General features: G+C 29.6%; 64 protein-coding genes (2 of these 64 running past the window's edge). 32 read left to right on the top strand and 32 right to left on the bottom strand.

Annotated elements, in window-relative coordinates:
- The 8 genes from H0I28_RS06240 to H0I28_RS06275 all read right to left on the bottom strand — a co-directional run.
- Positions 1–653 carry the 5' portion of a YHYH protein gene (locus H0I28_RS06240; RefSeq protein WP_218730697.1) on the bottom strand. It extends 112 nt beyond the left edge of the window, so only the first 653 of its 765 coding nucleotides appear in the window; it begins with the start codon at positions 651–653; its stop codon lies off the left edge, out of view.
- 67 nt (positions 654–720) lie between these two features.
- A complete protein-coding gene (locus tag H0I28_RS06245; protein WP_218761020.1) occupies positions 721–1,800 on the bottom strand; it encodes a YHYH protein in 1,080 nt (359 codons plus the stop codon).
- A 136-nt stretch (positions 1,801–1,936) separates the two neighbouring features.
- Positions 1,937–3,349: a CotH kinase family protein gene (locus H0I28_RS06250; RefSeq protein WP_218761022.1), complete on the bottom strand. Its 1,413-nt coding sequence runs from the start codon at positions 3,347–3,349 to the stop codon at positions 1,937–1,939.
- A 43-nt stretch (positions 3,350–3,392) separates the two neighbouring features.
- Entirely contained in the window at positions 3,393–3,686 is a 294-nt protein-coding gene (locus H0I28_RS06255) for an EF-hand domain-containing protein (RefSeq protein ID WP_218761024.1), read from the bottom strand.
- Positions 3,687–3,914: 228 nt separating this feature from the next.
- Positions 3,915–4,403, bottom strand: a complete 489-nt coding sequence (locus tag H0I28_RS06260; RefSeq protein ID WP_218761026.1) for a Spy/CpxP family protein refolding chaperone — start codon at positions 4,401–4,403, stop codon at positions 3,915–3,917.
- 5 nt (positions 4,404–4,408) lie between these two features.
- On the bottom strand, positions 4,409–4,729 hold the full coding sequence (locus H0I28_RS06265) for a hypothetical protein (protein ID WP_218730702.1): 321 nt from the start codon (positions 4,727–4,729) through the stop codon (positions 4,409–4,411).
- A 63-nt stretch (positions 4,730–4,792) separates the two neighbouring features.
- The gene (locus H0I28_RS06270; protein WP_254712847.1) at positions 4,793–5,386 is read right to left on the bottom strand and encodes an RNA polymerase sigma factor; all 594 of its coding nucleotides are present in this window, start codon (positions 5,384–5,386) and stop codon (positions 4,793–4,795) included.
- A gap of 69 nt (positions 5,387–5,455) precedes the next feature.
- Positions 5,456–6,286, bottom strand: a complete 831-nt coding sequence (locus H0I28_RS06275; RefSeq protein ID WP_218753572.1) for a mechanosensitive ion channel family protein — start codon at positions 6,284–6,286, stop codon at positions 5,456–5,458.
- A 133-nt stretch (positions 6,287–6,419) separates the two neighbouring features.
- On the opposite strand from H0I28_RS06275, the gene H0I28_RS06280 reads away from it, so the two are divergent.
- The 5 genes from H0I28_RS06280 to lipA all read left to right on the top strand — a co-directional run bounded on the left by H0I28_RS06280 (position 6,420) and on the right by lipA (position 9,481).
- Positions 6,420–6,623: a membrane or secreted protein gene (locus tag H0I28_RS06280; protein WP_165733369.1), complete on the top strand. Its 204-nt coding sequence runs from the start codon at positions 6,420–6,422 to the stop codon at positions 6,621–6,623.
- Positions 6,624–6,636: 13 nt separating this feature from the next.
- Positions 6,637–7,740 carry a glycosyltransferase gene (locus tag H0I28_RS06285; protein WP_218761027.1) on the top strand — a complete coding sequence of 368 codons (1,104 nt, stop codon included), beginning with the start codon at positions 6,637–6,639 and terminating at the stop codon, positions 7,738–7,740.
- Positions 7,731–8,294, top strand: a complete 564-nt coding sequence (locus H0I28_RS06290) for an RNA polymerase sigma factor (protein WP_218730705.1) — start codon at positions 7,731–7,733, stop codon at positions 8,292–8,294. Before H0I28_RS06285 ends, H0I28_RS06290 begins: the two co-directional genes overlap by 10 nt.
- Before the next feature lie 53 nt (positions 8,295–8,347).
- Entirely contained in the window at positions 8,348–8,500 is a 153-nt protein-coding gene (locus H0I28_RS06295) for a hypothetical protein (protein WP_218730706.1), read from the top strand.
- A gap of 111 nt (positions 8,501–8,611) precedes the next feature.
- Positions 8,612–9,481 carry a lipoyl synthase gene (gene lipA / locus H0I28_RS06300; RefSeq protein WP_218730707.1) on the top strand — a complete coding sequence of 290 codons (870 nt, stop codon included), beginning with the start codon at positions 8,612–8,614 and terminating at the stop codon, positions 9,479–9,481.
- Positions 9,482–9,772: 291 nt separating this feature from the next.
- On the opposite strand, the gene pheT is transcribed toward lipA, so the two are convergent.
- The 6 genes from pheT to H0I28_RS06330 all read right to left on the bottom strand — a co-directional run bounded on the left by pheT (position 9,773) and on the right by H0I28_RS06330 (position 16,661).
- Complete coding sequence (gene pheT / locus H0I28_RS06305; RefSeq protein WP_218761028.1) at positions 9,773–12,199, bottom strand: phenylalanine--tRNA ligase subunit beta; 2,427 nt, start codon at positions 12,197–12,199, stop codon at positions 9,773–9,775.
- 445 nt (positions 12,200–12,644) lie between these two features.
- A complete protein-coding gene (locus H0I28_RS06310) occupies positions 12,645–13,217 on the bottom strand; it encodes a phosphatase PAP2 family protein (RefSeq protein WP_218730709.1) in 573 nt (190 codons plus the stop codon).
- The gene (locus H0I28_RS06315) at positions 13,207–14,370 is read right to left on the bottom strand and encodes a peptidylprolyl isomerase (protein WP_218761029.1); all 1,164 of its coding nucleotides are present in this window, start codon (positions 14,368–14,370) and stop codon (positions 13,207–13,209) included. The genes H0I28_RS06310 and H0I28_RS06315 overlap by 11 nt, the downstream gene beginning before the upstream one ends.
- 8 nt (positions 14,371–14,378) lie before the next feature.
- Positions 14,379–15,107, bottom strand: a complete 729-nt coding sequence (locus H0I28_RS06320; RefSeq protein ID WP_218730711.1) for an FKBP-type peptidyl-prolyl cis-trans isomerase — start codon at positions 15,105–15,107, stop codon at positions 14,379–14,381.
- A 2-nt stretch (positions 15,108–15,109) separates the two neighbouring features.
- On the bottom strand, positions 15,110–15,643 hold the full coding sequence (gldI, locus tag H0I28_RS06325) for a gliding motility-associated peptidyl-prolyl isomerase GldI (RefSeq protein WP_218761030.1): 534 nt from the start codon (positions 15,641–15,643) through the stop codon (positions 15,110–15,112).
- Entirely contained in the window at positions 15,633–16,661 is a 1,029-nt protein-coding gene (locus tag H0I28_RS06330; protein WP_218730713.1) for a bifunctional oligoribonuclease/PAP phosphatase NrnA, read from the bottom strand. The genes gldI and H0I28_RS06330 overlap by 11 nt, the downstream gene beginning before the upstream one ends.
- Before the next feature lie 415 nt (positions 16,662–17,076).
- Between H0I28_RS06330 and H0I28_RS06335 the strand changes: the two genes are divergently transcribed.
- Positions 17,077–17,496 carry a nucleoside-diphosphate kinase gene (locus H0I28_RS06335; RefSeq protein WP_218730714.1) on the top strand — a complete coding sequence of 140 codons (420 nt, stop codon included), beginning with the start codon at positions 17,077–17,079 and terminating at the stop codon, positions 17,494–17,496.
- Positions 17,497–17,580: 84 nt separating this feature from the next.
- Here H0I28_RS06335 and H0I28_RS06340 read toward each other — a convergent pair whose 3' ends face one another.
- The 4 genes from H0I28_RS06340 to H0I28_RS06355 form a co-directional block, all read right to left on the bottom strand.
- On the bottom strand, positions 17,581–18,153 hold the full coding sequence (locus tag H0I28_RS06340) for a tetratricopeptide repeat protein (protein ID WP_218761031.1): 573 nt from the start codon (positions 18,151–18,153) through the stop codon (positions 17,581–17,583).
- Positions 18,154–18,230: 77 nt separating this feature from the next.
- Positions 18,231–18,692 (bottom strand): hypothetical protein, encoded by a 462-nt coding sequence (locus tag H0I28_RS06345; RefSeq protein WP_218761032.1) that lies wholly within the window; start codon positions 18,690–18,692, stop codon positions 18,231–18,233.
- A gap of 15 nt (positions 18,693–18,707) precedes the next feature.
- The gene (locus H0I28_RS06350; protein ID WP_165733384.1) at positions 18,708–19,004 is read right to left on the bottom strand and encodes a DUF721 domain-containing protein; all 297 of its coding nucleotides are present in this window, start codon (positions 19,002–19,004) and stop codon (positions 18,708–18,710) included.
- A gap of 43 nt (positions 19,005–19,047) precedes the next feature.
- Positions 19,048–20,127 carry a DNA replication/repair protein RecF gene (locus H0I28_RS06355; RefSeq protein WP_218761033.1) on the bottom strand — a complete coding sequence of 360 codons (1,080 nt, stop codon included), beginning with the start codon at positions 20,125–20,127 and terminating at the stop codon, positions 19,048–19,050.
- Positions 20,128–20,215: 88 nt separating this feature from the next.
- Here H0I28_RS06355 and H0I28_RS06360 point away from each other — a divergent pair, with 88 nt between their 5' ends.
- The 7 genes from H0I28_RS06360 to H0I28_RS06390 all read left to right on the top strand — a co-directional run bounded on the left by H0I28_RS06360 (position 20,216) and on the right by H0I28_RS06390 (position 26,511).
- Entirely contained in the window at positions 20,216–21,007 is a 792-nt protein-coding gene (locus tag H0I28_RS06360) for a tol-pal system YbgF family protein (protein WP_254712656.1), read from the top strand.
- A gap of 79 nt (positions 21,008–21,086) precedes the next feature.
- Complete coding sequence (gene ribH / locus H0I28_RS06365; RefSeq protein WP_218730717.1) at positions 21,087–21,593, top strand: 6,7-dimethyl-8-ribityllumazine synthase; 507 nt, start codon at positions 21,087–21,089, stop codon at positions 21,591–21,593.
- Positions 21,594–21,817: 224 nt separating this feature from the next.
- Positions 21,818–22,087 carry a riboflavin synthase subunit beta gene (locus tag H0I28_RS06370; protein ID WP_165733387.1) on the top strand — a complete coding sequence of 90 codons (270 nt, stop codon included), beginning with the start codon at positions 21,818–21,820 and terminating at the stop codon, positions 22,085–22,087.
- 6 nt (positions 22,088–22,093) lie between these two features.
- Complete coding sequence (gene mutL / locus H0I28_RS06375) at positions 22,094–23,911, top strand: DNA mismatch repair endonuclease MutL (protein ID WP_218730718.1); 1,818 nt, start codon at positions 22,094–22,096, stop codon at positions 23,909–23,911.
- A gap of 2 nt (positions 23,912–23,913) precedes the next feature.
- A complete protein-coding gene (locus H0I28_RS06380) occupies positions 23,914–24,648 on the top strand; it encodes a rhomboid family intramembrane serine protease (RefSeq protein WP_165733389.1) in 735 nt (244 codons plus the stop codon).
- Positions 24,648–25,499: a rhomboid family intramembrane serine protease gene (locus H0I28_RS06385; protein ID WP_218761034.1), complete on the top strand. Its 852-nt coding sequence runs from the start codon at positions 24,648–24,650 to the stop codon at positions 25,497–25,499. The genes H0I28_RS06380 and H0I28_RS06385 overlap by 1 nt, the downstream gene beginning before the upstream one ends.
- 4 nt (positions 25,500–25,503) lie before the next feature.
- Complete coding sequence (locus H0I28_RS06390) at positions 25,504–26,511, top strand: endonuclease/exonuclease/phosphatase family protein (protein WP_218730720.1); 1,008 nt, start codon at positions 25,504–25,506, stop codon at positions 26,509–26,511.
- A 5-nt stretch (positions 26,512–26,516) separates the two neighbouring features.
- Here the strand turns inward: H0I28_RS06390 and H0I28_RS06395 are convergent, their stop codons facing one another.
- On the bottom strand, positions 26,517–27,686 hold the full coding sequence (locus H0I28_RS06395) for an NAD(P)/FAD-dependent oxidoreductase (RefSeq protein ID WP_218761035.1): 1,170 nt from the start codon (positions 27,684–27,686) through the stop codon (positions 26,517–26,519).
- A 38-nt stretch (positions 27,687–27,724) separates the two neighbouring features.
- Positions 27,725–28,219, bottom strand: a complete 495-nt coding sequence (locus H0I28_RS06400; RefSeq protein WP_218761037.1) for a GNAT family N-acetyltransferase — start codon at positions 28,217–28,219, stop codon at positions 27,725–27,727.
- Between the two features lie 123 nt (positions 28,220–28,342).
- Here H0I28_RS06400 and mtaB point away from each other — a divergent pair, with 123 nt between their 5' ends.
- The 3 genes from mtaB to H0I28_RS06415 are packed head-to-tail and all read left to right on the top strand — an operon-like array spanning position 28,343 to position 31,315.
- Positions 28,343–29,677, top strand: coding sequence for a tRNA (N(6)-L-threonylcarbamoyladenosine(37)-C(2))-methylthiotransferase MtaB (mtaB, locus tag H0I28_RS06405; RefSeq protein ID WP_218730723.1), 1,335 nt, complete (start codon positions 28,343–28,345; stop codon positions 29,675–29,677).
- A 30-nt stretch (positions 29,678–29,707) separates the two neighbouring features.
- Positions 29,708–30,367: an alpha/beta hydrolase gene (locus H0I28_RS06410; protein ID WP_218730724.1), complete on the top strand. Its 660-nt coding sequence runs from the start codon at positions 29,708–29,710 to the stop codon at positions 30,365–30,367.
- A gap of 45 nt (positions 30,368–30,412) precedes the next feature.
- On the top strand, positions 30,413–31,315 hold the full coding sequence (locus H0I28_RS06415) for a lytic transglycosylase domain-containing protein (RefSeq protein WP_218753598.1): 903 nt from the start codon (positions 30,413–30,415) through the stop codon (positions 31,313–31,315).
- 8 nt (positions 31,316–31,323) lie between these two features.
- Here the strand turns inward: H0I28_RS06415 and H0I28_RS06420 are convergent, their stop codons facing one another.
- The 8 genes from H0I28_RS06420 to H0I28_RS06455 all read right to left on the bottom strand — a co-directional run bounded on the left by H0I28_RS06420 (position 31,324) and on the right by H0I28_RS06455 (position 37,761).
- Positions 31,324–31,521 (bottom strand): YwbE family protein, encoded by a 198-nt coding sequence (locus tag H0I28_RS06420; RefSeq protein ID WP_284041439.1) that lies wholly within the window; start codon positions 31,519–31,521, stop codon positions 31,324–31,326.
- Positions 31,522–31,608: 87 nt separating this feature from the next.
- Positions 31,609–31,800, bottom strand: coding sequence for a cold-shock protein (locus H0I28_RS06425; RefSeq protein ID WP_218730726.1), 192 nt, complete (start codon positions 31,798–31,800; stop codon positions 31,609–31,611).
- A gap of 189 nt (positions 31,801–31,989) precedes the next feature.
- Entirely contained in the window at positions 31,990–32,181 is a 192-nt protein-coding gene (locus H0I28_RS06430; protein ID WP_018943662.1) for a cold-shock protein, read from the bottom strand.
- A gap of 117 nt (positions 32,182–32,298) precedes the next feature.
- Positions 32,299–33,240 (bottom strand): nitronate monooxygenase family protein, encoded by a 942-nt coding sequence (locus H0I28_RS06435; RefSeq protein ID WP_218761039.1) that lies wholly within the window; start codon positions 33,238–33,240, stop codon positions 32,299–32,301.
- Entirely contained in the window at positions 33,237–33,758 is a 522-nt protein-coding gene (locus H0I28_RS06440; protein ID WP_218761041.1) for an energy transducer TonB, read from the bottom strand. The genes H0I28_RS06435 and H0I28_RS06440 overlap by 4 nt, the downstream gene beginning before the upstream one ends.
- A gap of 273 nt (positions 33,759–34,031) precedes the next feature.
- Entirely contained in the window at positions 34,032–35,693 is a 1,662-nt protein-coding gene (locus H0I28_RS06445; RefSeq protein ID WP_218761042.1) for a S8 family serine peptidase, read from the bottom strand.
- 40 nt (positions 35,694–35,733) lie between these two features.
- The gene (gene mnmA, locus H0I28_RS06450) at positions 35,734–36,921 is read right to left on the bottom strand and encodes a tRNA 2-thiouridine(34) synthase MnmA (RefSeq protein WP_218761044.1); all 1,188 of its coding nucleotides are present in this window, start codon (positions 36,919–36,921) and stop codon (positions 35,734–35,736) included.
- A gap of 126 nt (positions 36,922–37,047) precedes the next feature.
- Complete coding sequence (locus tag H0I28_RS06455) at positions 37,048–37,761, bottom strand: toxin-antitoxin system YwqK family antitoxin (RefSeq protein WP_218761045.1); 714 nt, start codon at positions 37,759–37,761, stop codon at positions 37,048–37,050.
- 78 nt (positions 37,762–37,839) lie between these two features.
- Here H0I28_RS06455 and H0I28_RS06460 point away from each other — a divergent pair, with 78 nt between their 5' ends.
- The 5 genes from H0I28_RS06460 (at position 37,840) to H0I28_RS06480 (ending at position 43,801) form a co-directional block, all read left to right on the top strand.
- Positions 37,840–38,391, top strand: a complete 552-nt coding sequence (locus H0I28_RS06460; protein WP_218761047.1) for an adenylosuccinate lyase — start codon at positions 37,840–37,842, stop codon at positions 38,389–38,391.
- Positions 38,392–38,436: 45 nt separating this feature from the next.
- Positions 38,437–39,780 (top strand): adenylosuccinate lyase, encoded by a 1,344-nt coding sequence (gene purB, locus H0I28_RS06465; protein ID WP_218730732.1) that lies wholly within the window; start codon positions 38,437–38,439, stop codon positions 39,778–39,780.
- Positions 39,781–39,783: 3 nt separating this feature from the next.
- The gene (locus tag H0I28_RS06470; RefSeq protein ID WP_254712848.1) at positions 39,784–40,269 is read left to right on the top strand and encodes a hypothetical protein; all 486 of its coding nucleotides are present in this window, start codon (positions 39,784–39,786) and stop codon (positions 40,267–40,269) included.
- Positions 40,270–40,813: 544 nt separating this feature from the next.
- A complete protein-coding gene (locus H0I28_RS06475) occupies positions 40,814–43,216 on the top strand; it encodes a TonB-dependent receptor (RefSeq protein ID WP_218761049.1) in 2,403 nt (800 codons plus the stop codon).
- Between the two features lie 24 nt (positions 43,217–43,240).
- Positions 43,241–43,801 (top strand): type 1 periplasmic binding fold superfamily protein, encoded by a 561-nt coding sequence (locus tag H0I28_RS06480; protein WP_218761051.1) that lies wholly within the window; start codon positions 43,241–43,243, stop codon positions 43,799–43,801.
- 54 nt (positions 43,802–43,855) lie between these two features.
- Here H0I28_RS06480 and H0I28_RS06485 read toward each other — a convergent pair whose 3' ends face one another.
- Positions 43,856–45,163: an MFS transporter gene (locus H0I28_RS06485; RefSeq protein ID WP_218761052.1), complete on the bottom strand. Its 1,308-nt coding sequence runs from the start codon at positions 45,161–45,163 to the stop codon at positions 43,856–43,858.
- Positions 45,164–45,262: 99 nt separating this feature from the next.
- Positions 45,263–46,066: a M48 family metallopeptidase gene (locus H0I28_RS06490; RefSeq protein WP_218761054.1), complete on the bottom strand. Its 804-nt coding sequence runs from the start codon at positions 46,064–46,066 to the stop codon at positions 45,263–45,265.
- A 186-nt stretch (positions 46,067–46,252) separates the two neighbouring features.
- Here H0I28_RS06490 and msrB point away from each other — a divergent pair, with 186 nt between their 5' ends.
- The 9 genes from msrB to folD all read left to right on the top strand — a co-directional run bounded on the left by msrB (position 46,253) and on the right by folD (position 54,793).
- Positions 46,253–46,729 carry a peptide-methionine (R)-S-oxide reductase MsrB gene (msrB, locus tag H0I28_RS06495; protein ID WP_218761056.1) on the top strand — a complete coding sequence of 159 codons (477 nt, stop codon included), beginning with the start codon at positions 46,253–46,255 and terminating at the stop codon, positions 46,727–46,729.
- Positions 46,730–46,827: 98 nt separating this feature from the next.
- Complete coding sequence (locus H0I28_RS06500; protein WP_218761058.1) at positions 46,828–47,355, top strand: T9SS type A sorting domain-containing protein; 528 nt, start codon at positions 46,828–46,830, stop codon at positions 47,353–47,355.
- 3 nt (positions 47,356–47,358) lie between these two features.
- Positions 47,359–48,039 carry a hypothetical protein gene (locus tag H0I28_RS06505; protein WP_218761060.1) on the top strand — a complete coding sequence of 227 codons (681 nt, stop codon included), beginning with the start codon at positions 47,359–47,361 and terminating at the stop codon, positions 48,037–48,039.
- A 9-nt stretch (positions 48,040–48,048) separates the two neighbouring features.
- Entirely contained in the window at positions 48,049–49,197 is a 1,149-nt protein-coding gene (locus H0I28_RS06510; protein WP_218761062.1) for a hypothetical protein, read from the top strand.
- Positions 49,198–49,293: 96 nt separating this feature from the next.
- Complete coding sequence (locus H0I28_RS06515) at positions 49,294–49,992, top strand: hypothetical protein (RefSeq protein WP_218761064.1); 699 nt, start codon at positions 49,294–49,296, stop codon at positions 49,990–49,992.
- 134 nt (positions 49,993–50,126) lie between these two features.
- Positions 50,127–51,512, top strand: coding sequence for a hypothetical protein (locus H0I28_RS06520; RefSeq protein WP_218761066.1), 1,386 nt, complete (start codon positions 50,127–50,129; stop codon positions 51,510–51,512).
- Positions 51,513–51,729: 217 nt separating this feature from the next.
- Positions 51,730–52,272 (top strand): DinB family protein, encoded by a 543-nt coding sequence (locus H0I28_RS06525; protein WP_218761067.1) that lies wholly within the window; start codon positions 51,730–51,732, stop codon positions 52,270–52,272.
- Positions 52,273–52,503: 231 nt separating this feature from the next.
- Entirely contained in the window at positions 52,504–53,832 is a 1,329-nt protein-coding gene (gene ffh, locus H0I28_RS06530) for a signal recognition particle protein (RefSeq protein ID WP_165733415.1), read from the top strand.
- 85 nt (positions 53,833–53,917) lie between these two features.
- Positions 53,918–54,793, top strand: a complete 876-nt coding sequence (gene folD, locus H0I28_RS06535; protein WP_218761068.1) for a bifunctional methylenetetrahydrofolate dehydrogenase/methenyltetrahydrofolate cyclohydrolase FolD — start codon at positions 53,918–53,920, stop codon at positions 54,791–54,793.
- A gap of 69 nt (positions 54,794–54,862) precedes the next feature.
- On the opposite strand, the gene H0I28_RS06540 is transcribed toward folD, so the two are convergent.
- Positions 54,863–55,879 carry an AI-2E family transporter gene (locus H0I28_RS06540; protein ID WP_218761069.1) on the bottom strand — a complete coding sequence of 339 codons (1,017 nt, stop codon included), beginning with the start codon at positions 55,877–55,879 and terminating at the stop codon, positions 54,863–54,865.
- Positions 55,880–55,959: 80 nt separating this feature from the next.
- Positions 55,960–56,253: a cupin domain-containing protein gene (locus H0I28_RS06545; protein ID WP_218761070.1), complete on the bottom strand. Its 294-nt coding sequence runs from the start codon at positions 56,251–56,253 to the stop codon at positions 55,960–55,962.
- Positions 56,254–56,264: 11 nt separating this feature from the next.
- Here H0I28_RS06545 and H0I28_RS06550 point away from each other — a divergent pair, with 11 nt between their 5' ends.
- Both H0I28_RS06550 and H0I28_RS06555 read left to right on the top strand, forming a co-directional pair.
- Complete coding sequence (locus tag H0I28_RS06550; protein WP_218730753.1) at positions 56,265–56,480, top strand: DUF2007 domain-containing protein; 216 nt, start codon at positions 56,265–56,267, stop codon at positions 56,478–56,480.
- Between the two features lie 350 nt (positions 56,481–56,830).
- Positions 56,831–57,671, top strand: partial view of a bifunctional oligoribonuclease/PAP phosphatase NrnA gene (locus H0I28_RS06555; protein WP_218761072.1) — the 5' portion only. It continues 161 nt past the right edge of the window; 841 of the gene's 1,002 nt are visible here — the first part of the coding sequence; it begins with the start codon at positions 56,831–56,833; the stop codon falls past the right edge of the window.

The following is a 57,671-nucleotide window of genomic DNA, read 5'->3' on the forward strand; positions in this document are numbered from 1 at the left end:
GAAGTATGTCCGCCAGAAGTATCTAAATCCGTTGGGTAAGTATCTGTTGAATTACATTTTCTACCATATAAGAATACACCATCTAATAAAATACCTACTAGATTTTTATCATCGTTTGTAAATGCTTTTGGTTCTAAATGATAATGATATACTCCAGGTCCAATATGTGCTCCGGTCCAATCTAAACTTGCTGCTGCTTGATCTAAAGCTCCGTTTCCTTCTTGGTCATTAAATATAGAAGCACCACTTATAGCAACACCAATCGTATTTAATTGTGTACTGACCGTACTACCCGTTAAATTTGGAGTAGCATCTACCGTAATGGTAACTGCGTTATTATTACTAGACATTATAGATGGAGTTGTAGCTACATCAGATTCTTCCAAGTATAAATCGCTATCTTCTCCCCAATATACACTTTCGTGATTTGGTAAACCTGTTGTTTCTATAGTTACCGTTGTACCTCCATTAGATAAATAAATATCGGTTGCATCTGTATTAAACTCTGCATACGCTGCATGCAATTCTGTTATAACAACATCATCTATTTCAGTGTCTGTACTTAAATCCGATTCACTATCAGACGTACAAGAAACAAATGCAGAAAAAAGTAAAACAATAAGTGATGTGGTCTTAATAAATTGGTTTTTCATTTTTTTAATTATTGGTTTATATAATCTTTAGATGTGGTTTCTAAAAAAAACTTGCGGTTTTTATTTTTTATTTCTTTTTGGGTTCTTTTCCCAATTCATCTTTGGTTATAAAACCATCATTATTTTTATCAACTTTAGAAAAATCTTCCTTTAAAGGTCCTTTGGTTTCTGTTTTAGATAATTTTCCATCCTTATCTGTATCCATCATTTCTAATAGTTCTTCAAAGTTTTTACGTTCTCCTCCTTTTCTTTCTTCATTCCCATCTCTAGGCGGTCCTCTACGCTCATCTTCTTTTACCTCTCCCATTAAACATCTGCTTACATACGGAAATTCATTTGTAACTAAGTACATATATTTTCCATCAATTGTAATTCCGTTACATTCATCTAAATCTCCTGAATTTGCTACATATTCAAAATCGGAACCATAGGTTCCATCATGATTATCATTTACAGTAATTTTTATAGTTTCTTTCGGGTTTTCATAAACACAATCTTCTCCCTCACGCGTTCCGTCTAATAATTTGTAACTCGGTTTGTAAGCATTACTTTTAGAGTAATAAATAGGAAAACCATCGTGCGCAAAACCAACGTGTACTAAATCTTTTCCGGTATCAAATTCTTCAATTACAGACGTTGGCGTTCCATGATAATGATACTCGCCGGTAGGTTGCACATGTGCATGATTAAAATCGAGTCCTAAATCTATAACATCTTGAAAAGCTTCTACCCTATAATTTTCTCCCGTTTCACAAACAACAACTTCTGCTGTTCCGGGTTCAAACTTTACACCATTTAAAGCAACTCCTGGTTCTCTAACCCAAGTTGCCTTCCCTGTATACTTTGGATTTACAGGAAACGTGTAATTTTTATTTTGTTCAGAAATTGTATTCGGATTTCCTTTTCTTGGAAAAGCACCGGTTTTATGGTCTGGCAATGCATTTGTAACCATTTTTCGTTCATTACCTGTTACAGTAACAATTGTTTTTGTTCCAAAGATTTTACTTATTAAACTATAGGAATCAAAATAATTTACAGCAGAATGTGTATGGCTTTCTGTTTCTCCATGATGTGTATGCTTTGTTGCCTGACTTTTACAACCTATTAATAAAATACTTGCTAATATTGGTATGAAATACTTTTTCATTTTTTTAAATTGTTTTATAAAAGTTTAGATGTCTTTTTATAGATAAACTTGTGTTCTTTAACTTATTTTAACAAAAAAAGCCTCATAATTTCTTATGAAGCTTTTAACAATTAACCAAACTCAAATACTATTTTCTTTAATCTAAATAAGCTGCTACCGCTGTTTTTCTAGAGGTCGCATGTGATTTTAATTGACTAACTGCCGATTGAAAATCTGAACTATTATTTAAAAATGAATATCCTGCAACTTCTGATGTTGCATATTCTTCTACCAAAGCAGCATAACTTGTATATAAAGCCTGAATTGTAGTTTCATTAAATGCACCATTTATAACTTCTTCTACATACGCATCATACTTTTCTTTATAAACTTCATCTTGATACATATACCCAATTAAAGGCCATTGAGATGAACTTAAGCCAGCGAAATTTAAAGGTAAAGAACCTCCCATTTTACCAGTTTGTAAAGCTTCATTATTATCCCAAGGAATCCATGTTAATTTACTCGTAGCCGGATCATTGTATAGGAAATAGTTATGTGTCATTCTACCATAAGTATCCCAATTTTGAACCACCGTATTTACTGCTAAATATTTTAAAAAGATCTCAGTATCAAAAACAGCATCTAAAGTGGTTCTCCAAGCTTCAGGATCTGAAGTTCTTGTACCATCGTTTATAATTGTTAAAAGGTTTTGTACATCAGAAAAATCTGCCTCATCTTCATTATTCTTTTTCACATATTCATCTTCATCAAAAGTTCCGCTTGCAAAACTTGCTGCATCTCCATCTGGTTTGTATAAATTTCCGTCATCATCAGAAAATTGTGTATCTAAAACACTTCCATCTACTTCTTCAACTAAAGTATACAACCCAAAATACTGTGGTCCATCTCCATGATCTACATATAAGGTGTAAAATGCGGTATGAGAAGCTACTAAACCAGCATTTCTAAACACATCTGTGGCTACCTTTTCTCTTAACATAGAGCTATCATCATAATTATTTTTAAGACTCAATTTTTTAATTCCATAAAAACGTTGATTCTTTATTTGAGGATAATCATCTTCAAACTCATCAAAATCTAATTTAAACGATAACTTTAAAATACCTACTTGCCAACTAGACTGCAAACTAGAATTTCCTTTAAAACGCAAACCAACTCTGTACCATTCATTACCTTCATAAAAAACTTCTCCAGGAACAAAAATAGGATCTTCGTCTGAAAAACCACTTGCACCACTTTGCCCAAATGTGCCGTAAAGGTTTTCCATATCATCTAACATGGTTTGCCAACGCTCTTCTGTAATTACAAAGTCTAACCTTTTTACTGTGTTATCTTCAAAAACTTCGCTAATATTTGGATCTACATCTTTACTATGTGTAGCTTCGGTCCAATCTATTGCTTCAAAATCTGTATCATCTATTACCACAGCAACTTCTTCGTTATCATCTATGTCATCTACTACAACATCAGAAACATCATCACTTGTACACGAAAAAATAAAAAGTGTAATCACTAATGAGAATAAATGAATTTTATAATTTTTCATAATTAATTGTTTGATTGATTTTTTTGATTCTATTTTGTTACCCTTAATTTCTTGGTCTTTCTCTTCTTTCTGGTTTTGGGGCATCTTTCAGTTCTTTTTCTGAAATGAAACCATCTTCATCTGTATCAATTTTTTTAAAATCTTTAGCCAAAGGCCCTTTTACTTCTTTTTGAGAAATTTTACCATCTTCATTAGCATCAAATTCTTTTAAAAGTTGTTTAAATGTTGGAGGCCCTTTTGGTTTTTCATCAGAATTACCTTGTTGTGCAAAAGTTGATACTGATACTCCTAAAGAAACTATTATTACTGCTAAAAATTTATTTGTTGATTTTTTCATTTTTAATCTATTTATTAAGTTTATATACCTTTAGATGCGAGTGCTTTTAAAAACTTGTGCACGTTAACTTTACTTTAACATATCTAATTAAAAAATAGTAACACCTAAAAATTAAAGCATTAATTTTATTATAAAAACACTTTAAAAATTAACTTCATCATTCTCAAAAAAAAATCCAAAGCAGTTAAGCTTTGGACCTTTTTTATAACTAAATTATTTATAAATATATTATCTTGGTGGCGGTGGCATTCTTTCATTTCCCGGAGGAGGCATGTTACCATCATTTGGAGGCATTCTATCTCCACCTCTTATGGCTTCTTTAATTATTTTATCAAACTTTTGCACTTGATCTGCTGTACAAATTTCTCTTACCTGTTTAAAAAAAGAAAAAACCTCTGCATCCTTTTTTGCTTGTAAAAGTCCAATTTTTGTAGTTAAAGAATCAATCTTAAAATCTTTTTTATTAAAGCTATCAAATAAAATATCTTTTTGATCTTTAAGCTGATCTTCTAGACCTCTCATTACCTGTCTATGCGCTACATCTAATGTTTTAAATGATGCTTTTTGAGTTTCTGTAAAACTTAATTGTTCGGTTAAAAAATTTCTTGTCGGATTAATTCTTTGATTTTCATGTGGCTTTTTTACCATCATAAAAATTAATACTCCATTTAATAGTAGTAACAAGATTAGAAGAATAGGAAGTAATTTTGATTTCATAACTTTTAATTTAAAATAGAACTGCTATCTGATTGTAAAGAGTATTCTTGTGCAAACGTTTTAATATCTGAAGCTGAACTTGTACTTTGAGATGAACTGTTAAAAGCATAAAAAATAGTTCCTATATTTAATAACAAAACAATACCTAAGGTTGCCAATTGTAACTGCGGTGTAAACCAAGAAAAAACAGGTTTCTTTTCTACCTTTTCAGCTTGTATTTTTTGTAAAACTTTATGCTTAAAAAAGTGATTTACTTCTACTTTATCAATAGTATCTAATACCTTAAAGGTCTCTTCTACTTTTTTATGTATATCTTTTTTATTCATTTTATTTCAATTATAAAATAACATTATACTTTTTTAGATGCAAATTATTTTAAAAACTTGCGCTTAATTATTGTTTTTATAAAAATTTATTAATTTTTCTTGCAAACTCTTCTTAGCTCTAAACATTAAAGACTCTACCGAGGATAAACTTTTACCCGTAATTTCTACTATTTCTTGATAACTTTTATCATCAATCTTTGCCAAGGTAAATACAATTCTCTGTGCTTCTGGCAAAGTATTTATAGCCTTAAAAATAGTTGCAGATTTTTCTTTATTCTCTAATAAAATACCTGGGTGATTTACTTCTGTAAAATAACTTGTTTTATCTAACGGAATTTCATTTCCTAAAATAGTTTGCATAAACGCAAATCTCTTTTTAGTATTCTTTTTTCTGATAAATTCTAGACACTTATTGGTCGCTATTTTATAAATCCAAGTAGAAAGTTTAGAATCTCCTTTAAATTTAGAAATAGATCTAAAAATTTCTAAAAAAACTTCTTGTGCAATATCTTCTGCATCTTCTTTATTAGGCACAAAAGAAATGCAGGTACCAAAAACTTTCTGTTGATAGTCATCTAAAAGTTGACTAAAAGCAGTCTGTTTTCCTGATTTTAATTGTGCTATTAAGTTCTCTTCGGTCAAGATTATTGTTTTCAAAAAAGTAAACATACAAAAAAAGACTGTCTAGATAAACAGTCTTTTCTTTATTATTAAATATAAAATATATTATTTAGTCATTGTAACAACTCTCTGTGGTAAAGGAGCTTCATAACCGGCATTTCCTAAAGCTTCTACAATTCTCTGTCTAGTATCCCAAAAAACCTCCCAATAATTCTCGCAATTAGCATAAGGTAAAGCTAATAACTCAACACTATTTTGTCCTAAATTATTTACGGCAACTCTTGGAGCACTTGCGCCTTCTTGTAAAACATGATTATCTTTTAAAAGAACATCCAATACAATTTGTTTTGCCTTCTCAATATCCGATCCATATCTAATTGCAAAAGGCATGTCGATACGTAGATTTCCTATTTTAGTTAAATTGGTAATCTTATTAGAAGTAATGGTAGAATTTGGTATAATTTCAGTTTCATTCTGAAACGTTTCTATAACGGTAACAAACACAGAAATTTCTTTTACAAAACCAAAAGCTCCGTTTGTTTTAATTAAATCTCCTACTTTAAAAGGCTTAAAAACAAGTAACATAATACCTGAAGCTATATGCCCTAAAGAACCATTAAAAGCAGCACCAATTGCCAAACCTACACCTGCCATTAATGCTGCAAAAGAGGCCATTGGCAAACCAACAATACCTGCAATAGAAATAATTAATAGTAATTTTAAAATAAAACCAATACTGGTTAATAGAAAAGGTTGTAAAGTTTCATCTAATTTTGTTTTTTCAAACCCTTTAGAAACTCCTTTCATAATCATCCTAATAATCCAAAGACCAATTATTAATGCTGCAAAAGCACCAATTAATTGAAGTCCCCAGTTTCCTAAACCAGCAGAAATTGTGTTGTAAAAGTTTTGTAAAGATTGTGTAATTGTATCCATAATTTTATGTTAAAGTTGTTAATTATATTCAAAGTTTTGACACCTAATTTCTTAAAAAGTCACTATATAAATATTCTATATTGTTTTTTAAGACAGCTTAAGAATTCGTATCTTTGTATCTCAAATTTTTATTATGAAATTATTATTTCTTACTTTAGGTTTATTAGCACTTGCAGTGGCAGGAATCGCTATAAAAATATGGGCAAAAAAAGATGGTAAATTTGCAGGTACTTGTGCAAGCCAAAACCCAATGTTAAACAAATCAGGAGAGTCTTGTGGTTTTTGTGGAAAAACTCCAGACCAATTTGATACTTGCGAAGACACCGAACATAACTAACTCTCTTTTTTAAATGATATTATCTGTACTCTTCTACTCTTTTGTAGTATTTACAGCAATACAAATTATTTATTATCTCATTTTTTCTTCTTTTTTATTCAAAAAAAAAACAGATAGAAAAAATGCCTTAGATATTCCTATAACTGTAATTGTATGTGCCAAAAATGAAGCTAAAAACTTACAAGATTTTTTACCATCTATATTAAATCAAGATTATTCAAATTTTGATATTGTTTTAATAAACGACGCTTCTTCAGACGAAACATTAGAGGTAATGGAGTCTTTTGAAAAAGAACATTCTAATATTAAGTTAATTAATGTTGAGAATATAGAGGCTTTTTGGGGAAATAAAAAATACGCGTTAACACTAGGAATAAAAGGTGCAAAAAATGATCATCTCTTGTTTACAGATGCAGATTGTAAACCTGTATCTAAACATTGGATTTCTGAAATGGTTCAAAATTTCCAAGAAGAAAAAACCATTGTTTTAGGATACGGTAAGTATAAAAAAGAAAAATCATTAGTAAATTTATTTGTTCGTTTCGAAACCTTGTTAACTGCAATACAATATTTTAGTTATGCTAAATTAGGATCTCCGTATATGGGAGTTGGTCGTAATTTAGCATATCATAGATCTGAGTTTTTTAATGTGAAAGGTTTTATAAATCATATCCATATAAAATCTGGTGATGATGATTTGTTTATTCAAGATGCAGCTAACAAAGAAAATACGACCTTTACCATCTCTAAAAAAAGTTTTACAGAATCTATTGCTCCCAAAAGCTTTAAAGAATGGTTTCAACAAAAAAGGAGACATATATCTACAGCAAAATACTATAAACCAAAACATAAATTCTTTTTAGGCTTGTTCTTTGTTTCTAAAGTATTGTTTTATCTTTTGGCTATTCTTTTATTTTTCCTTTATCCTTGGGAACCTGTTTTAGCAATATTTTTAACGTATTATTTAGTACAATTCATTGTTATCGGTTTTTCTGCTAAAAAATTAAAAGAACCAACTATCACTTATGTATTGCCTTTTTTAGAAATAGGACTACTAATATTTCACTTTTCAATATTTATCACTAATTTGTCGTCAAAACCAAATCATTGGAAATAGACAATACTAAACTTACAATCAATATTACAAAGGCTAAAAGTGGAAATCAATCTGCATTTAGATTCTTATTGGATACCTATTGGTCTGCCGTTTATAATTATCAATTAAAGAGAACACAAAGCGAAAACGAAGCAGAAGATATTACTATACAAACGTTTTCTAAAGCTTTTGATAAAATTAATACTTTTGATGAACAGTATGTTTTTAAGACTTGGCTAATCACCATTTCTAAGAATGTTCATATCGATTTACTACGGAAGAAAAATATTTCTATCGCTACTAATACTTCTAAAGAACAAGAAGAAAAAGCGTATTTAGTAGTCGATGAAAACCCTACTCCTGAAGATAAAATTATTACAGAACAAAACTTAGCGAAGTTGTTAAGGGACATAAAAAAATTAAAACCGAAATACCAAGAAGTGATTCAATTACGTTATTTTCAGGAATTATCATATAAAGAAATTTCCGAGCAAATTAACGAACCTATGAATAACGTAAAGGTAAAGTTGTTGAGAGCTAAAAAATTGTTAGCAGAGATTATTAAGAAATCTTAAACTATATACCAATGTTTTTGTAATTAATTCTTTATTTTCTAAAAAACCTTGTAATGACAACAAAACAGAAAAAGAACTCCATCTCTAAAAAAGACAAGAATAACATAAGAATAAGTACTTTAATTGCTGTAGTTTCTTTTATTATTTTTAAAGCTATAATTTCTGATTGGGAACATTTTAAGGCGGGTTTAACCGGACACTTTTAGAAGAAAATTCAACATCTCATTATTTCTTATAAAACAAGTTTAATACTTAAAATGATAACTCTACTTTTTTATTTTTTCCTTTGTATCTTTGTTTTTCAAATTCAATAAAAAATGGCAATAGAATCTGTAATACTTCCAGAAAAAGCTAAAAAACCAAAATGGTTACGTGTAAAATTACCTGTTGGTAAAAAATACACGGAACTAAGAACTTTGGTAGATAAATATAAACTGAATACCATTTGTACTAGTGGAAGCTGCCCGAACATGGGAGAATGTTGGGGAGAAGGAACTGCTACATTTATGATTTTAGGAAACACATGTACACGTTCTTGTGGTTTTTGTGGTGTAAAAACCGGAAGACCAGATACTGTAGAATGGGATGAACCAGAAAAAGTGGCACGTTCTATAAAATTAATGAGCATAAAACACGCTGTAATTACTTCTGTAGATAGAGACGATTTAAAAGATGGTGGTTCTATTATTTGGGCAGAAACTGTGGATGCAATCCGTAGAGCAAACCCAAAAACAACTTTAGAAACTTTAATTCCAGATTTTCAAGGAAATACAAAGCAGCTAGATAGAGTTATAGAAGTACATCCAGAAGTAGTTTCTCATAATATGGAAACCGTTAGAAGGTTGACTCGTGAAGTTAGAATACAAGCAAAATACGATAGAAGTTTAGGTGTTTTAAAATACTTAAAAGAAAACGGAATGCGAACTAAAACTGGTTTAATGCTAGGTTTAGGAGAAATGGAAGAAGAAGTTATACAAACCATGAAAGATTTACGTGCAGTAAATTGTGATATTATTACGATTGGTCAGTATTTACAACCTACCAAAAAGCATTTACCGGTTAAAGAATTTATCACTCCAGATCAGTTTAAAAAATACGAAACATTAGGTTTAGAAATGGGCTTTATGTATGTAGAAAGTGGTGCTTTAGTACGTTCTTCTTACAAGGCACATAAACACGCTGTATAAATATTTTTAAGTTTATAATGTATTAGCATAAACTCTTATATTTTTACATCAAAAATGAATAAAATTTAACGATTCTCAATTGAGAGTCGTTTTTTTATTAAATTAATATAAAAATTAAATTTAATTAACATATTCTCAAATAATATACTATTTTTGCACCGTGTTTGAAAAAGCACTATTGAAAGCAACTTTGTAAACTGTTTTTGAGATAAATATTTGAATTAGTAAGTAAAAAAAACCATCTCAAATGAGATGGTTTTTTTATGAAAATTAATAAAAGTAATTTTTAAATTACCTTAATACAGCTTCTAAATTCTTTTCGAATGATTGCTGTAATTTTTGCATTATTTTATCTATTTGTTTATCCGCTAAAGTTTTTGTTTCATCTTGTAACAAGAAACTAACTGCATACGATTTTTTTCCTTCTGGTAATTTATCTCCTTCGTAAACATCAAATAAATCAACCTCTTTTAATAGCTTTTTTTCAGCTTGAAAAGCTAAATTGTATACTTCGTTAAAAGAAACTTTAGAATCTAATAATAAGGCTAAATCACGTTTTACAATTGGAAATTTAGATAACTCACTTACTTTAATATTCTTATTTCCTACTAATTTTAAAATAGTATCCCAGTTAAAATCAGCAAATAAAACCTCTTGCTTAATTCCGAATTCTTTTAATAAAGAAGCTTTCACAACTCCAAATTCTACTAATTTTATTTTTCCTAAACCAAAAGAAATTCCTTCAGAAAAAATATCTTGTTTAGATGGTGACGATTTTACTTTATCTATTCCTAATCTACTTAATAAAGAAGTAATAACACCTTTTAAGTAAAAGAAGTCAGTTGATTTATTAGCAACACTCCAGCTTTCTTTTGTTCTGTTACCGGTAACAAAAAGCGTTAAATGTTTGTTTTCTTCGTATTTCTCGTTGTATTTATGATATGTTTTACCAAATTCATAAAATTGTAGTGAGTTATTTTTTCTATTGATATTATAACTAACAGATTCTAAACCACTAAACAATAAAGATTGACGTAATACTTTTAAATCGTTACTTAACGGATTTAACATTTCTACATTTGCCTCTTCATTAATATTCTCAGACAATGCCGTGTATTCTGGCTTTGTTAAAGAATTTGCCATTGTTTCGTTAAAACCTAAAGCACTTAATTGGTTTGCAATAACGTTCTCTATCTTAGTTTCTTTATTAGAGTCAAAAGAAATTGAAGTATTTAGTTTGTGAGAAAATTCAATATTATTATAACCGTATACTCTTAAAATTTCTTCAATAATATCTGCTTCACGCTGTACATCTGTTCTGTAAGAAGGTATTGTTAAGCCAAGACCTCCGTTAGTTACACTGTTAATTTTAATTTCTAAAGAAGCTAAAATATTTTTAATGGTTTCTTTAGGAATCTCTTGTCCTATTAATCTATACACATGCTCAAAAGACAAAAATACTTGAAAATCTTCTATCTTAACAGGATAAAAATCAGAAACATCTGATGCTAATTTACCACCTGCATATTCTTCTATTAACAATGCTGCTCTTTTTAAAGCATATTCTGTTGTATTTATATCTATACCACGCTCAAAACGGAAAGATGCATCTGTATTTAATGCATGTCTTTTGGCTGTTTTACGAACACTAACCGGATTAAAATAAGCACTTTCTAAAAATATAGATTTTGTATATTTTGTAACTCCAGAATGTAAACCTCCAAAAACACCTGCGATACAAAGCGGATTAGAATCTCCATCACAAATCATAATATCTTCTGATGATAATTCTCTTTCAACTTCATCTAAAGTGGTAAACTTAGTACCTTCTTCTAATGTTTTTACAAGTATTTTATTTCCTTTTATTTTCTGAGCATCAAAGGCATGTAAAGGCTGTCCTAATTCATGTAAAACATAATTTGTAATATCTACAATATTGTTTTTAGGTGTTAAGCCAATAGCCTTTAACCTATTTTGAATCCATTCTGGCGAATCTTTAACTTCTATATCTGTAATCGTAATACCACAATAACGAGGAGTAGCTTCTTTACTTTCTACTTCTACATCTACGCGTAACGTTCTTTCATCTACATGAAAATTACTTACAGAAGGAGATATCAATTCTAACTTAATGTCTTGCTGAATTAAACCTGCACGTAAATCTCTTGCAACACCAAAATGGCTCATTGCATCAGATCTATTAGGCGTTAACCCTATTTCGAAAACATAATCTGTTTCTATTTTAAAAACTTCTGCAACTGGTGTACCCGTTTTTAGTTTTTTATCTAAGACTAAAATTCCGTCATGCCCTTTACCTAAACCTAATTCGTCTTCGGCACAAATCATTCCATGACTCTCCTCTCCTCTTATCTTACCTTTTTTTATTTTAAAGCCGTCACCCTTCTCGTCATATAAAGTAGTTCCAATAGTTGCAACTGGCACTTTTTGTCCTGCAGCAACATTAGGTGCACCACACACAATTTGTACGGGATTCTCTAGGCCTAAATCTACTGTAGTTACTTTTAAACGATCTGCGTTAGGATGCTGTATACAAGTTAAAACCTTACCAACAACAATTCCTTTTAAACTTCCTTTTATAGATTCTTTGGTTTCAATTCCTTCCACCTCTAAACCTAAATCAGTTAACAATTCTCCTGTTTTAACAGGCTCCCAATCTATCTGCAAAAATTGTTGTAACCAATTGTATGATATTTTCATATTATTTTTTTCCGGGTTTGTTAACTGCAAATTTACTTAAAATCTACTTTTTATCATCCATTTTAATTCTAAAAAGTAAGTTTATTTTTAATATTTCTAAAATAAATTATAACGTGTCTTTAAATCTGAATAATGTTGTAGAAAACACAGAATTATCAACTACTTTCTAGCAAATGTTTTATTTCTGAAGAGCACCAATTACAGCCTCTTTTTTTAGTTTCGGACCTGTACTATAAAAAAGTTGCTACTTCTAAAGTTTAAATGTATTTTGATTACATTTTTTTTATTAAAATGAAAAATTAGTTCGTAAAAAAAGTTAGAACAACCTAATTATGCATTTATAAAACTGGTTTTAATATTTTAAATTGAAGAATTTATTGCATGTATTTTACTTCGATAATTATCGAAAAAAAAACACAAAAGAAAGTAAGGATGTTGTCTAATTTTATTGAAATATTTTTTGATTGACCTTCTTAAAAAAGTAGTAATAAATATTAGCAAAAGTGACACCTACTAAAGCGCCTACAATAATATCTAGAGGAAAGTGTACTCCTAAATACAACCTACTATAAGCGAAAATTAATGGCCAAAATAAAACAAAGTAGATATACTTATATTTATCTTTTAAAAGTAATACTACAAAAACAGAGAAAAATGTTGATGTAGAAGCATGCCCAGAGGTAAAACTAAAACTCTGAGGAGTAATTAGCGTTCTTAATAAGTGCTTTATTTCTGGATCGTTATTAGGACGTAAACGTTGAACAGAATTTTTTATAAGGTTCGTAAATTGGTCTGAAAAGGCGACCAATAAAATCATGGTAAGAATCATAAATCCACCTTGTTTCCAACCATAAGCCTTAATGGTTAAATAAAAAATAAGAATAAACAATGGGCTCCAATAAAGCTGATTGGTAATTACCAACCAAAACGGATCCCATTGCTCACTCCCTAAACTGTTTAGAAAAATTAATAACTCTTTATCTAAATGTATAATATTTTCTAACAAATTATTTTCCAATTTTTAATACTTCAACTTCAAAAACTAAATCAGATTTTGCAGGAAAAGGACCATATTTTTCTTCACCATACCCTAAATAGTAAGGGATAAATAAACGTACTTTTTCTCCTTCGTTCATCGTTAAGACACCTTCTTTAAAACCTGCAATCATAGGTCTTTGAGTATCATTTAACTGACAAACAAAAGGTGTTCCACTAGTTTCTGCTGTAGACTGAATTTTTTTACCATCTGCAGTATACAAGGTATAATTAATAGTTAAAGGTTTGTTGTCAACTATTTTTTTTCCAGAAGTTTCTTTTAATTTTAAAATGCGAAGTCCAGAAGATGTTTTTTCTGCTTTAGCTTCATCCATTTCATCTAAAAAAGCCGCCTTTTCTACTAAATAATTAGCATATCTTGCTTTTTCAACTTCATCTTCAGCTTTCTTTTTATCTTTTTCTAAATTTGCGAAATCTCCTAATTGAGTATCAAAAACTTCTGCGGCATTAAAGCTATTTGCTTCAGCCCCAAGTTTAAGAATCTTTACAGATAAAATAGTATCTTTTTGTACAATACTATTTACAACAGACATTCTTGTAGAATCTATTGCTTTGTTTAACTGTAAAGAATCTTTAATTTTACTTTTTAATTCTTTTAATTGAAGTGCGTTTATTATTGTTTTACCAAACACAGCATGTTTACCATCTAAATGTGGAATTGGTTTATGAGTAATAAAAAACTGAGTATTGTTGGTTGTTGGTCCTGCATTTGCCATAGAAAGAATCCCTTTATCATTATGTCTGTACATTAAATCTCCATCTTCACTCTTTGGAAATTCGTCACCAAAAACATAACCTGCATCTTTTCTTCCACTAGCAGTAAAACCACCACCCTGAATTACAAAGTTATCTACAACTCTATGAAAAATAACACCTTCATAAAAGTCTTTACCTTTTAAAGAATCTACTAACTTGCTATTTGTTCCTTCTACAAGAGAAACAAAGTTTGCAACTGTCATTGGTACATCTTCTGCATATAATTCTACTAAAATCTCCCCTTTATTGGTTAAAATTTCAGCATAAACTCCATCATTAAGTCCTTTGTACTTTTCTGGTGTAGTGCTGCATGCAGTTAATAAAACAACAAATGCAATTAAGTATTTTAAATTCTTCATCAAGTATATTATTTTGTAATTTCTAATAATTCTACTTCAAAAATTAATGTAGAAAATGGCTTAATATCTGCACCTTTTTGTTGTGCTCCGTAAGCTAATTCTTGAGGTATAAAAAATTTGTATTTAGAACCAACATTCATTAACTGCACACCTTCTGTCCATCCTTTAATTACTTGGTTTAATCCAAATTCTGCTGGAGTACCTCTATCTACAGAGCTATCAAAAACCTTTCCTTCTATGTTAGTTCCATGATAATGAACTTTTACTTTAGTTGTTGGTCCTTCTGGCTTGTCTCCGTTACCTTCTTTTAAAACAATGTACTGTAAACCACTATCTGTAGTAATTACACCTTCTTTTGTTTTATTTTCTGCTAAAAAGTCAATTCCTGCTTTTTTATTTTCTCCAAACTTAGCTTCTGCTTCACTAGCTGCTTTTTCTTGCTGCTCTTTCATTTGCTCTGCTTGTTTCTTTTGAAAATAAGGGCTAATTACACTCTGAATATCTTTAACATCTATTAATAAATTAGTAGAATCTAAACCATTTCTAATTGCCTGTGTAAGAATATCTTTATTTACTTCTTCGAAACCAGATCTTAATTGACCAGACATACTTAAACCAATTGCATAACTAACAGAGTCTATTTCTGTTTCTAAAGATTTAACTTCTTTTACTTGGTTACCACAAGAAACCATAGATGCAACAACAGCTACTGCTAAAATACTTTTTACTACTTTCATTTTTAATTATTTATATTGATTAATGTTACTGTACTCTTAATTGATTGATTAATTCCTATTTTATTTCCATCTCCAGAAACGCCATAAGCACTATAAGACGGAATCACAAATGTAATGGTTTCTCCAACTTTCATCAACTTTATTCCTACTTGAAGTGCAGAAATAAAATCTTCTTTATCTACTCTGTAATTTTTCACCCCTAATTCGTCCTTACTATAAATTATATCTCCCTGTAAATCAGCAACATTATACGATATCACAGTAACATCTCCTTCTTTTGGAGTTAGAGCGTTTTCTTCTATTTTGTTGATGTAGGCATACCAAAATCCATTAGGAGAAACTTGATATGTATTTACTGAATCTTTTTTAATTACGTCTAAAATCTTAGCTTCTTCTATAGCATTTAACTTTATAGACTCCATAATAGTTTCCTTTAACACCGTTGTAGAGGCCTTAGGATTAATCGGTTTTCTAGGCTCTACTTTAAAGCAGCCTATACATAAGATTGATGTTAGAACTAAAATTTTAATTTTCATAAGAAGCTTTTAATTCATTTTGATATTGTGGTAATAAACTAACAAATTTGGTCACTGTCTCTGCCATGGAAATGTCAGACCTTCCTCCTGCTGCATTGTCATGTCCGCCTCCAGAAAAATGATTCCTTGAGAATTGATTTACAGAAAAAGTTCCTTTAGAACGGAAAGATATTTTTACCATGCCTTGCTCACTATCTTCTATAAAAATTGCAGCAAAAATAATTCCTTTCAAAGAAAGTGCATAATTTACAACACCTTCTGTATCTCCTTTTTGAAAATCGAATCTCTTTTTTTCTTCCGAAGACAACGTAATATAAGCGGTATTGTACGTTGGTAAAATTTGTAAATTACTTAATGCTTGTCCTAATAACAACAATCTATTATAAGAATTGGCATCATATACATTATTATGTATTTTATCATTTTTTGCACCTTTATCTATTAAAGCGGCAATAATTCTGTGCGTAGTACTTGTGGTAGATCTAAAACGAAAAGATCCAGTATCTGTCATAATACCTGTATATAAACAAGTAGCAATATCTGCATCAATTAAATCTAAATCGGCATTCATTTCTATAAATTGATATACCATTTGACTTGTAGAGCAAATAGTAACATCAGAATACATATATTTTACATCATCTGGTTGTTGATGATGGTCTATCATCGCAAAATCGTTGGGATATTTTTCTAACGTTTTTTGCATATCAGTACCTACTCTGTGCAACGTATTAAAATCTAAAAGAAAAATAAGATCTGAAGCTTTTATGGCTTTTTGAGATTGATTATTTTGCCAATCGAAACGATAGGTAGTTTCTGAACCTGGTAACCAATGTAAAAATTCTGGATATTCATTAGGCACAACAACAGTTGCATTGTGTCCTTTTTTATCTAAATAATGTTTTAAAGCTAATGTAGACCCCATAGCATCTCCATCTGGATTTCTATGCCCTACAATTACAATATTTCTCGATGTATCAAGAAAGCTTTTTAACTCTTCCAATCCTTTTAAAATCATAAGATGCGAAGATACAATTTAATAACATTGTTCAAAACATATTTTCTTTTACATTTCTGTTAAAATAAACCCATTTAGTCTTAAAATTTAACAATTAGAATCTACCTTTTAGTTGTTTTTATTTAGAATATTAGTCATTCACTAAAGGAACTTACTACAAGAACACCAATGATTTTTACTTCTAGCAGACTTATAAATCTCTACAATTATTTCACTGAAAAAACTGACAAACATAGCTTACAAAATGCAGCTTCAGAACTTAGTTTTAGACTTTTAAAATTCAATTTTTAGAAAAAAGAAATCGCTATGGAAATGCGGGGTAAAACAATAAGTTACAACAAGAATTCACACAAGTTGACCCTTAACTTGCAGTTAACATTAAATAATGTACTTTTGCAAAAATATAAAAAATAGAATGGCAACAAATAGAACATTTACAATGCTTAAACCAGATGCTGTAGAAAACGGACATACTGGAGCAATTTTAGACAAAATTAACGCTGCTGGATTTAGAATTGTAGCTTTAAAGAAAACTCAAATGACACAAGCAGATGCTGAAACTTTTTATGCTGTGCATAATGAGCGTCCGTTTTTTGGTGAATTAGTAGAGTTCATGACACGTGGACCAATTGTAGCTGCAATCTTAGAAAAAGATAATGCTGTAGAAGATTTTAGAACCTTAATTGGTGCTACAAATCCTGCTGATGCTGCAGAAGGTACAATCAGAAAATTATACGCAACTTCTATGGGAGAAAATGCTGTACATGGTTCTGATTCTGATGAAAATGCAGAAATTGAAGGAAACTTTCACTTTTCTGGAAGAGACCAATTTTAAGAATTTATAAAATTCTTGAAAACTATATTTCATAAAAAAACTCACAACGAAAGTTGTGAGTTTTTTTATGTTTTAACATTATTCTTATAAACAGTACTTGTTTTGCAACTCTTCTACCTCATTGGTATTGTAAGTTTTATCATACTTGTATTCTTTTGCTTTAGCTAAAGCATTACAAGCTTTATCTAATTGATTATTTTCTATATAAATTAAAGCTAAACATTTATAAGCATAAGAATTAACCGTGTTTTCTTCTAGGGATTTTTGTAAATCTTTAATAGCCTCTTCAAACCTACCTAATTTATAATATATCTCTCCTCTTGTTGCCCAAATAGTTTTTTCTACTGAAATATCTTTTTCTGATAACTTATGACTTCTTTTATCCGCTATCGTTTTTTCTATAAAACCTACAGCTTTTGTATAATCTCCAGTTTCCAAATAAAGTTTCGCTTTATTAAAAAAAGCATAATAATTATTCGGATTAATATCGTGGCATTTATTTAAATACTCTAATGCCAAGTCATAATCTTTAGCTTTTAACAGCAACCAACCTAAATTATTTAAAACAGCTTGATTGTCACCTTCAATAGCTAAAGCTTTAAAATTATACATCAATGCTTTTTCATAATCTTCAATAGCGCTATAAACAATAGCCAAACTATGATATATACTTCTTTGAGAAGATAATCTTATTTCATTTGGACTTAGTTTAGAAAGAATAAAGTTAAAATCTTCTAAAGCTTCATCGTAAAAACCAAGTCCGAATTTAATTTAGATCTTCTAAAAGCCCACATTAAATTATCTTTACCATAAGGTAAAAAACCATTACATATTCTTATTTTTTTATAACTTTTCTTCCCTTTAACAACCGCTCCTTCCAAAGTATAATCAACACGACTTTTCACTTTATCCTTTTTATACTTCCAAACTGTTTTAACATTACCATTTGGATAGTAAAAGTTAGCAATACTATCATGATAACCTTTAGAGTTAAATACGTAGTTAGACCTTAAATCACCGCTTTTATAAAAAGTTTTATAACCTAAAAGTTTTCCAGACTTAAAATTCCTTGCAACTCTTAAATTTCCATTCTCATAATAAGATTTAGCGGGTAAATCTTTATAAAGTTTAGCTCTTTGAGAAAACCCCAACAGTGGGCATAATAATATAAAAAGACAAATTATAAATTTATTCATACTCTCTTTTTTTTATCATACCAACAATAATTTAGAAATTACATCATCGCCAATTTCTTCATTCATCATTTTTACAATCTTATCTTTACCATAACTTAATTCTTCACGCAAAACAGAAGACGTTAACTGAATAACCAATGTTTTATTTTGCAGCTTAACAGAAGTGGTATGATTGGCAACACCAGGTCCCATCATTTTATTCCAAGTTTCTTCTATTTTAATTTTTTGCATTCCTTTACTCAAGTTGTTTTCCTTGATAAAACTTTTCATTAAATCTTCAATAGAAAAGGAATCATTTTCTCTTTTTGCCATTATATAATAGATTATTGGATTTTTTGAAACTTTAAAACTAATATTACAATTTAAAAATCTGATATTCTTTACTCCCTTGCTTTAATATATTCTCTGTTCTTTCAAAATGCGTATCTGTAATAAATATCTGTCCGAATTCATCGTTATTTACCAAGTCTATAATTTGAGACACTCTATTTTCATCTAATTTATCAAAAATATCATCTAACAATAAAATAGGAGTTACTTTAGACTGTTGCTTAATAAACTCAAACTGAGCCAATTTTAAAGCGATTAAATATGATTTTTGCTGTCCTTGAGAACCAAATTTTTTAATAGGATAATCGCCAATATCAAAACTTAAATCATCTTTATGTATGCCTGAAGTTGTATACTGTATAATTTTATCTTTTGTTAAGGACTTTTCTAATAAATGCTCCATAGAAAAGTCATGCAACTGACTTTTATACAACAAATTAACACGTTCTTTATCACCAGAAATTATTTGATATTTCTCATTAAAAATCGGAATAAAACCTTCTAAAAAACTTTTTCTAACTTCGTAAATACGCGCTCCAAACTCAGAAAGTTGGTCGTCATAGACACTTAAATTTAAAGCATCAAAAGTTCTATTTGCTGCAAAATATTTTAACAATGCGTTTCTTTGACTCAGCACCTTATTATAAGACAATAAATCTTTTAAGTAAGTTTTGTTTTGTTGAGAAATTACGCCATCTATAAACTTTCTTCTTGTATCACTCCCTTCGGTAACCAAATCTCTATCTGCAGGAGAAATAATAACCAATGGTAACTGCCCAATGTGCTCAGAAAACTTCTCGTAACTTTTACCATTTCGTTTTAAAACCTTTTTTTGACCTTTTTTTAAGCTACAAACAATTTTCTCATTTCTATCGTTTAAAAGATAGTCTCCTTCTATCATAAAAAAACCTTCTCCATGTCTAATATTCTGCAAAGCGACAGAATTAAAGTAACTTTTTGTAAAAGACAGGTAATAAATAGCATCTAGAACATTCGTTTTTCCAATACCATTATTACCCACAAAACAATTTATTTTCTTCTGAAAATCAAAAGTTTGCGACTCAATATTTTTAAAATTAAGTAAAGAAATTTTCTGTAAATACATGGATAAATTTTGATAATGAAAACGTTTTGCAAATTATTGAAAATTTAGCGAATTATCCGCTTTTAAAATCCAATTAAAAAAACTATTTTTGTCGCCACTAATTTTTAAGGAAACAATGGCTACATACAAGAAAAAATACAAGGCAGAAAGTAAACAAGTAGAAAATCAAATTGATGAATCTGAATTTGAAACAGCTGGAGTATTAAATACTTTAGACGAAACAGCGTCTAAATCTGAGCAATGGATTGAGAAAAACAACAAACCATTATTTTTATCTTTAATAGCAGTAGTAGTATTGTTTTTAGCTTACATGGGTTACACTAAATATGTAGTGGAGCCAAACGAAACAAAAGCTTCTAACGAGTTAGCTTTTCCTAGAAAATATTTTAACGAAGCGTCAATTGCAGGTTCTGGAGTAGATTCTTTATTAACTTTAGGATTAGAAGGTGCAGATGGTAATTATGGTTTCTTAGACATTGCAGATTCTTTTAGCGGAACAGATGCAGGAAACTTAGCAAACTATTATGCAGGTGTTTCTTATTTACAAATGAAGAAATACGACAAAGCAATTGAGCACTTAAGTAAATTTGATTCTGATGATGAGTTATTAGGTCCAGTTTCTATTGGTGCTATTGGTGATGCTTTTGCAGACATTAACCAATCTGAAGATGCTTTAAGCTACTATGAAAAAGCTGCAAACAAAAAAAGTAATGATTTTACAACTCCATTATACTTATTTAAAGCAGGTCAAATTGCTATGGAATTAAAAGATTTTGGTAAAGCAGAAACATTATTTACAAAAATTAAAGAAAACTATTCTAAATCTGACCAAGGTAGAGATATAGAAAAATATATAGCAGCAGCTAAATACGCTAACTAAAATAGTTCGCAGTAAAACAGTACAGTTGGCAGTAAATAACTAACTAAAAACTGATAACTGCAGACTGAACACTAAAAATATGGCTACAACCAATTTATCAGTTTACGATAAAACAACAATCCCAAATGCGAAATCTTTTCGATTTGGGATTGTTGTTTCAGAATGGAATCCTGAAATTACAGGGAATTTACAAAAAGGTGCAATTGAAACTTTATTAGATTGCGGTGCAACTAAAGAAAACATTATTTCTTGGGATGTTCCTGGAAGTTTTGAATTAGTTTATGGTTGCAAGAAAATGATTGCAACGCAACAACTTGATGCAATTATTGCCATTGGAAACGTAATACAAGGAGAAACTAAACATTTCGATTTTGTTTGTGAAGGCGTTACCCAAGGTATTGTAGATTTAAATGTAAAATACGATGTTCCTGTTATATTTTGTGTTTTAACAGATAACACAAAACAGCAATCTTTAGACAGATCTGGAGGTAAATTAGGTAACAAAGGAACAGAATGTGCTGTTGCAGCAATTAAAATGGCTGCACTTAAAAATATTGATGCCACTTCAGAAAGTATTGGTTATTAATAATAACCATTTCCCTACAAGGTTTCTCTAACCTTGTAGGTATTCTTTTATTTTCCCTAAAGTTCTCTCTACACAGTTTTTAAAAAAGTTTGCAAGAAAAATTAAGAACTCTTTTAACATCTTTGTTTGAAGAATTCCTTTTAATTCTGTAAATTTGAAACACTTATAAAGTTGGTATAATCCTTGATTTATTCTAGAATTTATAAACCAATAATACTAAAACTATGGGATTTTTAAAACGTACTAATAAAAAATTTGATTACCAACCTCGTTTTTACAAAGGAGAAGGTAGCCCTTTTAAAATAGAACACAAATTAGATCAGTTTAGAACAACCACTGGTAAAAATAAAGGAATTAAAGGTAAATTTAGTGATGCTTTTGATGATTTAAAAAATTCAGACAGAAGCGTAAACAAAACACTTTTTTATATTATCGCAATTTTAGTACTTATCTTTTTGTACATCATAGATTTCGATTTATCCATTTTTCAATAAAAATTAATGTCGGATATTATTCAATTATTACCAGATCATGTTGCTAACCAAATTGCTGCAGGAGAAGTCGTTCAACGCCCTGCTTCTGTTGTAAAAGAGTTGCTAGAAAACGCCATTGATGCTGGTTCAAACAATATAAAACTTTTATTAAAAGACGCTGGAAAAACGTTAATTCAAGTAATTGATAACGGAAAAGGAATGAGTACCACAGACGCTAGAATGAGTTTTGAGCGTCATGCAACTTCTAAAATCCAAAAGGCAGAAGATTTATTTAACCTGAACACCAAAGGTTTTAGAGGAGAAGCTTTAGCATCTATTGCCGCCATTGCGCATGTAGAATTAAAAACAAAACAAGACGACGAAGAGCTAGGTACTTGCATAAAAATTGAAGGAAGTAAAATTGTATCACAAGATTTTATTTCTACTAGTAAAGGAACCAGTATTGCTGTAAAAAACTTGTTTTACAATATTCCGGCAAGAAGAAATTTTTTAAAATCGGATACTGTAGAAACGCGTCATATTATAGATGAATTTCAAAGAGTAGCTTTAGCGCATCCAAATATTGCTTTTTTAATGCATCATAATGATAATGAAGTTTATCATTTAAAAAGCAGTAATTTAAGAAAACGAATTGTGAGTGTTTTTGGTACTAAAATGAATGAAAAGTTAGTTCCTATAAACGAATATACTGATATAGTAGGTATAGAAGGTTTTGTTGCGAAACCAGAATTTTCTAAAAGAAAAAGAGGAGAACAATTCTTTTTTGTAAACGATCGTTTTATAAAAAGTTCATACTTAAATCATGCAGTGGTAAATGCTTTTGATGGTTTGTTGGAACAGGGATCACATCCCTCCTATTTTTTATACCTAACAGTACCTGCAAATACTATTGACATTAACATTCATCCAACTAAAACAGAGATAAAGTTTGATAATGAAAAAGCATTGTATGCCATGTTAAGAGCTACTGTAAAACACAGTTTGGGCCAATACAATGTAGCACCTGTTTTAGATTTTAATAGAGATGCTAATTTAGATACACCGTATCATTTTAATTCAAAACCAAAATCTACATCTACACCAAAAATATCCGTAGATCCAGATTTTAATCCATTTAAGGAAGAAGCAAATAAAGAAATTCATACGCCGTTTAAAAGCGAACCAAAAACAGAAAGTTGGGAATCTCTATATACTCCTACTATTGCAGATACAGAAGAAGAGATACAATCGGAATTATTTGACAATCAACAAGAAATAAAAACACAAAAAACATTTCAAATTCAACGAAAATATTTACTGAGTTCTATAAAATCTGGTGTAGTTTTAATCAATCAATCTTTAGCGCATCAACGTATTTTATATGAAGACTTCTTAGAAAGTATTACTGTAAAAGAAGCTAACAGTCAGCAATTATTGTTTCCCGTTAAAATTTCTTACACATCGGCAGAAATAGAAATGATTTATACTATAAAAACTGAATTAGAAAATGCTGGTTTTTCTTTTGATGAATTTACAAAAGACAGTGTTACTATAAAAGGAATACCTGTTTCGGTTACAGAGAGTAAAATAACAATTATCTTAGAAGAGTTATTAAGTGATATCGATTTAGAAGTACCAGATGCTAGTTTTAGTCATTTTGATGTAATGGCAAAATCATTTTCAAAAACATTGTCTATTAAAACAGGTACACAACTTTCTGAACGAGAACAAGAAGGATTGGTAAATGATTTATTTTCTTGTAAGGAACCGACCATTTCTCCTTTTGGAAAACCAATTTTTAAAACATTAACATTAAACGAAATAGACAATCTATTTAACAGTTAAAAATGAACACGAAACTTACAGATGCCATAAAACATATAATTATTATAAATGTAATTTTATTTGTTGCACCACAACTTTTAAAATTAGATTTTACAAATATCTTGGCTTTACATTTTCCTGAAAATGAACATTTCGGAATTTGGCAGTACGTAACACACATGTTTATGCATGGTGGTTTTAGTCATATATTGTTTAATATGTACGGTTTATGGGCTTTTGGTACTCCCTTGGAACAAATATGGGGAAAAAAGAAATTTATCTTTTTCTATTTTTCCGCAGGAATTGGAGCCGGAGTAATTTACACATTAGTCAATTATTATCAATTTAACGGCATCTATGAACTTTTTATAAATGCAGGTTTAAATAATTCTGAAGTTTTATCTATATTAAAATCTGGTAGCACCAATGATGCTCGCATTATAGGCGCCATTACGCAAGATCAATTTAATCAAATAACCTCTTTATACAATACTCCTGCAGTTGGAGCCTCTGGAGCTGTATATGGTGTTTTAGTAGCTTTTGGTCTTTATTTTAAAGATGCAAAATTAGCATTGATATTTTTCCCTGTTCCTATTGCTGCAAAGTACTTTATACCGGTAATGATTTTGGGAGATTTATTCTTTGGAATGACTAAATACTCTATTGGAAACATAGCTCATTTTGCACACGTTGGAGGGGCTTTAATAGGTTTTATAATTGCTTGGTATTGGAAAAAGAATGAATTTAAAACATATTAATGAGTTTTATAGACGACATAAAAAACCGTTATAAAAGCGGAAATATTGTAGAAAAATTAATCTACATAAACCTTGCTATCTTTGTATTCACCTTGTTAACATCTGTTTTTCAAGATTTATATAAAGGTGAAATTAATTGGGTAGTTTCATGGTTTTCTTTGGATGATAATTTTACATCATTACTAACCAAACCTTGGACTATTATTACTTATGGTTTTTTACATGCCGACTTTCTACACATTCTTTTAAATCTAATAACTTTATACTTTGTAGGAAACTTATTCATCGAGTATTTTACACAAAAACAACTATTAACCTTCTACCTATTAGGTACTTTTTTTGGTGGTGCATTGTTTATTTTAAGCCATAACTACTTTCCTTTATTTCAAGATCAATCTTCTATATTAGTAGGAGCTTCTGCAGGAATTTCAGCCATATTTATAGGGATTACCACATATATACCCAACTATCAATTAAAAATACGTTTTATTGGTTTTGTTAAACTATGGTACTTGGGCGCTATTTGGGTAGGTTTAGATATACTAGCACTCTCTGGAGGAAATGCCGGTGGACATTTTGCCCATTTAGGAGGCGCTTTATTTGGTTTTTTATATGTACAAAGAGCTGCCAATAAAGAAATACTTATTTTCGATAAAATAGCAGCCCTATTTTCAACAAAAAAGAAACCTTTAAAAACTGTTTATAAATCTCCAAAAAAAACAGTAAAAACAAATAAAGGCACTTCCATAAACCAACAACAAATAGATGCTATTTTAGATAAAATTAGCAAGTCTGGTTATGATACTTTAACAAAAGAAGAAAAAGAATTCTTATTTAAACAAGGAAGGTAATAGTATGAAAAATTTGTCCCCCATAGATAAGGTTTTATATTTTGTAAACTCAATATTAGCAACCCTTCTATTGTTATCATATGTACTACATTTTATATCTCCCGTTACCATACCATTTGTTGCAATTATAAGCCTTTTTGTACCTTTCTTAATGATAATTAACCTGCTTTTTGCTATTTACTGGTTAATTAAGTTAAAAAAACAATTTTTATTATCTGTTTCTGTTTTTATTATTGGTGTCTTTTTCTCATCTCCTTTTTTTAAAATTTCAGGGAACAACTCTTCTTTAAACAGCGATTTAAAAGTAATGAGTTATAATGTAAAAAGCTTCGATCTTTTTCATAAAAAAAAGGACTCAATAGTACAAGATGGCTACGAATTTATCACTGAAAAAGACCCAGACATTATTAGCATACAAGAGTACTATAAGTCAAATAAAAATAACTTCTCTTTTCCATACAAATACGTAAAACTTCGTCCGAATAGTAAAAAATACGGAATGGCGATATACTCTAAACATAAGATTATTAATGCTGGATCTTTAGATTTAAATAGTGCTGGCAATAATATTATTTTTGCTGATATATTAAAGAAAAAGGATACCATCAGAATTTATAATATCCATTTAGAATCTTTAAGAATAAAGCCAAATGAAGAAAATTTTGGAGAAGAAAATTCAGAAAAATTAATAGAGAGGGTTTCTAATTCTTTTAAAGAACAAGCAGAACAAACTATTCAATTTTTAGCGCATGAGAAACAGTGGAAAGGGAAAAAAATTGTTTGTGGAGACTTTAACAATACAAGTTACTCATGGGTATATAACCAAATAGCAAAAGATAAAAAGGATACTTATATAGAATCTGGTAAAGGTTTTGGTAAAACCTATGATTACTGGTTTCCTATGAGAATAGATTTCATTTTAACCGACCAAGAGGCAATTAGCAACAAGTTTACAACCTATTCAGAAAAATACTCAGACCATTTTCCTGTTATGGCAAAAATTAATTGGTAAAATTATTAATAGCTTCTTTTCTCTATAATCTTATGCGCTTTACTTTCAATCTTTTTATGCAACAAACCAGTCATTGCTAAAAAGAAGTACTTAAATCGTGCAACTTTCAAAGCAAAATAGCTAAATTTCAAAAGTTTCCCGAATTCTTTTTTTAAATCCTCATCATATTTTTTTAATGAAGATTCAGAAAAATCATCATTTTTTAAACATCTGTCAATATTTTTTGCAGCAATAATGCCAGACATCATTCCTGTACCGATTCCTTCTTTGTAAAAAGCATTTGCTAAACCAGCGGCATCTCCCACTAATAAAAATCGATCACCAGAAGTTTTATGATTACCAAAATGAAATGGAATTGACCAACCTCTCCAATTATTAACTTTAGTAGCATTCTTAAATTTATTTTTAACTTTTTTATGGTTTTTAATAATATTCTGAATTTCATCAACTAAATTAACACCATACTTTTTTATATGATCTGAACGTCCCCCCAAACTAATATTTACTTGTCCATCAGATAAAGGAAAAACATAAAAAAATAAGAGCATTTTTTTATAAACCATTCTTACTTCTGCTGCGTTTCCTGTTGGCAAATCTTTTACTCCTTTATAATATGCACTTACAAAAGTTGATGCTAATTTTTTATCAACTTTTGTCTTCGCTAATTTACTAGCAACAATAGATTTAGCTCCATCTGCCCCCACTACAAATTGTGATACTATTTCTTTACCATTTTTTAATTTAATAAAAACACCTTCTGGTACTTCTCTAATTTCTTTAACCCCACTTCCAAATTGTTGATTGGCATAAACATCTGATAAATAACTTACCAAAAATTGATCAAAATCGATACGTTTAGCATACGAAATAATCATACTTCTATCATCACTTTCTTTAAATACAATCTTTGAGGTATTATTTAAATGCAAACTAATTTTTTTACTATGTATAAACTTTGGGTGTTTTAAAAAACTAGCAAATAAATCATCTCCCAAAAACTTCATAGCTTTAAAAGCATATAGAATTAAACCGTCCCCACAAGTTTTATCCCTAGGAAAAGTAGATTTATCAATAATATAATGTGGTATTTTTAACTTTGATAACTGTATAGAAGTGGCAGCTCCAGAAGGTCCTGCACCAATAATACAAACAGTTGTTTTTTCAATTTTATTCATAACTAAAAGGAAGCCGTATTAAAAACTACTTATAACCCCTATAATTTTAATACGTATTTTGTTTCTGGTTGATTTTCATCATTTATAAATTCATCAACAATCATAAAATTGTTTTTTTCTAAAATGATTGCAGATGCTTTATTTTCATCTACCACATAAGCAATAATGTATTTAATTTTAATTTGCTTACAATAAGAAACTAATCCGAAGCAAACCTCAGAACCAAAACCTAAATTCCAAAATTCTTCTAAAAAGCGATATCCAATTTCATCGTCTAGATTGTCTTTAACCAAGGCCACTGTTCCTATAAATTGATTGTCCGTTTTCCTGATAATAGCGTAAACCCAAAAGTCATTTTTAGGGATATTATATTTTAAAATTAAAGCTTTTAACTCAATTTCATTTTCAATATAGCTCTTTGGGTTTCCTATAGCATATTTTAAAACATTTGCATTACTTTCTAGTTTATGAAATGCATCTAAATCTTCTACATTTAGTCTCCTAATAATTAACCTTTCCGTTTCAAAAATCATCAATAATATCGTACTTTTGCGCTTCTAAACTGTTTTATACAGTATTTGTAAATATACAATTTTGAACTTTAAGAAATAAATCCTTTTTTAAAGTTTTGTTTTTTGTTAAACAACCTTATTAGAATGAATGCAGATAAAAAAGTTGCCTTTTACACTTTAGGATGCAAATTAAATTTTTCAGAAACGTCTACTATTGCTCGTAATTTTGTGAGTGAAGGTTTTAATCGTGTCGATTTTGAAGAAAAAGCAGACGTGTATGTTATAAATACCTGTTCTGTTACAGATAATGCTGATAAACGCTTTAAAACCATTGTAAAAAATGCTTTAAAGAAAAATGATGACGCTTTTTTAATAGCAGTTGGTTGCTATGCGCAATTAAAACCAGAAGAATTAGCTGCTGTAGATGGTGTAGACTTAGTTTTAGGAGCTACAGAAAAGTTTAATGTTACCAGTTATATAAACGATTTAACTAAAAATAATGTTGGTGAAGTTCACTCTTGTGAAATTTCTGATGCAGATTTTTACGTAGGTTCTTATTCTATTGGAGATAGAACACGTGCGTTTTTAAAAGTACAAGATGGTTGCGATTATAAATGTACCTATTGTACAATACCACTAGCACGTGGAATTTCTAGAAGCGATACTTTAGAAAATGTAATAGAAAACGCCAAAGAAATATCATCAAAAGGAATTAAAGAAATTGTTTTAACAGGTGTTAATATTGGTGATTACGGTAAAGGTGAATTTGGTAACAAAAAGCACGAACATACGTTCTTAGAACTTGTAAAAGAATTAGATAAAGTAGAGGGAATACACCGTTTAAGAATTTCGTCTATAGAGCCTAATTTACTAAGAGATGAAACGATTGAGTTTGTATCTAAATCGGACTCTTTTGTACCTCATTTTCATATTCCTTTGCAATCTGGTAGCGATGCGCTACTTAAGAAAATGAAGCGTAGGTATTTAACCAATACATATACAAACAGAGTAACAAGAATTAAAGAAGTAATGCCTAACGCTTGTATTGGTGTAGACGTTATAGTTGGTTTTCCTGGTGAAACAGATGAACTGTTTTTAGAAACGTACAACTATTTAAACGAGATGGATATTTCTTACTTACATGTTTTTACCTACTCTGAAAGACCTAATACAGAAGCAGTACATCTAGAAGGTGTCGTTCCTAAAAAAGTACGTGCAAAACGCAGTAAAATGTTACGTGGTTTATCCGCTAAAAAAAGACGTGCTTTTTATGAAAGTCAGTTAGGAAATACGCTAACCGTTTTATTTGAAAATGAAAATAAAGAGGGGTATATAAACGGTTTTACAGAAAATTATGTTAAAGTTAAAACACCTTGGAACCCAGAATTAGTAAATACGTTACATACTATTACACTTACTGAAATTGATGAAGATGGTCTGGTTAGGTTTAATTTTGAAAACAATAGCGTTACAATTTAAAATGTAATTGCTACATTAAAATAAATAGATATGAAAAAGATTCCAATATACTTGGTACCTGGTTTAGCAGCTGGACCAGAAATTTTTGAAAACTTAGAATTATCAAAAGATAAATATGACGTTCATTATTTAGAGTGGATAACACCCATAGCACAAGAAGAGTCTATTGCTAATTATGCAATGAGAATGAGCGAAGAAGTAAAAGAAGAAAACCCTGTTTTAGTAGGTGTTTCTTTTGGCGGAATTATGGTACAAGAAATGAGTAAATATCTAGATGTTAAAAAAGTTATTATTATATCTAGCGTAAAACACCATAAAGAATTGCCAAAGAGATTTGAATTTGTGAAATTTACAAAAGCTTACAAATTCTTTCCTACAAAAGTTGTTTCAAATTTTGAAGATTATGCGCAATATTTTTTAGGAAAATCGTTAAAGAAGAGAGCAGATATATATAAAAAGTATCTTTCTGTTAGAAGCGAATTGTATTTAAACTGGTCTATTGGCACCATTATTAGATGGGTACAAACAGAAAAAGACCAAAACATTACTCATATTCACGGCACAAGTGATCATGTATTTCCTATAAAAAACATAAAAAATTGTATACAAATAGAAGGTGGTAGCCATATTATGATTATCACTAAAGCCAAAAAATTAACTAAAATTATTAACGATACTTTAACTAGTTAAAATACAGGTCATCCTTATTTTTAAATCACAAAAAATTGCAATCTCATGAATAAATCACTCCGTTTTCTTTCACTACTTAGCATTTTAATAATTGCTTTTTTATTTTATAATGGCATAAATAAAAATGAAACAGACCCGCAAACAAGTACGCATGCAACATATAAAATAAAAGCGTTAAAACTACCTAATAATTTAAATCTTGCAGGTGAAAGGGTTCCTTTAGAAATTCCTGATGTTAAAGAAAGAATGGAGAGAGAACTGTTAGTTAATACCTATTGGCAATCTAATGGATTATTATTGATAAAGAGAGCTAATAAGTACTTTCCTATTTTAGAACCATTGCTTAAAAAATATGGTTTACCAGACGATTTTAAATTTTTAGCCTTGGCAGAAAGTGCTTTTATAGACGAAACGTCTAACGTAGGTGCAGCAGGTATGTGGCATTTTATGAAGGCAACAGGTAAAGAATACGGATTAGAGATTAATAGCAATGTAGACGAGCGTTACGATATTGAAAAATCGACAAAAGTAGCTGCTGAGTATTTAAAAAAATCTCAAAAACGTTTTAATTCTTGGACTTTAGCTGCCGCTGCATATAATGCAGGAAACTATGGCGTTAGCAAAAGGTTAGATGAGCAAGAAGTAACTAATTATTACGATGCTAAATTGCCAGATGAAACCGAAAGATATGTATTAAGAATTATTGCTTTAAAAGAAGTAATAAGCAATCCCAAAAAATATGGTTTTGTCTTTGAAAATGAAGACTTATATACCTTAGCAAAAACAAGAACTATAAAAGTTGATACAGCAATATCTAACATTACGCATTTTGCCAAAAAATTCGGAATGAATTATAAAGAGTTTAAAATTCATAACCCTTGGTTAAGAGAAAATAAACTAAACAATAAAAGTAGAAAGGTATACGAAATTAAAATACCTATTAACTAAAATAGTTATTATTCAATAATATTTTTAATTCTACCTACCAACCCAGATTCTAACTGAACTTTAATACCATATGGATGGTTTTGAGATTTAGTTAGAATTTTTGCTATAACACCTTCTGTTAATTCTCCACTTCGTTGATGTGGTTTCTGTACAATTTCTACAAATAAGCCAATCTTAACATTTTTTCTTTGTCTTCCATCTATCATAAATACAGTTTTAAAATACTAAAATAAAAAAAGCCTATCAATATTGATAGGCTTTTAGATAAAAAATTAACTAGTAATAAATATATATTATAATACTCTTACGTTTACTGCGTTTAATCCTTTTTTTCCATCTTGTAAGTCGAATTCAACTTCATCGTTTTCACGAATTTCATCGATTAATCCTGATACATGTACAAAATGTTCTTTGTTTGATCCTTCTTCAGTGATAAATCCAAATCCTTTAGATTCATTGAAAAATTTTACGATTCCTTTATTCATAATAAAAATTATTTGTTGTCAATTTAATTACTAACAACATTTATATAATAACAAATGTAATGCCAAAATTTGAATAACAGAGTAATTTTTTATGATAGTTTATTTATTCTGAATTATTACAGCATAAAAAAAGCCTATCAATAAATTGATAGGCTTTTAGTTAAAAAATTAACTAGTAATAAATATATATTATAATACTCTTACGTTTACTGCGTTTAATCCTTTTTTTCCATCTTGTAAGTCGAATTCAACCTCATCGTTTTCACGAATTTCATCGATTAATCCTGAAACATGTACAAAATGTTCTTTGTTTGATCCTTCTTCAGTGATAAATCCAAATCCTTTAGATTCATTGAAAAATTTTACGGTACCTTTATTCATAATAAAAAAATATTGTGTTGTTAAATTAATTCCTAACAACGTTTATTGAATTGCAAATGTAATGCCAAAAATTAACAATCCTATCAAAATAATTAAGTTTTTTTTAAAACGGCAACACTAAACACTAATTACCAGAGATTTAACCACATTAAATTCATCAATAATCTCTCTTAAAACGTCTTTTACTGGTTTTATTTCATGAATTAAACCAGCAATTTGACCAATTTCTAACTCACCTTCATCTAAATCTCCCTCAAACATTCCTTTTTTAGATCTTGCTCTACCTAATAATTCTATTAAATTTTCTTTAGTTGGGTTCTGTTTATATAATTCTTGTACATCATTATAAAATTTGTTTTTCACCAAACGAACTGGTGCTAATTCTTTTAACGTTAACTGTGTGTCTCCGTCTTTAACGGTAACAATGGTATTTTTAAAATTAATATGAGCAGAAGACTCTAACGTTGCAGCAAACCTACTTCCTATCTGTACACCATCTGCACCTAAAACCATAGCCGCCAACATCCCTCTTCCGGTTCCTATTCCACCAGCCGCAATTACAGGTATTTTAACTTGCTCTTTTACCATAGGTATTAAAGTAAAAGTAGTTGTTTCTTCCCTCCCATTGTGTCCGCCTGCCTCAAAACCTTCACAAACAACAGCATCTACACCTGCCGCTTCTGCTTTTAAAGCAAACTTAACAGAACTTACAACATGTACAACCGTAATTCCTTTCTCCTTTAAAAAGGACGTCCAAGTTTTGGGATTTCCTGCAGAAGTAAAAACAACTTTTACACCTTCTTCTACAATTATATCCATTATTTTTTCGATATCTGGGTACAGCATTGGTACATTTACACCAAAAGGTTTAGAAGTTGCTTTTTTACATTTTATAATGTGTTCTCTTAAAACATCTGGATACATAGAACCTGCACCAATTAAACCTAAACCACCTGCATTAGAAACTGCTGAAGCTAATTTCCATCCAGAAACCCAAATCATGCCTCCTTGTACAATCGGGTGTTTTATATTGAAAAGAGTTGTTATTTTATTTGTCATAATTTAAAGTTTATTTTTTGAGTATAATTAAAAGGCACTTTTCTATTACCATCAATTGCAACAGACCAACCTTTGAGAGATTCAAAAAAATGAACTAATTCATCATAAAGTTTTTCAGGAATATCTTCATCTATAGTTACATCGGTGACCTCTCCATGAATATCAATCACAAAATGAATATAAATATTTCCATTAATCTTATAATTAATAGCCTTTTTCAACTTAGCCAACTCCTTTCTATATTCAGAAATTCCTCCTTTAAAAGTGGGATTCTTTTTACATATTACACAGTCTTTATTAATAATATCTCCATTAATATCATAATATAGGTCTTGCGTTATGGTATCTTTTTTAAAAATAGCTTTACCTGCTAAAACACCATTATAATGGTATATTTTAAAAAGACCTTCTTTTTTACCTTTGTAAAATCTCCCTTCAGTATTTAAGTTTCCATTATCAAACCAAGATTTATATCTACCATGTTTTAATCCCTCATTATAAAAACATAGTTCAATCATTTTACCATGTTTATTATAAACAATCCCCTCTCCAATTTTTATTTTTTTATCAATTGTTCTATAATGTTGGTAATAATAGAGTTTACCGTTTCTTTTGTATTTTCGACTTAACCAAAGAGAATCGTTTTGTTTTGTTAAAATTTCAAAAGTTGTAGCTTTGGTTTTATCAGTAATAACTTTTTGTTGGAATCAAAAAAATTGACAATAGAATCTTTTTGAGAAAACACTTGAAAACAGGTTAAAAATAAAATAAATGATATTTTAGATTTCATCTTATTCTTTAATTAATTTTATTGTTTTATATTGATTATTAGAAAAAACCTTCAACAAATAAATACCTGTATTCAAAAACGAAATATCAATATTTTTGGAAGTTACTGCTGCTTTTTCAAATACTTTTTCACCTAAAATGGTATAAATTTGAATTGACAGATCCTCAAAATTATCAGTAGAAATAGTAAAACGATCTTGAACAGGGTTTGGAGAAATCTTTAAATTAATAACTTCATCTTTTAATAAAGATAAACTAGCAATATAACTATTCAGTGCTGTTTCAAAATTAGGAATTCCATAACCATGCTGGTCCGTAGGGTTATTAAATTTATCCGCAGATTCGTAAATAGCAGTTTTTAAATAATTATTATAATTTTCACCAGATTTTTTTAAGGATGATTTTAAAAGAAATCCTTCATTCTGATTTAAACAAGCAATTAGACCTGCCATTATGGGTGATGAAAAAGACGTTCCGCTAGATAAAGTTGTGATTTCTCCAGAATTATAATCTATCAACGCTGGGTTTTGACCTTTACCTAGTATTTCTGGTTTTATTCTTCCGTCGGATGTTGGTCCGAAAGAACTAAAACTTGCAATATTTCCTGAAGAATTTACCGCTCCAACCGAAATCACAGAAGGGGCGTCTGCCGGTGCTCCCATATATTTCCAAGAATTAGTTCCGTCATTACCAACCGCATTTACCAAAAGCAAACCACGTGAAGCACCAATTTCTGCTCCTCTAGAAATAAAAGTGGTTTTACCATCCATATCTGCGTAGGTGTGGTTGTGATTAGGATTGTCATACGTAGTATAGCCTAAAGAGGTGTTAATTACGTCTACACCTAAACTATCTGCTCGTTCTGCTGCTTCTACCCATAAAGTCTCTTCTAAAACAGTTTCTGTTTCTGAAATTTCTGATATAAATAAATAAAATTTTGCATCTGGAGCCGTACCAACATATTCATCTTTAATATACGCAGCAATTGAAGACAGAACATGCGTTCCATGGCTACTTCTTGTATAATAGTTATCATTTCTATCAGCAAAATTATAGCCTCCTAAAATTTGATTGTTATCTCTTATCCTACTAAAAGCATCTAAGCTATTTACATTAGGAAACCCTGCATCTATAATTGCTATTATTTGTCCTTCGCCAGTTAATTCTTGTTGATGCAAATAATCTCCCTTTAACATTTTAATTTGATTATCTGCATCACCATAATTAAAATCAGTAAGCGTTTCATTCAACTTATTATAATGATTTGGAGTTATTGTTTTTCCTTCTGATTTACCATTTAGATTCAAAGATTTATTAGCAAATTCTACAGATGCTATAAAACTATATTTAGAAATTAAAGTATTAATATCTGTAACCTCTCCTTGAACATGAATAGCGTTTAACCATTTAGATTTACCTAAAACAGTAACTGTTTCATCATTATTAAGTTGATTATAATACGCTTCATCAACAGGAACATCTTTAGAATCTAAAGGAATATTGAGTCTAGACCTTCTATCTAATGCTCTTTGAGTAAGCATCGAAATAGGGTTTTCTAAAAAACTAGTTTCTTGAGGTTTATCTTTAATAAAAAGCCAAGCATCTTCTTGTGCATCAACTTTTAAAAAAATCATTAGACATAAAAAAAGTAGTAATTTCTTCATATTCCGAAATTACTACTTTTTTATGATTTTTATAAATATTTTAAGAGATAACTCCAGAGCCTAATAACTCTTCCTCTTTATACCAAGCTACAAATTGACCTTCTTGTATGGCAGATTGTTTGTTCTCGAATGCTACGTACAAGCCAGATTCTACTTTGTGTAAAATAGCATTTTCTAAAGGTTGTCTGTATCTAATTCTTGCATCTACCTGCATAGTTTCTCCAACTTTTAAAGTTAAATCTTCACGAATCCAATGCATTTCTTCATTAGAAACAAACAATACGTTTCTGTACAATCCTGGGTGATTTTTACCTTCTCCTGTGTAAATTACATTTTCTACAACATCGGTTTCTATCACATACAAACCTTCTTTTGTACCACCAACATTTAAACCTTTACGTTGTCCTTTTGTAAAATAATGTGCTCCTTGATGCTTACCAACCACTTTACCATCTTCTTTTTTGTATGTAAATTTGGTAGCGTAATATTTTAATTCTTCCTCTTTATTTTCAAAAGTAGGGGCCTGTTTTATGTATTGCTCAAAATCGGTTGGAATCGTTACAATTACCCCTTCTTTAGGTTGTAATTTTTGTTGTAAAAACTCAGGTAAACGTACCTTACCAATAAAACATAAACCTTGAGAATCTTTCTTTTCTGCCGTAATTAAATCTGCTTCTTTAGCTATTTCCCTAACTTCTGGCTTTGTTAATTCGCCTATTGGAAATAATGCTTTTGCCAATTGTTGTTGAGATAATTGACATAAAAAATAAGATTGATCTTTATTATTATCCTTACCAGCCAATAATTTATAAACTGGTTTTCCGTCTATAATTTCTTCACCTTTTCTACAATAATGACCTGTAGCAACATAATCTGCACCCAATTTTAAAGCGATGTCCATAAAAACATCAAACTTAATTTCTCGGTTACAAAGTACATCTGGGTTTGGTGTTCTACCCTTAGAATATTCATCGAACATATAATCTACAATACGTTCTTTATATTGCGCACTTAAATCTACTACCTGAAAAGGAATCCCTAATTTTTCTGCAACAATCATTGCATCATTAGAATCTTCTAACCAAGGACATTCATTAGAAATAGTGACAGAATCATCGTGCCAATTTTTCATAAATAGCCCAATTACATCATACCCTTGTTCCTTTAATAAATGTGCAGTAACACTACTATCTACACCACCAGAAAGACCAACAACTACTCGTTTCATTTTTAATTTTTGAGGATGCAAAGGTACACATTAGAAATGGTTTTAACAGATTGAAAGAATTGATAAAGCCATTGTTTTGTTTTATATAACAAGTTCTTTTTAACAATACACGGAACAAACCGAGAATTAATCTTCTTTTTTACGAGAAAACGTGTTTTTCTTTCTAATTTCTTTTCCTGAAGCCACTTCTCCATCCATATAATACTCCCAATTACCTACTCTTAATCCGTTTTTATAATTTCCAGTTTCTTTTAAAACACCGTCTAATTCAAAATATTTTGCTAAGCCATTTAAAGCACCGTTTTCATACGTAACCTCTTCAATTAAAACTCCTTTATTAGAGTATTTACTAACAATACCGTTTAACAATCCGTTTTTGTAAGTAGCAAATTCTGTAACTTGACCATCTTGATAATAAATTATTTGTGATCCATGTAATTTTCCATTTTTATAATTTTCTTCCGACATAATTATACCATCAGGATAAAAATATTTCCAATTACCTACTCGTTTTCTGCCTTTTAGAACACCTTCTGTTTCTATTTTTCCTTTTAGAGTAAAAAATTGAACATATAGAGAATCTGAGTTTTCGTAGAATTTTTTAATAATCACAGGATGTCTCGAACTTGTAATGTCGTAGAACTTAAAAACACCTATCTCTTTTCCGTTTCTAAATTGACCAACATAGCGTATTCGTTTATTAGAATAATACTTTTTCCAAACACCGACCCTTTGGTTATTAGCATTTACTTGATTAATTTTTTGTCCATTAAAATCTTCACTTGTAAAAAAACAAGCGAAAAACAGTAAAATAAAAAACAGTCTTTTTATCTTTATCATTAAATATAATTTTAAAACAAAGATACATTAATCGTGTCAAAATCAAATTTACTTTTCGTAACCGAACAACTCCACAACATGGAAAACCCTAAAAGGGAAAACAGACAAAGAGTTGCCAATATTATTATAGAAACCCCACAACTATTTAAAGAACTGGTTACTATTACTTTTGATACCGAAAATAAAGTATCTATAAAGGCTGCTTGGATTTTAGAATGGATTTGTACACATCATCATTTAGAGTGGATTTTACCTCATTTAGATGAATTCACTCTAAAAATTAAAACCTTAAAATTTGATAGTGCCATTAGACCATGTGCTAAAATTTGTGAACATTTAGCGACTGCTTATTACTCTAAAACAGAAAACATTGTACAAAAAAAACTGACAAAAAACCATATAAAAAGTATTGTCGAAACAGGTTTCGATTGGTTAATTACACCACAAAAAATTGCAGTAAGAGCTTATACAATGACTACTTTGTACTATTTCGGATTAGAAAAAGAGTGGATTCATCCTGAATTAAAACACTTAATTCAAACTAAAATTATACATGAAAGTAAGGGGTGTAAAGCTCGTGGAAGATTCATTTTAGAATTGATAGAAAAACATAGAAAATCTACTTTATAAATCTGCTAAATTCACTATTTTTGCAGTTAACAACATAACTAAAAAATGGAATTAACACAATTAAATGCCATCTCTCCTATTGATGGTCGCTATAGAGGTAAAATATCAAAATTATCAGATTATTTTTCGGAAGAAGCCTTAATAAAATACAGAGTTCGTGTAGAAATTGAATATTTTATTGCTTTGTGCGAAATTCCTTTACCTCAATTATCAGATTTTAACAACGATTTATTTGATGATTTACGTAAAATTTATATTGATTTTACTGCTGAAGATGCTCAGAAAATAAAAGATATTGAAAGCATTACAAACCATGATGTAAAAGCTGTTGAATATTTTATCAAAGAAAAGTTTGATGCCTTAGGTTTACAAGCACATAAAGAGTTTATCCATTTTGGGTTAACTTCTCAAGATATCAACAACACCGCTGTTCCGCTTTCTATTAAAGAAGCAATGAACGATGTTTATGTACCTCATTATACTGGGCTTTTAGAAAAGTTACAAGAATTAGTTATTGAGTGGAAAGACATTTCTATGTTGGCAAGAACACATGGTCAGCCAGCATCTCCAACAAGATTAGGAAAAGAAATAGAAGTTTTTGTGGTACGTTTAAAAGCACAATTCAACTTATTAAATGACATACCAAGTGCTGCAAAATTTGGTGGAGCAACAGGTAATTATAATGCACATAAAGTTGCATACCCAAGTATAGATTGGAAAGAATTTGGAAGTACTTTTGTACAAGGAAAATTAGGTTTACACCACTCTTTTCCTACAACTCAAATAGAACATTACGATCATTTAGCTGCTTTATTTGATAATTTAAAACGTATAAACACTATTATCTTAGATTTAGATAGAGATTTCTGGACCTATGTTTCTACAGATTATTTTAAACAAAAAATTAAAGCAGGTGAAGTTGGTTCTTCTGCAATGCCACATAAAGTAAATCCTATCGATTTTGAAAATTCTGAAGGAAACTTAGGTTTGGCAAATGCAATTTTCGAACATCTTTCTGCTAAATTACCAGTATCTCGTTTACAACGTGATTTAACTGATAGTACTGTTTTACGTAATGTTGGTGTACCATTTGGTCATACAATTATTGCATTTACATCTACCTTAAAAGGATTGAATAAATTATTGTTAAACAAAGAAAAGTTTGCACAAGATTTAGAAAACAATTGGGCAGTTGTTGCAGAAGCAATTCAGACTATTTTAAGACGTGAAGCATATCCTAATCCTTATGAAGCATTAAAAGGATTGACGAGAACGAATGCTAAAATCAACCAAAAATCTATTGCAGATTTTATTGATACTTTAGAAGTTTCTCTAGAAATTAAAGAAGAATTAAAAGCAATTACACCAAGTAATTATACAGGTATATAAGCTATGTTAAAAATAGAACCAAGAAACAAGAATCAAGAATCAAGACAAAAGGATGCTAAAAAACAGTATCCTTTTGTATCTTGTTTCTTGGTTTTATTCAGTATTATATTTTTCTCTTGTCAGTCAGATTTAAAAGATAACTCAGATCGCTTTAAAAAAGGTGTTTTTGAGATTCCTGCAGGAGATGGATATAGTAAAACAACGATCACTAGAAAAGATAGTCTTCAAATTGAAGAGTATGATAAAATTATAAGCATCTCTAATGATAGTACTTATGGAGAAAAAAAGATAAAACATATTGATACATTATATATCAAATGGAAAAATAATTTCTTCTATACATTAAAGATGAAATCTCCAAAAAAGAAAATTGATAAAGAACCTATTTATGTTCAAATTACAAAAGTAACAGATAGTTCTTTTAGTTTTTCTGCAAAAATTGGCTTTAGTAAATTTGCTACAGATGGTACTATTTATAAGGTGAAATAAAATTATTATTCCTGTAATTCCATACTGTAAAAAACGACGAACTTAAAACAAACGCTGTCTTAGTATATCTAAGTAGTCATTTGTAATTTAATTTATATAGTTTTTTTTAACAAAATGAAATTAGTTATCCAACAGGATAGTTGTAATTTGCACCCATTATTTTAGATATATCAACCATAGAAACAAAAGTAATATCAAACAGCTAAATAAATATATTGGTATCTTAATGTTGGTAATATTCCTATTGCCAATTTTTACACTTTCTGCTCATGCGTTTAGCAACCATGAACACGGTGTTTGCATTTCTAAAGTTGAAAATCATATTCATAAAAAAGACGTTGATTGTAAGTTAGATGTTTATCAAACAAACAATTCTCTCTTAACTGAAAACCTCTTTAACATTAAGTTAAACACTCCTATTTATACTAATAATAGGTTACAATATAATTTCTTAAAAAATCATTATCATTTATCGTTTTCATTAAGAGGCCCGCCTGTAGGTATTTAAATTAGGATTATTTAATTTAAATTATGAAAATAAAAAATGATAAAATTACTTTGTAAATTTGTATTTGCAATGTGTATAACTACATCTGCACTTGCACAAGATTGCCAAATTTCTTTTAAAGGAAAAATTACGGATTTTCATGATAGTACGCCTATTGTTGGAGCTTCCTTAAAAATTGAAAATTCAAATAAATATGCCATAACTGATTTTGATGGTTTGTTTGAGTTTAAAAATTTATGCGAAGGAAAAATTACTTTGACAATAGAACATATATCATGTGAGACTAAAAAAGTTACGATAAACTTAAACAGAGATACGTTTAAAGACTTCACTCTAGAACACCATATAGAAGATCTAGAGGAGGTAGTAATAACATCTACACATAACGTAACATCTAATACTACACAAACCACTGAAATAGATAACAAAACTATTGAAGAATATAGTGGTAAAAGTTTGGGTGATGCTTTAAACAATGTTGCAGGAGTTTCTTCTATTAATACCGGAAATTCTATTGTAAAACCCGTAATAAACGGTTTACACAGTAGTAGAATAATTGTAATGACAAACGGTGTTAGATTACAGGATCAAGATTGGGGTATAGAACATGCACCTAATATTGATATAAATAATGCCGATAAAATTACAGTGGTTAAAGGTGCTAATTCTTTAGAATTTGGTGGCGATGCTATTGGTGGTGTTATTGTTTTAGAACCAACAAAGTATGTTTTAAAAGACAGTCTTTTTGGTAAAACCATTGTAGGTTTACAAAGTAAGGGACGTGGTGGTAATTTACATAGTAGTATTACTAAAACCTCTAAAAAAGGTTGGTTTGTAAATGCTAAAACTACTTTAAAAAGGTTTGGAGACTTTAATAGTCCAGATTATAATTTAACAAATACAGGTTTAAGTTCTACTGCTTTTTCTATACAAAGTGGATTAAAAAAGTACGAAAGTGGATTTACTGTTGATTATAGTTTTGTAAACAATAACATTGGTATTTTAAAAGCATCTCACATTGGTAACCTAGACGATTTGGTAAGCGCTATAAACAACAAAGAACCTCTAATTATAGAGGATTTTAGTTATGATATTAACGCACCGAAACAAAAAGTAAATCATCATATAATTAAAGCCAGTTATTACAAAAGATTTAAAAACTTAGGTAAACTTGATGTTCAATACGATTTTCAAAAAAATCAGCGTTTTGAGTTTGATATAAGAGTTGGAGACGATAAAGATAAAGCTGCTATTGATTTAGATTTAACAACACATTCAATAAGTTCTTCTTTTGATTTTAACAACAATCTAGATCAAACTTATAAAGTTGGAATTAAAGCAGGTTACCAAAATAATTTTGCAAATCCTTTAACAGGCGTTAGAAGATTAATACCAGATTATGATAAAATTGATGCCGGAATTTTTGCTATTGGTAATTTTACTTTAAGTGATAATACAACAGCAAATATTGGTGTTAGATATGATTATAATTATATAGATGCAAAAAAATTCTACTTAAAAAGTAGATGGACAGAAAGAGGTTACGATACAGAATTTAACGATTTAATTATTGGAGATTTTACCACACAATGGTTAGTAAATCCAAAATTAACTTTTCATAATGTATCTGCTTCCGCAGGAATTGTTTATCAAGTAAATGATAAAAATGCGGTCTTATTTAATTATGGTTTATCTAGTAGGGCACCAAATGCATCAGAATTATTTAGTGACGGTTTACATCATTCTGCTTCAAGAATTGAATTGGGAGATTTAGATTTACAACAAGAAGTTTCAAATAGAGTTTCTTCTACGTACACTTATCAATCTAACGATACAAGAATTTCTACAGAGGTATTTTTTAACAACATTCATAATTTTATTTATTTAGAACCAACAGGTATAGAACAAACAATTCGTGGTGCTTTTCCTGTTTGGGAGTACAGAGCTACAAATGCAAGTTTGTACGGAATCGATTTTACGTGGCAACAAAAAATTAATGATGCTTTTACTTTTAATAATAAATCTTCTTTAACTTTTGGGTACGAAACAAAAACAAATAGAGACTTAATAGACATTCCTGCTCCAAGTTTTAAAAACTCTTTGGAGTACAGAAATAAAAAATGGCATCATTTAGGAGTTCGTTTAGAGAGTGAATTGGTTTTAAAACAAATCAATTATCCAGATAACAACTTTTCTGTTTATTTACCAACACAAGATATCGATGCTTTAGTAGACATTAGCTCTACACCATCAGGTTATCACCTATTACATTTACATACAGATGCTGTTTTTCAGTTATCAAAAAAAACAGATTTACAAATTTCAGCAGGCGTAACAAATCTATTAAACACAAGATATAGAAACAACTTAAATAGGTTACGATATTATGCTGATGATTTAGGAAGAAATTATAGTTTACAATTAAAAATTAATTATTAAAAATCAATTATTAAAACACACATTATGAAATCAATTAAACACGTATTAGTATTAGCATCAATTATTGTTTTAGCAGCATCTTGTTCAGATGATGACCCAATAGCTGTTAACGAAGAAGAATTAATCACAACTGTAACAGTAGTTTTAACTCCTGAAAACGGTGGTGATACTATTACTTTAAAAAGTACAGATTTAGATGGAGACGGACCAACGGAACCAGAAGTTAGTATTTCTGGAAATTTAGCTGCTAACACCATATATACAGGAGTAACAAAAGTTTTAAACGAAACTGAAAACCCTGCAGAAGATATTACATTAGAAGTTGAAGAAGAAGGTGTAGATCACCAATTCTTTTATACTTTTACTAACGAAATAGCTTCTACAACGTACATAGATACAGATTTAAATGGGGCACCAATTGGTATTGATTTTTCATTAACAACAACAGATGCAGGATCAGAAAGCTTAACAGTTTCTCTTATACATGAGCCAAATAAAAGTGGTGAAGGTGTTGTAGATGGTGATATTTCTAATGCTGCTGGAGAAACAGATGCAGAAGTAACTTTCGCTATTACTATTGAATAATTTTTTATTAAAAATATAAAAAAAAGTGCTGAGTTTTAGAACTCAGCACTTTTTTTATTTAACATATTTTGTTTTCTTAATAGTATTTAAAGAAATAAAAGCAGCTAAAAAGAAAACAGCTAAAGCCAAAACACTAGATTGTATAGATATCATAGAATTTAAAATTCCGAAAGTTACCATACCTACTACTAATGCTATTTTTTCTGTTACATCAAAAAAGCTAAAATAGGACGCATTATCTTCTGTTTTTGGTAACATTTTTGAGTATGTAGATCTTGCTAAAGACTGTATAGCTCCCATTACCAAACCTATTAAAGCTCCTAAAATATAAAAGTACATTTCTATATTCGGAGTGTCTTTAGTTAAGTTAAATCCTATAAAACAAACCAATCCCCAAATAGCAATGGTAATTTTTAATGTTTTTATATTCCCTATTTTATTTGACAATCTAGAAAATAAAAAAGCGCCTATAATTCCTACAAACTGAACTAGTAAAATAGTACCAATTAAGTTTAAGGTTTCTAAACCTAAAATAGTACCAAAAATACCCGCCATTAAAATAATAGTCTGCACGCCGATACTCCATAAAAAGAATGAAATTAAAAAAATTTTTAATTCTCTATAAGCAAATAATTCTTTGGCAACTTTTTTTATTTCTTTTAATCCTTTCGCAAAATAATTGTCTTTTGGGATTTCTTTTTTCTCTTCGTTTGGCAATTTAGCATAGGTTATTTGTGCAAAACCAAGCCACCACAAACCTACTAAGACAAAAGATAATTGTGAGCCAAATTGTTTATCATAAAAACCAAAAACTTCAGTTTCTATTAAAACTAAACACAAAAGCAATAATAAAATAGAGCCTAAATACCCTAACATAAACCCTTTTGCACTTGCATTGTCTTGTTGTTCTGGTAAAGCAACTTCTGGCAAATAAGCATTGTAAAACACGATACTTCCCCAAAAACCTATACTCGCTAAAATGGTAAAAAGGATTCCGACCCAAAGCGTTTCTTTTCCTGTAAAAAAATATAAACTCATTACAGAGAGCGCGCCTAATAAACAGAAACCTTTTAAAAATTTCTTTTTATTACCAGCATAATCTGCAATACCAGAAAGCATTGGGGATATAAAAGCCACTACTAAAAAAGAAAATGCCATTGCATAATTATACAAGGTTGTCGGATTCCAAAGTGTGTCTAAAAAAGTAATTTTCCCTTCTGCATTTGCAAAACCTTCCGAAGCCGTTAAGCCTGCGTAATAAATTGGAAAAACAGCAGTACTAATTACTAAAGAATATACTGAGTTTGCCCAATCATAAAAAGCCCAAGCATTAATTAATTTTTTATCTCCAATTTTTAACATAAAATCTATTTTATAAAAAAACCGTTCAAAAAAACATCTTTTTTTGAACGGTTACAATATAGGTAATCTATTTGTTTCCTTATTTTTTATTTATACCTTTTACTTGGCGTTGTACTCTGCTGCATATTTTTTAGCCGTTGGTAAATAATTTCTTAAATCTTGTATTCTAGATTCATTAGAAGGGTGTGTACTTAAAATTTCTGGTTGAGAACTTCCGTTAGATAAGTTACTCATTCTTACCCAAACCTCAGCAGCTTCCCTTCCATCATAACCTGCCATAATCATAAAAACCAAACCTAACCTGTCTGCTTCCTGCTCATGAACTCTACTAAATTTTAACATTCCTAAACCAGTAGTAACACCAAATGCAGTATTCCATAATTGTTGAGATTCGTCACTTTTACCAGAAGTACCCAATGCTACGGCAACACCACCTAATTGTTGTAATTGTCCTTGAGACATTCTTTCTTGTCCGTGTTTAGCAAAAGCATGTGCAACTTCGTGCCCCATTACTGCAGCAACTCCATTTTCATTAGCACAAATTGGCATAATACCAGTGTAAAAAACAACTTTTCCTCCTGGCATACACCAAGCATTTACAGTTTCATCATCTACTAAATTAAATTCCCATCTATAAGAATCTGCTTCTGAGCTCATATTGTTTGCTCGCATAAAACGATCTACCGCTGCAGAAATATTTTTACCAACATTTTTAATTTGGTTAGACATTGCAGTATTTGTAGATAATTTATTTTCTTCTAAAAAAGTACTGTATTGAGCAAAACTAGTAGGTAGCACTTGTGCATCACTTACAAAATTAACACGACTTCTCCCCGTAATTGGTACGGTACTACATTCTACAAAAAGTAAAACTGTTAAAACTAAAACTGCTAATTTTTTCATCTATTTATTTTTTATGATCACTAATTAATAAGACACATCTATTTCTAAATTGTCACTATTGGTTGATTATTTACAATTCTATAAAATTACATATTCTATCTTAATCAAAAAAATAATTTATTGCCGAAAGTTAAATCTGTAATTATGTCACAAAGTTTTCGTCTAACTTAAAAACATTTAAAATTTATGAAAAATATTTTCTCTTTACTAGTTTTTATTTTAATGATTAGCTGTAATGGTATAGCTCAAACATCATCCAAAGAAAAAAAAACATACACCATTGAAAAAACAAATACTCAATGGAAAAAAGAATTAACAGCTAAACAGTATTATATATTACGAGAAGCAGGTACCGAAAAACCTTTTTCGAGTTCTTTTAACACAAACAAAACAAAAGGAACTTACGTTTGTGCTGCTTGTGAAACACCTCTTTATAAATCTGAATACAAATATGATTCTGGTTCTGGTTGGCCTTCTTTTGACCGAGCAATAAAGAAAAATGTTGAGTTAGATGTAGATTATAAAATTGGTTATGCAAGAACAGAATTAAAATGCAATACTTGTGGAGGTCACTTAGGTCATTCTTTTGATGATGGCCCTAAAAACACCACTGGAAAACGTCATTGTATTAATGGAGACGCCTTAAAATTCATAACTAAATAAACGATAATTATAAACAAAAAATCAAATTAAAGTTAATTTCTTGTTAAAAATGCATATATTTAAGAAAAAACTGCATTATAATTAAAAAGAAATTTTCATTGATTAAAGAACTACTTTTCATAATACTTGTTTTACTTGTAATTGAAACGCATTCTCAACAAACAAAACAAACTCTTTTAAAACCTACAATATCTACAGTAGGTAGTACATCTGTATACCCTATTTCTAACAATATAATAAGGTATACAGTTATACAAAGCATTGGTCAATCTAGTATTATTGGCACAAAAAGCACTGGTAAAATAGATGTACAACAAGGTTTTTTAAATAATAGTAAAATATTTAACATCAATAACTCTGACAAGGATATTATTGATAAATCTCTTCGCCTTGTCATTTCTCCAAATCCTTTTATAGAATATCTAACACTCAATTTCTCCAAAGAAACTAAGCATAAAATTCATATACACATATATGATGTTACTAGGAAAATCATCTTAAAAAAAGAATATTCCTCTACAGATAATTTACTTATCCAGTTAAAAAACTATAGTATAGGCACTTATATTATACGCATACAAAGCGGTAATAATACGTTTACAGAAAAAATACTAAAAACAGAATAAGGGATGTGGAAAAATATCTCAAATATTATAATTATAACTGTTGTATTTATTTTCATAAATAATACAACAAAAGCACAACAAGCCTATTTAGAAACTGGTTTTGAAAACGCCTATTTTAAAAATTATGTAAATAATTTAGGAAATAATACTTTAGATTTAAGTTACTCAAAAGCACAAGATTTTTTTATTGAAAGTGGTTTTAGATTTGCGTTATATGAAGAACGATTTACTTGGGATATAGGACTTGGATACAACAAATATAAAATTAATACTGGTTTTTATTCTTGTAAGATTAGCACACCAACAACGTATGATTTAAGTTATTTAACCTTGAAACCAGGGATTAACTTTGCATTTGTTAATGAAAGACGATTAAAAGTACAGGTACACACACATATTTCTTACGATTGGCTTATTTCAGGCACAAGAACATATAAAGACAACACTGTAAATTTATACAAGGAAAATACTTTTGACAAAAATTTAATTAGAATACACAGAGGAATAAGTATAGAGTATGTTATTCATGATAATCTATCTACTTATGTAAAATATAATGTAGCTGATAGTTTTAAAGAAAAAAACAAAGACAGTAATATAGAAGAAGCATATTCATTTCACACCAAGGCATTTTCATTTGGATTGTTATTCTATATTTTAAGATTAAATAACAGAAGGTTCTAAAAAATAAATATGAAATTTTCACATAAAATACGGCTCTTTTTATTTTTACTCACAAACACTTTACTGTTTGGTCAAACACCTGGTTTTAATTATCAGGCGCTAATTTTAAATAACGAAGAAATTCAGATTCCTGGAACAAACGTATTAGAGAATAAAGTTCCCTTAGGCCTAGAAGAAATTACCCTACGTTTTACTATAACAAATGAAACCTCTGTAGAATACATAGAAGAACATACAATTAGTACAGATGAAAACGGCATGGTTTCTCTTATTGTAGGCGAAGGAATACCCATAAGTAATACATTTTATGATATTAATTGGGATGGAAAATTAAAATATTTAAATGTTGAACTAAATATTCTAAACAATAACGACGGTTTTGTCTTTTTAGACAGTCAAAAAATATTATACATACCTCAACCTGGTAATCGTAATGAGAATAGAAATGGGAACATAAAAATAGTAAGTTCTTTAGGAGACTTATCTCCTCCTTATCAATTAGGAGATATCATTTGGCTTACAGATTATGGTATAAATAACTCCCCATCATTAATGATTTGGAATGATATAAAATGGACACCTATTAATAATGATTTTGATCCTACTAATGAATTTGGACTTATAGTAGTGGGTAATGATAGCTTTAGAGATGCTCAATTTAAAAACCTTGTAATTGGAGATCAAGTTTGGAATCAGGCTTGTAATTGTTTAGAAGTATATGATGGTACTCAATGGGTTTCATTAAGAAACATGAAAGCAGAAAATGGTCTTTACACAGGCGACAATAAAGTAAAATTAGGTGGTATTTTAATAGAACCAACTTTAATTACCACAAGCGCAACAAACACATTTGCCTTTGCAGGATTGCAAGAAAGCACAAATACTGAAGATCAAATAGTAGTTATGAATAAAAGTACAGGTGTTTTAAAACAAAAACCTAGTTCTACTCTCCATCAAAAAAAACAAGTAATTATTATTGCTTCTGATGGTCAATTAGAATTTACCACTCCCCTCAACATTACAAATTCTGATAAAATAGATGTATTTAGAAACGGTGTTCGCATCAATTTTATTGCAATTAACAATACAACTATAAAACTAGAACAAGAAGCGAAATGTTACCAAGATGATAAAGTTAGAATAGTCCAACTATATTAATACATCACTCATAAAAAACTGAAAAGCCTATGAATAAAAACAATTAAAAAAGAAAAATAACAATTAAATTAATTAAAAATGAAAACTATGAAAACTATGAAAACGAATTATTTAAAATTAACAATATTAGGTATTATAATTATGGCGAGTAGCGCCATAAATGCCCAAAGAACAGAAACCTCAACTAATGCTGCAACCGATTTTACAAAACAAGCAAATACCGTTTTAGGTGAGGCTGGCGGATCTATAAAAGTTATTGATAATAAGGGTACAATTAAGTATTTACAATCTAGTAATGGCGTAACAATGTTTACGGACACCGCACCAGATGGAGGTGTAATTACAACCTGGCAATTGGGTGGTACTTTAACAGATGATACTTATATAGACGCATCAGGAGCTATTTTTGCTATTACAGGAATTGATGGAATTGACACAACCGCTGGTGATGCTGAAAACTCAGCTGCAACAGCTTTTGACACTACAGGATATTCATTATTAGTTAGGGATGAAGCTACTGGTGAAACAAAAAAACTTTTAATGACTAATTTCATTGATGTTCTATGGGATGAAACAGAATTGACTGCAGATGTAACAACTGACTTTACTGTGGATGCTGTTGGTATTTTAGCAACTACAAACGTTAATCGTGTATCTGTGTATAGAAATGGAGCAAAATTAAGATCTGGTACAGATTACACAATTACTAACGTTAATGAAGTAAACATAGTTGTTGCTTCATTAGGCGGTACTGCTTATACTGGAGATGTTTTTGAAGTACACTTTATTAAGTAAAAATAGCATCTTTATAAATTATGGTTTGTAAAATTACAAGCCATAATATTACTATTCATAAAAGAATACTACTCTTATTTTCAAAATCAACTTTCTTTACTTTTTGACTTTATAACTCTATTTTATAAATAAAAATGCAGCAATTTCTAAAACAACATATTATCACTTTTTTACTACTATTAGTAGCTAGTATATATGCTCAAGAAATTAGCGTTATCAATAACAAAGGAACTATACTTAACATAAGAAATAATACAGTTACAACTTCTAATACGAGTAATTCAAATCCAGTAGAAAACGATATTTGGTTTGATACTTCCTCCTCACCCACTACTGTTAAAATTTATAATGGTACTTCTTGGGAAAAATTATCTCCAACAGCTACCGAAGGATCTGTATTTTTTGCAAGTGCTACAGGTATACCTACAGAAGACAATACTCAATTATTCTGGGATAGCACCAATAATAGACTGGGTATAGGGACAAGTTCACCTACAAATAAGTTCCATGTTACAGGAGCCATGAGAACGGAAGGCATTTTAAATTCTGATGGTACTATGGGTAGGCCATCATACAGATTTAAAAATGATATAGATACAGGAATGTACAGCCCAGTCGCAGATGAAATTAGGTTTTCAGTTGGTGGTATAGAAGCTCTCAATATTGATGAAATAGCAAACACAACAACTGTAACTATAAAAGAAACCCTAAAATTAGATGGTCATATTAAGGATAAAAATAATTCTACAGGTATTACTGGACAAATTTTATCAGCAATTAATACAGGAACAAATTGGATAGATGCTTCAACTATAAATACGGATACTCAAAAAATTGATATTTATACTTTAAATATAGATGGAAAAAATTTAGAGATTTCATTAGAAAATGATGCTGAAACAACAAAACAAACAGATTTATCAGCATTAAAAATTACAGGTGATATTTCAGGAACCTTAGCAGCATCCACCATTATAAAAATACAAAACATAGATGTTTCAAACATACCTCCAACAAACGGACAAACATTAGTTTATGATAATACTTCATCTCAATATATACCAAAAACTTTTTATACACCTACAGTAAGCGAACGCTACCCAAATGCAATACAAACAATTGCAGAATCTTCCAATTTTACAACAATCAACTTTCAATCTCAAGATTTTACTCCCAACTCTTCAGATTACACTAATACTACAGATGGAATTATTGCACTTAACACAGGTAGATATAAAATTACATACAGAATTACATCCGAAGTAATAAATAATGTTCGAGTTGGAGGAGAATTTCAACTCACAAAAAATACGATATCGGTAAATAATACAATAGCTTATAGTTATCAAACAAGTAATTTGGTAAATAAAAGTACGGTAACGATGGTAAAAATTTTAGATTTAATTGCAAATGATAAAATTGGAGTTCAAGGTAGAGTTTACGAAAGTGATCGTGGAACTCTAGATAGTTTAACCATACTACCTGAAGGAACTATGCTAACTCTTGAAAAAATTAATTAAGAAGAAAACGAAACACTTTATGTTATTATAAAGCGAATTTACTTTCTAATTCTGCTATAACCATTTGCAGTTTTCAGGATATCTATTATTGTAGAATACGAGAGAGTATTTGCTGAAGTAAACAACCATTCACACTTAAAAAACACTAAAAGTCATATTAAGCCTCAACAGTTTATAACGTATTTTTTTTGTATCTTACTTACATAATTTATTATTGATGGAAAAAGAGGAAATTGCAGATTTATTAGAGGAAAATCACAATACTTTATTTAAATGGTTAGAAGATCAACCAAATGACAACTGGGAAAAAGGTCCCGATGGAAAATGGACTGTAGGACAACAAATACTTCACTTAGTAAATAGCTTACAACTTTTAAATAACGCTTTAAGTTATCCTCGCTTTTTTTTAAAATACAAATTTGGGTTATGTAATAGAGAACCTATAGATTACAAAACGATTGTAAGCAAGTACCATCAAAAATTACTTGACAATAAAGATAAAACAAAGAAATACAATCAAAAGTTAAAAAAACCATTATTAAAAGATAGAGAACGTCTATTAACAAAACTGCAAATACAGAGTAAAAAACTACAATTTAAACTCAAAAAAATTAGTGATGTTAATTTAGACACATTGGTACTTCCGCATCCATTAATGGGTAAAATGACTATTAGAGAAATTATAATGTGGACAGCATATCATACAGAACATCATACCAAAATATTAATAATGCATTATGGTGAAGAGACTTATTGCTAACCTTAGTAGGTATAAAATATCTAATTTTACTTCGTGATAAAAATAAGATCATAAGTTTAAATTCATATTATTCAAGATTTCAATAAGAAACTTCGTTTTTATTAACCTATTTACCTTTAATTGATCTCAAATCAATTAATAAATATCTTTAACTACATATTTTCTAATTCTGATTCAATAAAAAACTATTCTAATTCATATATTTGTGCTTCCTAAAAAAGAAGACGAATTATGTTTAATAATTTAAGCGATAAATTAGATAAAGCTTTACACACCTTAAAAGGTCATGGTAAAATTACAGAGGTTAATGTTGCCGAAACATTAAAAGAAGTTAGAAGAGCGTTGTTAGACGCCGATGTTAACTTTAAAATTGCCAAAGAATTTACCAAAAGAGTTCAAACCAAAGCATTAGGGCAAGACGTTTTAACTACGTTAAACCCAGGTCAATTAATGGTAAAGTTAGTTAAAGATGAACTAACAGAATTAATGGGTGGAGAAACTGTAGGTGTTAATTTAGGTGGTTCGCCAACTGTAATTTTAATGTCTGGTTTACAAGGTTCTGGTAAAACTACTTTTTCAGGAAAATTAGCAAACTTTCTTAAAGATAAAAAATCTAAACAAGTTTTATTAGTTGGTTGTGATGTTTATAGACCTGCTGCAATAAATCAATTACAAGTTGTTGGAGAACAAATTGGTGTTGAGGTGTATGCAGAAGTTGGAAACAATAATCCTGTTGAAATTTCACAAAACGCTATAAAACATGCAAAAGCAAACGGTAAAAACGTAGTTATTATTGATACTGCTGGTCGTTTAGCCGTGGATACAGAGATGATGAATGAAATTTCTAACATTCATAAAGCTGTAAGTCCACAAGAAACTTTATTCGTGGTAGATTCTATGACAGGGCAAGATGCAGTAAATACTGCAAAAGCTTTTAATGATATCTTAAATTTTGATGGAGTTGTTCTTACAAAATTAGATGGAGATACTCGTGGTGGAGCTGCATTATCTATTAAATCTGTTGTTGATAAACCAATTAAGTTTATTGGTACTGGAGAAAAAATGGACGCAATAGATGTATTCCATCCAGATAGAATGGCAGATCGTATTTTAGGGATGGGAGATGTTGTTTCTTTAGTTGAAAGAGCACAAGACCAATACGATGAAGAAGAAGCTAGAAAATTACAGAAAAAGATTGCTAAAAATCAATTTGGTTTTGATGACTTTTTAAGTCAGATTCAACAAATCAAAAAAATGGGTAGCATGAAAGATTTAGTTGGTATGATTCCTGGAGCTGGTAAAGCTATGAAAGATGTAGATATAGACGATGATGCTTTTAAAGGTATCGAAGCTATTATTCATTCTATGACGCCGGAAGAAAGAAGCACACCAACAACAATAAACGCCAGTAGAAAAAAGAGAATTGCAAAAGGTTCTGGAACTTCTGTTAATGAAGTAAACCAGCTAATGAAGCAATTTAACCAAATGAGTAAAATGATGAAGATGATGCAAGGCGGCGGCGGCAAAAAGATGATGCAAATGATGAAAGGAATGAAGTAAAAATATTAAAAAAGATAAACACACGTTTATCTTTTTTTAATTTACATAATACACAACAACTAGACAACAACACAACAAACTAGAAATGATTTTATTAGACGGAAAAAAAACATCTGCAGACATTAAAGAAGAAATTGCTTTAGAAGTAAGAGATTTAAAAAGTAAAGGAGCTGATACACCTCATTTAGCAGCGATAATAGTTGGAGACGACGGTGCAAGTATCACTTATGTGAATGCAAAAGTAAAAGCTTGTGAGCTTGTTGGTTTCGAATCTACTTTAATTAGATTACCAGATGATACTACCGAAGAAGATTTATTAAATGAAATTGCTATTTTAAATATTGATAAAGATATTGATGGTTTTATTGTGCAACTTCCGTTACCAAAACATATAGATGAACAAAAAATATTAATGGCTATAAATCCTGATAAGGACGTAGACGGTTTTCATCCAACGAACGTTGGAAAAATGGCTCTAAATTTACCTACTTTTATTTCTGCAACTCCTTTTGGAATTTTAGAGCTATTAGAAAGATATAAGGTTGAGACTTCTGGAAAACACGTGGTTGTTTTAGGTAGAAGTCATATTGTTGGTAGCCCAATGAGTATTTTATTATCTCAAAAACGAAAGGTTGGTAATGCAACGGTAACAATGTGCCATAGTAGAACTCAAAATTTAAAAGAAATAACTTTACAAGCAGATATTATTATTGCTGCAATTGGTATTCCTGAATTTTTAAAAGCAGATATGATAAAAGATCATGTTACTGTAATTGATGTAGGTATTACTCGTTTAGAAGATGCCTCTAAAAAAAGTGGATTTAGATTGGTTGGTGATGTCGCTTTTGATGAAGTTTCTAAAAAATCTGATTTTATTACTCCTGTTCCTGGTGGGGTTGGCCCAATGACTATTGCCATGTTATTAAAAAACACATTATTAGCTTGCCAAAGAAAAAGCTAATTTTTTATAAGGTATAAAAAAAGCGATGCATTAAATGCATCGCTTTTTTTTTGCTTAAAATTGTATTGATTAAATATTATTTTCGGCAAATTCTTTTCTGTAAATTTTTACAATTACTAAAAATAAACTAATTAATAATGGTCCGAAAATTAAACCAATAAACCCAAATAAAGGCACCCCAACAATAACACCAATTAAGGTAATTAAAGGGTGCACATCATCTAATTTTTTTAATACCAAAAGCCTTATAATATTATCTGTAGACCCAACCACAACTATCCCATAAATTAAGATTCCCCAAGCAGCAACACTATCTCCAGAAGCTAACGTTAAAATAAAAACAGGTAATATACCTACAAAGGTTCCTATAAAAGGAATCATAGAACCTACTGTAACAATTGTAAACCAAAAGAATGGGTTATTTATATCGAAAATTAGAAAACCTATTAACGCAATAATACCTTGTGCAATAGCAACTAAAGGAATTCCTATGGTATTAGAACGAACCATAGACTTCGCTTCGGAACCTATAATCTTTAAATTCACTTCGTTTATCGGTAAATATTTGTATAAAGATTTTCTTAAGATTTTTTCATTTACCAACATAAAGTATAATAAGAAGTACATTAAACCAATTGATATAAATATATTAAAGGTACTACCTACAAATCCCTGCAAGTTATCTGTTATCCAACTAGACACTTCTTCCGCGTCTATACTATCTGTAAAATTATAACCTACTTTACCTTCTAAAGAAGTCATTTGTGTTTTAAACTTGGATACAACCTCTTCTGAATTTCCAACTACATCACGCACTTTATTTGCCAACATTAATAAAATACCCGAAATAGGTAAAAGTATACCTATAAAGGAAACTAAGATTAAAAAAGCTGCGGCAATATTTGGTTTCCATTTTTTATTAACCAAAAAAAGCATTGCTTTTCTTAATAAAACAAAAATAGTTATTGCCCCTAAAACACCTGATAAATAGGGAATTAATTCCCTGAAAATTAGAATTAAAATAAATAAAATAAGTAATAAAACAAATATTTGTCTTATTATTCTTGGTGCAATAGTATCTTTCATATGTAGTAGTTTATCGCAATTTAGAAATAAAATAAAATTAATATTATAACTATCAATTTATAAATTAACACAAATGTAATCTATACTTCTTCTCTATGTACCAAGTCTATAGAAAAAGCTGGTAAACAAACTGCCATATATTCACAAGGATCTGTAAAAGGATTTGAATATTGAACTCTGGTATTTTTTTCTATTTTAATAGATTCACCTGCAGATAAAATAATGGTTTCACCATCTATTATAAATTGTTTTTTTCCTTTAATAATATAGGTGTATTCTTCAAACTCTGGAGTTTGAAAAGGTTCACTCCAACCAGAAGGCGCAACCATATTGTAAGTAATATTGTAATTTAGTAAAAATATTATTATATTCATTAAAAAATACTATGAGCTTAATAACAATTCAAAAATCACACAACATTTCTGATTTATTTATACTAAAAGGCAGGTTAGAGCACGAAGGAATTAAATGTTTTTTACTAAATGAATTTACAACTCAAATAATGCCACATATGGGATCATTTGAAGTTGAGCTACAAGTTCATGATGCAGATATAGATAGAGTAAAAGAGATTTTAGCTGAAGTTAATCAAATTGAGTAGAATTAACATCAGAAATAAAGCGGATAGATTACTTTAATACTGAAAATATAAAAGCAAAATTGTAATTATTTAATCAAATGCTTTTTTTTATATTACTGTATGAACAAAATAAATGAGGTTTAAATCTAAAATAAAAATAGTTCTGTAAGGATTACTTTAGTTTTTATCAAGAAAATATTTTTATTTAAAGGTTTAACTACTTATAATCTTAAAATTAGTGAACTTGTTTTTAAATAATTTATTGGCAATTAAATAATAAGAACTCACTGCTTCACTTCAATAATAAACCTAACTTTGCATCCTCATAAAAAATACAATTGCGGAGTATTTGCAATTGAAAAACACACGACATGAATATTTACCAACAAATAGAAGCAGAAATTCAAGCTGCTTCAAACATCGTTATTACAGCACACAAATCTGCAGATGGAGATTCCATAGGTTCTTCTTTAGGTTTACTTCATTTTATAGAAAAGTTAGGAAAGAAAGCAGTTGTTTGTCACCCAGATAAAGCACCAGATTTTTTATATTGGTTAGATACTTCTTCAATTCTTTTAATGGAAGAAAACCCGGAAGAAGTAACAGAAGAAATGCAAAAAGCAGATTTAATTTTCTGTTTAGATTACAATGCAACCAATAGAGTAGGTCCAGAAATGCAAGTTTTGTTAGAAGAAGCAACTTGTAAGAAAATTATGATAGATCATCATTTGAACCCTGAAGAATTTCCTACAATCACAGTTTCAGAAACTACAGCATCATCAACATCACAATTAATTATAGATTTAATAGAGCAATCTGGTCATTTAGAATTGTTAGATGAAAAAATAGGAACCCCTTTATATTTAGGAATTTTAACAGATACAGGAAGTTTTAGATTCAATTCTGTAAAACCAAGAACACACGAGGTTTTAGCTAAAATTTTAGCAGCAGGAGTAGAACATCATTTAATTCATGAAAAATTAAGTGATAATAATACAGAAACTCGTTTGCGTTTACAAGGATATGCAATGAGTGAGAAATTAGAAATTTTATACGATTATAATGTGGCAATTATTTCTTTATCTAAAGAAGAGTTGGCGAAATATCACTATAAGAAAGGAGATACAGATAGTTTGGCAAATTTAGTTTTATCAATAAAAGGGATGAAAGCTGCTATTGTATTTACTGAAAGAGACGGAATTATGAAAATTT

The sequence above is a fragment of the Polaribacter sp. AHE13PA genome (assembly GCF_019278505.1).
In the GTDB taxonomy this organism is placed as follows: Bacteria; Bacteroidota; Bacteroidia; order Flavobacteriales; family Flavobacteriaceae; genus Polaribacter.

Coding starts and splice junctions, on each gene's coding strand:
- H0I28_RS06540 (WP_218761069.1), bottom strand. CDS start 55,879: ATGAAAGATACTATTGCACCAAGAATAATAAGACAAATATTTGTTTTA.
- H0I28_RS06380 (WP_165733389.1), top strand. CDS start 23,914: ATGAACACGAAACTTACAGATGCCATAAAACATATAATTATTATAAAT.
- ffh (WP_165733415.1), top strand. CDS start 52,504: ATGTTTAATAATTTAAGCGATAAATTAGATAAAGCTTTACACACCTTA.
- H0I28_RS06550 (WP_218730753.1), top strand. CDS start 56,265: ATGAGCTTAATAACAATTCAAAAATCACACAACATTTCTGATTTATTT.
- H0I28_RS06280 (WP_165733369.1), top strand. CDS start 6,420: ATGAAATTATTATTTCTTACTTTAGGTTTATTAGCACTTGCAGTGGCA.
- mnmA (WP_218761044.1), bottom strand. CDS start 36,921: ATGAAACGAGTAGTTGTTGGTCTTTCTGGTGGTGTAGATAGTAGTGTT.
- H0I28_RS06250 (WP_218761022.1), bottom strand. CDS start 3,349: ATGAAAAATTATAAAATTCATTTATTCTCATTAGTGATTACACTTTTT.
- ribH (WP_218730717.1), top strand. CDS start 21,087: ATGGCTACAACCAATTTATCAGTTTACGATAAAACAACAATCCCAAAT.
- H0I28_RS06510 (WP_218761062.1), top strand. CDS start 48,049: ATGAAATTTTCACATAAAATACGGCTCTTTTTATTTTTACTCACAAAC.
- H0I28_RS06320 (WP_218730711.1), bottom strand. CDS start 15,107: ATGAAAGTAGTAAAAAGTATTTTAGCAGTAGCTGTTGTTGCATCTATG.
- gldI (WP_218761030.1), bottom strand. CDS start 15,643: ATGAAAATTAAAATTTTAGTTCTAACATCAATCTTATGTATAGGCTGC.
- H0I28_RS06520 (WP_218761066.1), top strand. CDS start 50,127: ATGCAGCAATTTCTAAAACAACATATTATCACTTTTTTACTACTATTA.
- folD (WP_218761068.1), top strand. CDS start 53,918: ATGATTTTATTAGACGGAAAAAAAACATCTGCAGACATTAAAGAAGAA.
- H0I28_RS06425 (WP_218730726.1), bottom strand. CDS start 31,800: ATGAATAAAGGAATCGTAAAATTTTTCAATGAATCTAAAGGATTTGGA.
- mtaB (WP_218730723.1), top strand. CDS start 28,343: ATGAATGCAGATAAAAAAGTTGCCTTTTACACTTTAGGATGCAAATTA.
- H0I28_RS06420 (WP_284041439.1), bottom strand. CDS start 31,521: ATGATAGATGGAAGACAAAGAAAAAATGTTAAGATTGGCTTATTTGTA.
- H0I28_RS06490 (WP_218761054.1), bottom strand. CDS start 46,066: ATGAAAAAATTAGCAGTTTTAGTTTTAACAGTTTTACTTTTTGTAGAA.
- mutL (WP_218730718.1), top strand. CDS start 22,094: ATGTCGGATATTATTCAATTATTACCAGATCATGTTGCTAACCAAATT.
- H0I28_RS06295 (WP_218730706.1), top strand. CDS start 8,348: ATGACAACAAAACAGAAAAAGAACTCCATCTCTAAAAAAGACAAGAAT.
- H0I28_RS06470 (WP_254712848.1), top strand. CDS start 39,784: ATGTTAAAAATAGAACCAAGAAACAAGAATCAAGAATCAAGACAAAAG.
- H0I28_RS06275 (WP_218753572.1), bottom strand. CDS start 6,286: ATGGATACAATTACACAATCTTTACAAAACTTTTACAACACAATTTCT.
- H0I28_RS06315 (WP_218761029.1), bottom strand. CDS start 14,370: ATGAAGAATTTAAAATACTTAATTGCATTTGTTGTTTTATTAACTGCA.
- H0I28_RS06265 (WP_218730702.1), bottom strand. CDS start 4,729: ATGAATAAAAAAGATATACATAAAAAAGTAGAAGAGACCTTTAAGGTA.
- H0I28_RS06460 (WP_218761047.1), top strand. CDS start 37,840: ATGGAAAACCCTAAAAGGGAAAACAGACAAAGAGTTGCCAATATTATT.
- H0I28_RS06350 (WP_165733384.1), bottom strand. CDS start 19,004: ATGGCAAAAAGAGAAAATGATTCCTTTTCTATTGAAGATTTAATGAAA.
- H0I28_RS06355 (WP_218761033.1), bottom strand. CDS start 20,127: ATGTATTTACAGAAAATTTCTTTACTTAATTTTAAAAATATTGAGTCG.
- H0I28_RS06255 (WP_218761024.1), bottom strand. CDS start 3,686: ATGAAAAAATCAACAAATAAATTTTTAGCAGTAATAATAGTTTCTTTA.
- H0I28_RS06335 (WP_218730714.1), top strand. CDS start 17,077: ATGGCAACAAATAGAACATTTACAATGCTTAAACCAGATGCTGTAGAA.
- H0I28_RS06260 (WP_218761026.1), bottom strand. CDS start 4,403: ATGAAATCAAAATTACTTCCTATTCTTCTAATCTTGTTACTACTATTA.
- H0I28_RS06410 (WP_218730724.1), top strand. CDS start 29,708: ATGAAAAAGATTCCAATATACTTGGTACCTGGTTTAGCAGCTGGACCA.
- H0I28_RS06430 (WP_018943662.1), bottom strand. CDS start 32,181: ATGAATAAAGGTACCGTAAAATTTTTCAATGAATCTAAAGGATTTGGA.
- H0I28_RS06330 (WP_218730713.1), bottom strand. CDS start 16,661: ATGATTTTAAAAGGATTGGAAGAGTTAAAAAGCTTTCTTGATACATCG.
- H0I28_RS06485 (WP_218761052.1), bottom strand. CDS start 45,163: ATGTTAAAAATTGGAGATAAAAAATTAATTAATGCTTGGGCTTTTTAT.
- H0I28_RS06370 (WP_165733387.1), top strand. CDS start 21,818: ATGGGATTTTTAAAACGTACTAATAAAAAATTTGATTACCAACCTCGT.
- H0I28_RS06390 (WP_218730720.1), top strand. CDS start 25,504: ATGAAAAATTTGTCCCCCATAGATAAGGTTTTATATTTTGTAAACTCA.
- pheT (WP_218761028.1), bottom strand. CDS start 12,199: ATGAAAATATCATACAATTGGTTACAACAATTTTTGCAGATAGATTGG.
- H0I28_RS06285 (WP_218761027.1), top strand. CDS start 6,637: ATGATATTATCTGTACTCTTCTACTCTTTTGTAGTATTTACAGCAATA.
- H0I28_RS06445 (WP_218761042.1), bottom strand. CDS start 35,693: ATGAAGAAATTACTACTTTTTTTATGTCTAATGATTTTTTTAAAAGTT.
- H0I28_RS06435 (WP_218761039.1), bottom strand. CDS start 33,240: ATGACAAATAAAATAACAACTCTTTTCAATATAAAACACCCGATTGTA.
- lipA (WP_218730707.1), top strand. CDS start 8,612: ATGGCAATAGAATCTGTAATACTTCCAGAAAAAGCTAAAAAACCAAAA.
- H0I28_RS06475 (WP_218761049.1), top strand. CDS start 40,814: ATGATAAAATTACTTTGTAAATTTGTATTTGCAATGTGTATAACTACA.
- H0I28_RS06515 (WP_218761064.1), top strand. CDS start 49,294: ATGAAAACGAATTATTTAAAATTAACAATATTAGGTATTATAATTATG.
- msrB (WP_218761056.1), top strand. CDS start 46,253: ATGAAAAATATTTTCTCTTTACTAGTTTTTATTTTAATGATTAGCTGT.
- H0I28_RS06480 (WP_218761051.1), top strand. CDS start 43,241: ATGAAATCAATTAAACACGTATTAGTATTAGCATCAATTATTGTTTTA.
- H0I28_RS06440 (WP_218761041.1), bottom strand. CDS start 33,758: ATGATTGAACTATGTTTTTATAATGAGGGATTAAAACATGGTAGATAT.
- H0I28_RS06400 (WP_218761037.1), bottom strand. CDS start 28,219: ATGATTTTTGAAACGGAAAGGTTAATTATTAGGAGACTAAATGTAGAA.
- H0I28_RS06415 (WP_218753598.1), top strand. CDS start 30,413: ATGAATAAATCACTCCGTTTTCTTTCACTACTTAGCATTTTAATAATT.
- purB (WP_218730732.1), top strand. CDS start 38,437: ATGGAATTAACACAATTAAATGCCATCTCTCCTATTGATGGTCGCTAT.
- H0I28_RS06245 (WP_218761020.1), bottom strand. CDS start 1,800: ATGAAAAAGTATTTCATACCAATATTAGCAAGTATTTTATTAATAGGT.
- H0I28_RS06505 (WP_218761060.1), top strand. CDS start 47,359: ATGTGGAAAAATATCTCAAATATTATAATTATAACTGTTGTATTTATT.
- H0I28_RS06545 (WP_218761070.1), bottom strand. CDS start 56,253: ATGAATATAATAATATTTTTACTAAATTACAATATTACTTACAATATG.
- H0I28_RS06395 (WP_218761035.1), bottom strand. CDS start 27,686: ATGAATAAAATTGAAAAAACAACTGTTTGTATTATTGGTGCAGGACCT.
- H0I28_RS06345 (WP_218761032.1), bottom strand. CDS start 18,692: ATGAATAAATTTATAATTTGTCTTTTTATATTATTATGCCCACTGTTG.
- H0I28_RS06525 (WP_218761067.1), top strand. CDS start 51,730: ATGGAAAAAGAGGAAATTGCAGATTTATTAGAGGAAAATCACAATACT.
- H0I28_RS06385 (WP_218761034.1), top strand. CDS start 24,648: ATGAGTTTTATAGACGACATAAAAAACCGTTATAAAAGCGGAAATATT.
- H0I28_RS06455 (WP_218761045.1), bottom strand. CDS start 37,761: ATGATAAAGATAAAAAGACTGTTTTTTATTTTACTGTTTTTCGCTTGT.